Here is a 43,370-nt window from a genome sequence, read left to right as displayed (position 1 = left end):
GCCTCCCCACCCGGCCACCATAACATAGTGGTACTATTGGTGGCCGGGTGGGGAGGCGGGGCGGGAGGCCTGACCCTCAGACAAACGGCTCGAGCACCTCGGGCCGCACCCGCGCCAGCCGTCCGGTCGCGCGGTCGAGCATCGCCCAGCTGGTCGCCGCGCTGACGAGGCGCTTGCCGGACGCGTCGGTGAACTCGACCCGCCGCAGCGACTTGGCGCCTTGCGCGCGGCCTTCGATCCATGTCTCGGCGCGGACTTCAGCGCCCTCGGACACGTTGCCGCGATAATCGATCTCGTGCCGCACCACGACCCAGAAGAACGCCGCGCGGTCCTCGGGCCGCGCGACCGCGTCCCAGTGGGCGGTGGCCATGTCCTGAATCCACTGCACCCACACGGTGTTGTTGACGTGGCCGAGCTCGTCGATGTGCTCGGGCGCGGCGACGAAGGTGCGGGTGAAGCGGTTCGTCACACGCAATCCTTCCCGAACACGCAGGCAGCCCAAAGCAACAGAAAAGGCGAGGCCGCAATCGTCAGCGCGATCACCGAAACGATCATCAGGCCCCGTCCGTAATTCGGCGACTTCACTCGCCCTCGCTCTTGGGCGCCATCCCCATCTGCCACAGGATGAAGGCGAACTCCTCGGCCGTCTCCTTGAGGCTGTTCCAGCGCCCGGACTGCCCGCCGTGGCCTGCGCCCATGTTGGTCTTCAGGAGCAGCAGGTTGTCGTCGGTCTTCACCTCGCGCAGCTTGGCGACCCACTTGGCGGGCTCCCAATAGGTGACGCGCGGATCGTTCAGCCCGGCGGTCACCAGCAACGGCGGATAGGCCTTGGCGGTCACCTGATCATAGGGCGAATAGGACAGCATATAGGCAAACGCCGCCTTGTCTAGAATTGGATTGCCCCATTCCTGCCACTCGCCCGGAGTGAGGGGGAGCTTCTCGTTGAGCATGGTGCCGACCACGTCGACGAAGGGCACATGCGCCACCACCGCGCCATATTGTGCGGGGTCCTGATTGATCACCGCCCCCATCAGCTCGCCGCCTGCCGAGCCGCCGCTCGCGGTCACTTTCCCTTCCGCGGTGTAGCCCTTGGCGATCAGGCCCCGGCCCGCATCGACGAAATCGTTGAAGGTGTTGGTCCGCTCGAACAGCTTGCCTTGCAGATACCAGCGCCGCCCGAGATCGTCGCCGCCGCGGATATGGGCGATGGCATAGGCAAAGCCGCGATCCACAAGGCTGAGGCGCGAGGTTGAGAAGCCCGGCGGGATGGCATAGCCATAGGCGCCGTAGGCATAGAGATGCAGCGGCCCCGGCCCCTCGATCCCGGCCTTTTTCAGGATTTCCGCGCGGTCCTTCCTCATCAGCACGCTGACCGGAACCTGCGTGCCATCGCGCGCGGTGATTGTCAGCCGCTCGGAGACATAGAGCGAGGGGTCATACCCGCTCGGGATCTCCTGCGTCTTGAGCGTCGTCAGCCCGCCCGTCTTGACGTCGTAGTCATAGATCGTGCCCGGCGTCACCATCGACTGGTAGGACAGGCGCAGCACCTGCATGTCATATTCGGGGTTGTTCGAAAGACCTGCGGTGAAGCTCGGCTCGGGGAAGGAGATCGGCGTCACCTTGGCCGGATCGCCGTATTGGCGCAGCTGGATCTGGTCGAGGCCGTTCAGCCGCCCCTCGGTGACGAAGAAGCCCTTGAACAGGTCGAAGCCGGTCAGATAGAAATCATCCGAGCCGGGAATGACCGTCTGCCACTCACCGGGCGCTTCCAGCTTCGCCTTGGCGAGGCGGAAGTTGATGTGATCGTCGTTGGTCCACACCCACAGCTCGCCGTCGCGGACATCGGCGCCGTATTCGACGCCCTTCTTGCGCGGCTTGACGAGGATCGGCGCGGCGGTCGGATCATTGGCGGGGACGAGGCGCACTTCGCTCGTCTCGTTGTCACCGGTGGCGATGATCAGCCAGTCTTCCTGCGCGGAAAGGCCGGTGCCGACGCCGAAGCTCTGGTCCTCCTCCTTGTAGAGGGTCACGTCCTCGCTCACCGGGGTGCCGATCACGTGCATCTTCGCTTCGAGCGTGCGCCACTCCTCGGTCGAGGGGCCGTAGACGATCGCGGTGTCGTTCTTGACCCACACGAGGTCGCCGCGCAGGTTCTCGATCACGTCGGGCAGGTGCTCGCCGGTCGTAAGGTCCTTGATCCGCGCGGTGTAGCGCTCGCCCCCGCTGGTGTCGGTGGCATAGGCGAGGAACCGCCCGTTCTGGCTGATCGAGGCCGCGCCGAGGCGGAAATATTCCTGCCCCTCGGCCAGCGCGTTCTCGTCGATCAGCAGCTCGGCCTCGCCGCCCGCAACGGCTTTCCGGTAATGCTTGCGATACTGCGCGCCTTCCTCGAACTCGCTCCAGTAGAGGTAGTCGCCGTCCTTCTGGGGCACGGTCGAATCGTCCTCCTTGATGCGCGCGCGCATCTCGGCGAACAGCGCCTCGGTCAGGGCCTTCTGCCCCTCCATCTGCGCCTCGAAATAGGCGTTCTCGGCCTTGAGGTGATCGAGCACGTCCTTGTCGTCGACCGTGGGATAGGACTTGTCGTAGAGCCAGTCATATGGGTCTTCGACCGTGATGCCGTGCACGGTGTAGGTGTGCGGGCGCTTTTCCGCGACGGGGGGCTTGATTGCGGAAGCGGAAGCGGTGGTCGGCGTGCTGGTCACAGGAGCGGATTCCTCAGGTGTGGCGGCAATGGCAGCCGGGGCGAATGTGGTGGCGGCAAGTGCGCTGGCAAGAGCCAGCAGGCTGATCGGGCGGACAGGGGGCATGGCGGTGAAACTCGCTTGGGGGGCTTGGCCCATGGTGCTAGGTCGCGTGTCGAAGGCTGGCAAGCCCCGAGCTGGGCGTGCCCTCGGGCGAAAGGGCGGACAGGCAATGGGCTGGATTTTCACAGCTGTGCGGCGTGGCGGAGCGGCGGCAGCAGGTCTTCTGGCGCTGACCGTGCCGTTCGCATCGGCGCAGGCGGAGGAGCCAACCGCGCCGCGCGTTACCCGGCCGGGCGGAGCGCTCCAGGACCGGGCGATCCTCGTCGAGGGCTACGGCTACTGGCCGCGCGACGAGCAGACCCCGCTGCGCACCGCCCAGCCGCTGGCCGAACCGGTTACGTGGTTCGTGGCGGATTCCGTGCTCGCCAAGGCGCACCTCGCCGATCCCGCCGCCCCGCGCGATGCGACGATCCTGCTCGATATCACCGCGCAAGGCACGATTGCCGGGTGCCGCTATTCGCCCAGAAGCCGGGTGATCGTGGAGGAGGGGCTGCTGTGTGCCGAGATCGCAGGCCAGCGCTTCCTGCCCAAGCTCGCCGATGACGGCACACAGGTGGCCGGGACCTTCACGCTCAGCTTTTCCAATCGCACGTTCACCGCCCAGCCCGACGGCCCGCCGCGCCCGCTGTTCACCAACGAGCGCGACACCCGCCCGGTGCCACGCCTCGCGTCGCGGGTTCAGGATCTGGAGCGCTTCCCGCCCGCCGATTTCCAAGTCGCCGATCTCTACCGCGCCCCGCAATGGAAGACCGCGCCGCAAGCGGGCTGGGGCGAGACCCCGCAAGCAGGGCCGATGACCGGGCTGATCCTCCATCGTGGCTTTAGCGGCCTCGAGTGCCGGGTGCTCCAGCCGAGCGGCGACATGCAAGCCGATGCGGCGGCCTGCGCCTATGGCAGGGGAACCCTCGCCCCCAACTGGAGCAGCGTTGACGGGAACCGCGACTGGATGGTGCCGCTCGCCATCCTCCACCGCCCCGAAGGCCCCCTCGCCATCGGCCCCGATCCCGATTTTGTCCGCGAGACGCAGCTGGCCGAGGGCGCGGAAGACGCGCTTGTCGCCGCCCTGACCCGTGCCGGGGTGCTCCCGCAGGATCGCGCGAAAAGCCCGCTGGTGCTCGATCTCGCCGCCAACCCCGATGGCTCGGTCCGCCATTGCCGCGTGGTCAAGACCACCGGCAAGGATGCGACCGACATCGCCGCCTGCAAAACCGCGCGCGAAGCCGCGCGGCTCATGCCATTCGAAGACGTGTTCGGCACCCCCAACCCCCTCGCCAGCCTGTTCTGGCGCGCCGCGCCCGCCGCGCCCTGACGCCGGCCGGTGGCAGGATTGCCGCAAAGCGCCTATATTGACGCCAGCGCCACGTCAGGACTCGGAAAGACCTAAGCCCATGCTGATGCAAACCCATGAAGCCCGCCTTGCCGCCCTGCGCGAGGAGCTGAAGCGGCGGGGGCTAGACGGCTTTATCGTCCCCATCTCCGACGAGCATATGAGCGAATATGTCGGCGACTACGCCCAGCGCCTCGCGTGGCTGACGGGCTTCGGCGGCTCGGCGGGGTTTGCCGCGGTGACGCTCACCCACGCTGCGATCTTCGTCGACGGACGCTACACTGTGCAGGTGCGCGAGCAGGTCGACGGCAATCTATTTGAGTATCGCTCGGTCCCCAAGGACACGCTCGGCGGATGGTTGGGTGAGGTGTGCGAAAGTGGCGCGCGGATCGCCTATGACCCCTGGCTCCACACCTGGGCGTGGGTCGAGGCGCTGAAGAAGCGCGTCGCCGCCAAGGGCATCGCGCTCGTGCCCGCCGAGAGCAATCCGGTGGACGCCGTGTGGGCCGACCGCCCCGCCCCCTCGCCCGCCGTCGCCATCCCGCACGAGGATGCGCTGGCGGGCCGCTCCTCGGCCGACAAGCGCGCCGCAGTCGCCGACTGGCTGGTCAAGGAGGGCCACGACGCGGTCGTCATCCCCGCGCTGGATTCGGTCGCATGGCTGCTCAACATCCGCGGCGCCGACGTGGCGCACACCCCGGTCGCGCTCTCCTATGTGATCGCGCACAAGGACGGCAGCGCCGAGCTGTTCATTGCGCCCGAGAAGGTCACGCCCGAGCTCACCCGCCACTTGGGTAATGCGGTGACGATCCGCGAACGTGCCGCCTTCGAGGGAGCGCTCGGCTCCGCCTTCGCGGGCAAGAGCGTGGCGCTCGATCCCGATTTCGCGGTGGTCGGCATCGCGCAGGCGCTGCGGGCAGGCGGCGCGAGCTTCGCCTTCAAGCAGGACCCGACGATCCTCACCAAGGCGGTCAAGAACGCCGCCGAGCAACAGGGCCACCGCGACGCGCAGGCGCGCGACGGGGCGGCGGTTTCGAAGTTCCTGCGCTGGCTGGAGATCGAAGCCCCGGGGGGCGGGGTGGATGAACTCTCCGCCGCCGCGCGCCTGCAAGCCTTCCGCGAGGAAGACCAAGGGCTGCGTGATCTCTCCTTCGACACTATCTCCGCCGCCGCCGGCCACGCCGCGCTGCCGCATTACAAGGTGGACGAGGACAGCAATATCGCGATTCCGCCATCCTCGATCTACCTCGTCGATTCGGGCGGGCAGTATCCGGGCGGCACGACGGACATCACCCGCACCGTGTGGGTCGGGCCCGGAGAGCCGAGCGCCGAAATGCGCGACCGCAACACGCGCGTCCTCAAGGGCCACATCCAGCTCGCCCGCGCGGTCTTCCCGCAAGGCACAGCGGGCGGCCAGCTCGACGTGCTGGCGCGGCAATATCTGTGGGAGGCAGGCGTCGACTACGCCCACGGCACCGGCCACGGGGTGGGGAGCTTCCTCAGCGTCCACGAGGGCCCGCAGCGCATCGCCAAGCCCTCGGGCGGGCAGGCCGGGACGGGTCAGGAGCTGCACGCGGGCATGATCCTTTCCAACGAGCCGGGCTATTACAAGCCGGGCACCTTCGGCATCCGGATCGAGAACCTGGTGCTGGTCGAGGAGCGGGAGATTGCAGGGGCGGAAGGCAAGTATCTCGGCTTCGAGACGCTGACCTACGTGCCGCTGGATCGCAAGCTGATCGACAAGGCCCTGCTGACGGCGGAGGAAATCGCCTGGGTCGACGCCTACCACGCGAAGGTCCGCGCGCTGCTCAGCCCACGCCTCGCGGGCGAGGATCTGGCCTGGGTGGAGCGCGAGACCCAGCCCCTCTAACGCCCCCGCCCCGGGCTTGACCCGGGGCCCAGCAGCTTTGCTTTTCGCAACCGCCTGAAAAGCAAGCGGGGTCCCGGACCAGGTCCGGGACGGGGAGAAGGTTGCTTGTTACCCCGATAATGTTCCTGTAATGTTCCAACATCGATTCGCATGGCATGGGAGGAACACACATGATCGGCTACGTCACCCTCGGCACCAACGACCTGCCCCGCGCGGCAGCCTTCTATGACGCGCTCGCCGCGCAGTTCGGCGTGGGACGGATGATGGACTTCGACAGCTTCATCGCGTGGGGCGAGTTCGGCGGCCCGCCGGGGATCGCGGCGACCGTGCCGTTCGATGGTCAGCCCGCCACCGTCGGCAACGGGGTAATGGTGGCGCTCGAAGTGAAATCGCCCGAACAGGTCCACACGGTCTACGACACCGCGCTCGCCCACGGCGGCACCTGCGAAGGCGCGCCGGGGCCGCGCGGCAATGACGGCTTCTACGCCGCCTATTTCCGCGATCCCGATGGTAACAAATTGAACGCCTTCTGCATGGTCGCGCCCGAAAAGTCCGAGGAATGAGCGCGCCGCGCCTCGAGGAGCGCTTCATCCATCTCGGCCTCGGCGCGAAGGCGGTCGAGGAGCCGCCTTTCGCCGGGATGGAATGGTACGAAGGCTACGGCGCGCGTCACGCGGCAGACGGGGCGGAAGGCCGCCTCGTCTCGCAATACACCTTCACCGAGGATTGGACCGCTTGGGAGATGCACCCCGCGGGCGACGAGGTGGTGATCTGCACCCACGGCGCCATGGTGCTGGTGCAGGAGCTGGCGGGCGGCAGCCTCGCCGAAACCCCGCTCGCTGCCGGAGAATATGCGATCAACCCGGCAGGCGTATGGCACACCGCCGACGTGTCCGGGAGCGCAACCGCGATCTTCATCACCGCAGGCGAGGGCACGCAGCACCGGCCACGCTAGGGCGCGCGCGTTGCACCCTCGTCGCGCGGTCGTTGCACGATCGTGCGCGGGTCATCGACTGTTCCACGTGAAACAGTCGGCGCCTCGCAGGCGCGCGGTTCTAGCGCATCAGCCCGCCGATGAGGTTCCGCACGAAAGCGGTCGCCCCGGTCTTCAGTGGGTCGGCGCCCGACTTCTTGCCGAGCACCATCGCCACCGCCATCGAGGCGAGCGAACCGCTGGCAGCGGTCATCGCGCTCTTGCCGGCCTTCTCCCAGACAGACGGCGTCTTGCGTTCGCGCTTGGCGACTTCCTCGACGCCCTTCTCGGCCACTTCCTCCGCCGTCGCCGCGGCATCGGCGGCCTTGGCGGCGAGCACTTCGGCGGCGCTCTCGCGGTCCACGGCCGTATCGTACTTGCCCTCGAGCGGGCTGATCGACTGGATGATCGCGCGCTCCTTCTCGCTGACCGGCCCCAACCGCGAGCGCGGCGGCTTGATCAGCGCGCGCTCGACCACCGTCGGCGCGCCGTCGTCATCAAGGGTCGAGACCAGCGCCTCGCCGACCTTGAGCTCGGTGATCGCAGCTTCGACATCGAGCTTGGGGTTGACCCGGAAGGTCTCGGCCGCCGCCTTGATCGCGCGCTGGTCACGCGGGGTGAAGGCGCGCAGGGCATGCTGCACCCGGTTGCCGAGCTGGCCGGCGACCTCCTCGGGAATGTCGATCGGGTTCTGGGTGACGAAGAACACGCCCACGCCCTTCGAGCGGATCAGCCGCACCACCTGCTCGATCGTGTCCTGCAGGGCCTTGGGGGCGTCGTCGAACAGCAGGTGCGCCTCGTCGAAGAAGAACACCAGCTTGGGTTTCTCGGGATCGCCCACCTCGGGCAGGCTCTCGAAAAGTTCGGCCAGCAGCCACAAGAGGAAGGTGGCGTAGAGCTTGGGGCTGCGCATCAGCTTGTCGGCGGCGAGCACGTTCACATAGCCGCGCCCCTGCTCGTCGACCTTGAGGAAGTCGCCAATCTCCAGCGCCGGCTCCCCGAAGAAATGGTTCGCCCCCTGCGCCTCGAAGCTCAGAAGCTGCCGCTGGATCGAGCCGACCGAGGGCTTGGTGACATTGCCGTATTTGCCCGAAAGGTCCGCCGCATTCTCGTTCGCCCAGGCGAGCAGCGCCGACAGATCCTCGAAGTCCAGCAGCAGCAGGCCATTTTCATCGGCATAGCGGAAGATGATCTGCAGCACGCCTTCCTGTGTCTCGTTCAAATCGAGCAGGCGCGACAGCAGCAGCGGGCCCATCTCGGACACGGTGGTGCGGATCGGGTGGCCCTGCTCGCCGTAGAGATCCCAGAAGATCACCGGATTGTCGGCATAGCTGTAATCGGTGATGCCGAGCTCCTTCGCGCGTGCCTCCAGCTTGTCGGCGTGCTTGAAGGTCGGCGAGCCGGGCATGGCGATCCCCGACAGGTCGCCCTTCACGTCGGCAAGGAACACCGGCACGCCCGCGGCCGAGAAGCTCTCGGCGATGCCCTGCAGGGTCACGGTCTTGCCGGTGCCGGTCGCGCCCGCGATCAGTCCGTGACGGTTCGCGCGCCCGAGCAGCAGCGCCTGGCGCGATCCGTCCGCGCCGAGGCCGAGAAAGATGTCGGATGCGCCTTCAGTCATGCCTGCCCCCAGTTGGTAACGTGTCGCGCGGAGGTGTGCAGGGGCAAGGCGCGGCGGTCAAGTTCTCGACAGCGGCGCGCGATTGGGCCAAGGATTCCCCCATGGGTTCCCCCGCACCATTCGTCCTCCTCGATGACGCCCGCGCCGGAGACGGCGCTGCCGACGCGCTGCTCTACGAGAGCCCGCGCGCGCTGTTTGTGGCGCATCGGGCAAGCGAGGTCGAAGCGGTGCTGTCCGCGGCCGAGGCCGCACGGGTGGCCGAAGGCGGCGCGCTGGCGGGCATGATCGCCTATGAAGCGGGGCTGGCGCTCGAGCCCAGGCTCATGGCCCATGCGGCAGCGCGCAGCGGCGCGGCAGGCCCGCTGGTGTGGCTCGGGCTGTTCGATGCCCCGACCCGCATCGCAGCCGCCGATGTGCCCGCCTGGCTGGCGGCGCGCGCAGAGGGGCCGGGCACGCTCGGGCCGATGGAGCCGCAGCTCTCGCCCGGCGGCTACGGCGCGTGTTTCGCGGCGCTCAGCGAGGCGATCCATGCGGGCGATATCTATCAGGCGAACCTCACCTACCCGCTCGCCGGATCATACCGGGGCGATCCGGTGGGGCTTTATGCCGCGCTGCGCGGCGCGGCGGCGGCGGGCTATGGCGGACTGATCTTCGACGGATCGCACTGGCTGCTGAGCTTCTCGCCCGAACTGTTCGTGGCGCTCGCCGGCGAGGAAGCCAAGGTCAAGCCGATGAAGGGCACCCGCCCCCGCGCCGCCGACCCTGCGGCGGACCGCGCGGCGGTGGAGGAGCTGGCGGCTTCGGTGAAGGACCGTGCCGAGAACCTGATGATCGTCGACCTGATGCGCAACGACCTCTCCCGCGTCGCCGAGGCAGGCAGCGTCCATGTCGATGCGCCCTTCGCGGTTGAGACCTATCCGACGGTGCACCAGATGGTCTCCACGGTGCGCGCGCGGCTCAGCCCGGGCAAGGGCGCGATGGATCTCGTGCGCGCGCTGTTCCCCTGCGGCTCGATCACCGGCGCGCCCAAGATCCGGGCGATGGAGCTGCTCACCGCCACCGAGCGCGATGCGCGCGGGGCCTATTGCGGGGCGATCGGGCGGATCGACGCGGATGGCAACGCGGCCATTAACGTCGCGATCCGCACGCTGCGGCTCACCCCCGTCGAGAACGGGCAGGGCAGCGCGGTGCTCGGGATCGGCTCGGCCATCGTCGCCGACAGCGATCCGCTGGCCGAACGCCGCGAATGCGAGGTCAAGGCGGGCTTCCTGCGCCGCTTGGCGCCGGGGCTGACGGCGCCGCAATGCGATCTCATCGAGACGATGCGCTTCGCACCCGACACGGGGATTGCGCTGCTCGAAGACCACCTTGCGCGGATGAAGGCGAGCGCGGCCACGCTGGGCTTCACCTTCGACCGCCATGCCCTGCGCAACCAGATCCAGGCGCTGTGCTTCGAGCTCGACGGGCCTGCCAAGGTGCGTCTGCTGGTGGCGCGCAGCGGTGCGAGCGCGCTCGAGACCGCGCCGCTCCCCGCAGCTCTGGCCGAGCCGGTCAAGGTTGCCGCGCTGCCTCACCCGCTTGACCCCTCCGACTGGCGGCTCGCGCACAAGACCTCCGACCGCGGCTTCTATGAAGACGCGCTGGCGGCGGCACGCGGCCTTGGCGCCGAGGAAGCGCTGCTGGTGCGCGGCGCCGAAGCGGGTGGGGGCCTCGTGACCGAGGGCAGCTGGACCAGCGTCTTCGCGGAAGGGCCGGACGGCGTGCTCGTCACCCCGCCAACAGCGCTCGGCCTGCTGCCCGGCGTGCTGCGAGCCAGCCTCATCGCCCAGGGCCGCGCGCGCGAGGGGGAGTTGACACTGGATGATCTGGCGAACGGCTTCTGGATCGGCAACGCCCTGCGCGGGCTGATGAAGGCGGTGCTCGCATGACCTTGCCGATCCTCTACGAAGACGGCGAGGCGCTGGTGATCGACAAGCCTTCGGGCATGTCGGTCGACCGGCCGAGGAAGGGCGGGATCTGCCTCGAGGACCATCTCGAGGGGCTGAAGCTGGGCTTCCAGCGCCCGCCGGTGGCGGTGCACCGGCTCGATACGGACACTAGCGGCTGCCTGCTGCTGGCGAGGAACCCCAAGGCGCTGGCGCGCTTCAACCGGGCGTTCGAGGAGCGGCTGGTGGGCAAGACCTATCTTGCGATCCTTGCCGGGCGTCCGCCGGGCACGGAAGGCACGATCGAACTCGCGCTCGCCAAGATCAGCTCGGCGGAGAAGGGCTGGCGGATGATCGCGGCGAAGAAGGGCAAGCCCGCGGTCTCGCACTGGGAGCTGGTCGAGGAGCTGGGCGGGCACAGCCTGATCCGCTTCCGCCCCGAGACCGGGCGCACCCACCAGCTGCGCGTCCACGCGCTGAAGGGTCTCGGCGCGGCCCTGCTGGGCGATCCGGTCTACGGCGCGGGCAATGCGCCCGGGGCCAAGCGCACGATGCTCCATGCCGAAAGCCTGACCGTCGCCCGCCCCGGCAAGACGCCGGTCGAGGCGCGCGCGCCGCTGCCTGCCGATTTCCTCGCGCTCGGGGCGAAGGATGGATGAGGCCGACGCGCCCGAACCCCTCGCTGCCCGGGCGATAAGGCTGGCGAGCGAGAGCTTTCTCGCAGGCTCGGGCCCCGGCGGGCAGAACGCCAACAAGGTCGCCACGGAGGTGGAGCTGCGGGTGAATGTCTATGCGCTGCGCCTCTCGCCCCCGGTCTTCGCGCGGCTGCGCAAGCTGGCCGGTGCGAAGCTGGCGGGCAATGGCGACCTCATCGTCACCTCCAAGGCGCACCGCACACAGGACGCCAACCGCCAGGATGCGCGCGCCAAGCTGGCCGCGCTGCTCGAGGAGGCCGAGACCGAGCCCAAGCGCCGCGCCAAGACCCGGGTGAACCGCGTCGGCAAGACCGAGCGCTTGAAGGTCAAGAAGGTGCGCGGCGCGGTGAAGGCCAATCGCGGCAAACCCCGCGCCTCGGACTGGTGACCGTGCCGCAGGCTCCCGCCTTGACTTTTGCCGGTGAATCGGCGAATGGCGCGCCCATGTGGCGGTGTGCCGGGCCTTCCGGGCGCGCCGCTATTTGCTTTTTAGCCCCGCGAGACGCACCCGAGGGGCCGACCCAGTTGACAGGATACCGCCATGGCGAAGCCCACCACCGTCAAGATCCGCCTCGTCTCGAGCGAGGGCACCGGTTTCTTCTACGTGACCAAGAAGAACCCGCGCAACATCACCGAGAAGATGAGCTTCCGGAAGTACGACCCCGTCGCGCGCAAGCATGTCGAATTCAAGGAAGCCAAGATCAAGTAAGGCTTCTGCCGCGCGCACCTGTATGGCGACGCGCGCGGCAATTCATCGACAGTTCAAGCCATGCGACCTAGGCGCAGCGGCATGAAAACAGCTTCCACAACGTTTCGCATCGCAGCGCTCGGCCTTTCGGCCGGGGCGCTTGCGCTTGGCCTCGCCCCCGGCACCCCCACCCCGCTGACCGCGCCCGCCGCGGCGCAGGCTGCCGCCACCGATCTCGACCGCGTCGTCGCCGCGCTGCGCGCGATCTCGACCATGAAGGCCGACTTCGTCCAGACCGATCGCAACGGCCAGGCCCTGCGCGGGGTGATGACCCTCAAGCGTCCGGGCAAGATCCGCTTCGACTACGGCAAGAACGCCGACTTCCTCGTCATCTCCAACGGCAAGTCGCTCTATGTGATCGACTACGAGGTCGCGCAGGTCGAACGCTGGCCGATCGGCAATTCGCCGCTCGGTGCGCTGTTCGATCCGGACAAGGACGTGAAGCGCTTCGGCAAGCTGATGCCGACCTCGAGCAAGGACGTGATCAGCGTGCAGGTGCGCGATCCCAAGAAGCCCGAATTCGGGATGATCACGATGATCTTCACGCGGAACGCCGCCGCGCCCGGAGGCCTGCAGCTCGCCTATTGGGTCGCGCTCGACGCCCAGAACAACCGCACCCGGGTGGAGCTGTCGAACCAGCGCTATGGCGTGGCGGTGGCCGACAGCACCTTCACCTTCAAGGACCCGCGCCGCACGGCTCGTCGCCCGGGATGAACGGCGCTCCGACGAACGGTTGTAGGAAGGCGACAAAAGTCGACCTTCGTTCATGTGGGTGAAAGGCAAAACCGGCTAATCATTCTCAACAAGGCGGGTCGAAGGGAGGTTTCCCCCCTGTTGCCCACCCTTCACAAGGGCCTGTCTTGCACAAGCGTGACGAACGCTCCATGGAACCCCCGACCCATCGCCCCCGGGTCGGGGGTTTTTGGTGTCCAAGCGGTTTATGCAGGCCTGCAAAGCGCTCCGCCCTGCGCTTCCGGTGCTCACGCACATTAAGTGCGCTCCGCTCCGGTTCTCGGTCGAAGCACTATTCGGCGACGCCTAAACCACTTGGACGCGTCGCGCCAAGGAGCGGGAATCGCTAGTCTTGGCCCGCTACATTACTTCTCCCAGCCCAGCGCCTTGCGGATGATGCTGTAGATCACATTCTGCTCGATCACCCCGCGCGCCCGTTCCGCGCCCGGGCCAGTGGCGAACAGGGCAACATCCTCGCCCGCGTGGGTTTCGCCCCCGGTCGGAACCAGCGCCTGCTGGGTCGCGGCGAGGCCGGTCGTCGGCACCGGGCGCTCGCCCTTCACCGCGCCGGGGCCGTTGGCATAGCCCAATGTGGTGTAGGGCTTGCCGTCCGCCGCCAGCACCGGGCTCTTGCCGTCCCCGCCATCCTCGCCGCGGCCCGGAGGCGCGACCACCAGCCCGAGAATGTCGTTCCCGCGCTGCGGATAGCCGGCAATGGTGAAGACATGGCTGTGATCGGCGGTCACCATGATCAGCGTTTCGGCCGGGTCGGTGTTCTCGACCGCCCACTGCACCGCACGCGCGAACTCGACCGCCTCCTCGAGCGCGAAGCCCGCCTGGCCGGCGTGGTGCGCGTGGTCGATCCGCCCGCCTTCGACCATCAGGTAGAACCCGTCGGGATCGGCCTTGAGCCGCGTGATCGCCGCCGCGGTCATCTCGGTGAGGGTCGGCTCGGGCGAATCCGCCTTGCGCTCGGCCATGAAGGTCATGTGGCTGGGGTTGAACAGTCCGAGCACCGGCTTGCCCATCGGCGCGGCGGAGAGGCCGGCTGCATCCTTCACCACCACGCCGCCGTTCTTCGCGGCCCAGCCTGCTGGCAGGTCGGCGGCCGGATCGCTGCGGCGCCCGCCCCCGCTCTTGCCGTAGAACATCGCCGTCCCCCCGCCGAGCGCAACGTCGAACTTCGCTTCGGCGAGCTGCAGCGCGATGTCCTTGCAGCCCTGCCCCTGCTGGTCGGCGGCGATGCTGGTGTCGCTCTCCCAGTCGCGATCGGCCGAGCGCGAATAGACGCTGGCGGGCGTCGCGTGGGTGATCCGGGTGGTGGTGACGATCCCAAGCGCCAGCCCGCGCTGCTTCACTTCCTCGCCCAGCAGCGGCAGCGGGTGAGCGAGCGCGTCCTTGCACACGCCCTTCTCGGCCTCGGGCCCGATCCCGAGCACCCCGATGCGGGTCTTCAGCCCCGAATGCATCGCGGTCGCCGTGCCTGCGGAATCCGGCACCTGCGCATTGGTGTTGTAGGTCTTGACCAGCGCCACGTTGGGGAATTTCTCGAAGCTGAGCTGGTTCTCCTCGCCCGTCTCCCCGCGCTTCTGCCCGTCATAGATGCGCGCGGCGGTGATGGTGGAGATGCCCATGCCATCGCCGATGAACAGGATCACGTTCTTCGCACGCGGCTCCTCCGGCGGCTTGGCGCGGCGCTCCTTGGCGAGCGTCGGCGTGGCGGCGGCGGACGCGAGCAGCAGGGCGGCAAAGAGGGTGCGGGTCATCATGGTAGGTCTCCGGCGGGGGCTCAGGGAGGCCTATCGCGCGATGATGCGACAATAAAGTGAAACGTGGAAGGTCGGGGGTTCCTTGCGCCCGAACCGTCTCGCCCCTTGAGAGCGTTCTTGTTGCCCTACCGCTTCGCTACTTGAGGGCGAGGGCTTCTCCCCCTAAGTCGGCCCCCATGCTCACCGTCGCCACCTGGAACATCAACTCCGCACGCCTGCGCGTCGGCCTCATCGAAAAGCTGCTCACCGAGGCCGCGCCCGACATCCTGTGCCTGCAGGAGATCAAGTGCGAGAGCCACCTCTTCCCCGCCGAGGCTTTGGCGATGCTGGGCTACACACATCAGGCGGTGAGCGGGCAGAAGGGCTACCACGGGGTCGCCACGGTCTCCCGCGCCCCGATCCGCGAAGTCGCCCGCCACGACTGGCAGGACAATGGCGAGGCGCGGCATATCGGGGTCGAGGTGGTGGGCCGCGATCTGCTGGTCGAGAATGTCTACATCCCCGCGGGCGGTGACGTGCCGGATCGCGAGGTGAACCCCAAGTTCGGCCAGAAGCTCGATTTCCTCGGGCGGATGACGCGCTGGGCCGACACGCTCGACCGCCCCACACTGATCGTCGGCGATTTCAACATCGCGCCCCTGGAGAGCGACGTGTGGAGCCACAAGCAGCTCCTCAAGGTCGTCAGCCACACGCCCATCGAGGTCGAGACGCTGGGGCGGTTTCAGGACGCGCACGGCTGGGTCGATCTCGGCCGCCAGCATATCCCTGACCCGCAGCGCTATTACTCGTGGTGGAGCTATCGCAACCCGAGCTGGCAGGAGAACGACAAGGGCCGCCGCCTCGATCACATGTGGGCCTCGCCCGAGGTGGCGCGGCAATCGCGGGGCCACCGCGTGCTCGAGGACGCGCGGGCGTGGACGCAGCCGTCCGATCACGTGCCGCTGATTACGGAGTTCGACCTCTGACGCTTTCGCCTTCCCCCGAACGCCGCGCCGCGCAGGCCGTGGACGCCTTGCGCCACGGCTGGCCGTTGGCGTTCGAGGGCGGGCCGGTGCTTTTGCCCGTCGAGACTGCGACCGCGCCGGATGCGCGCGCGCCGCAGATGCTGATCTCGGCCGCGCGCGCCGCGACGCTCAAGCTCGCCAACCAGCGCGAGGCCGCCGTGCCGCACGCGCCGGTGCTGATCGCGGGCGGCGAGGACTTCACCTTGCGCGATGCCCTTCCCATTGCCGACCCGGCGCTCGACCTCGGCAACCCGCTCAAGGGCCCGTTCAAGGCGGTGACGCTCGACTGGGCCGAGACCGCCGCCGCCGCGCTGGAACTGGCGCGGATCGCGGGGATCCTCCCCGCCTTCATGGTCGACGCCGAGGCCGCAGGCGAGGCGCTCCCGATCTCCGCAAGCGACCTTGCGGACTATGCCGACGCGGGCCGCTTGCGGATCGTCACCCGCGCGCGCCTGCCCGTCAGCGCCTGCGAGGACGCCGAGATCGTCGCCTTCCGCTCCGCCGCCGACCTGCGCGAGCATGTCGCGCTGGTCATCGGCAAGCAGAACGGCGACCGCCAGCCGCTGGTGCGGCTCCATTCGGAGTGCCTGACCGGCGACATCCTCGGCAGCCTCAAATGCGACTGCGGCCCGCAACTCGACGCCGCGCTCCACGCGATGGCGCATGAGGCGGCGGACAGCGGCGGTTGGGGTGCGCTGCTCTACATGCGGCAGGAGGGGCGCGGGATCGGCCTCGTCAACAAGCTGCGCGCCTACCGGTTGCAGGATCAGGGGTTCGACACGGTCGAGGCCAACCAGCGTCTCGGCCTGCCCGACGAAGCGCGCGACTTCCCCGTGGCGGCGCGGATGCTCGAACTGCTGGGGGCGACGACGATCCGGCTCCTCACCAACAACCCGGCGAAGGTGCGCGCGCTGGAGGCGGCGGGGATCACAGTCAGCGAACGGGTGCCGCACCAGCTCCCGGAGAACCCCCACAACGCCCGCTATCTGGCGACCAAGCGGGATCGGTCAGGGCATTTGCTGATCTAGCCGCCTTTGCGACCCGTCGTGGAGCCGGATCTCCAATCTTCGTCACTCCGTGCTCGACACGGGGCTTGGCTAGTTTCCCTCGAGATGCGAAAGAAGAAAAGCCAAACCCCGGATCAAGTCCGGGGCGACGATTGAGAGGATGGCGGCTTTAGTTTCGTTTCAGCCAAAAGCGGAAATTCTGGAATCGACCCCATTGCGGAAGCCTAATGCAACTCCGAGGCGCGCTTCGCTCCTGCGGCTCGAAATTTTTCCCAGTATCGTTGAAGAGTTTTGCCAAAGGCGGAGGTGGTGCCGGACGATGCCTTACGATCTTCAATATAGTCTAAGACAGTTTTACCGTCGGTCGCATCTATCTGGTTGAGATCAATCTTCCAGTTCAAAATAGCATCATTAATGAAGCTATTATTTTGCCGAGCAACTGCAAGCTTCAGTATGTTACCATTACGTGGATTGAAGTTTGAGGTGTTGCAAAGAAGAGTCGGCATGTTGGCGTTTAGCCATGTGGCAATTTTGCTATTGTATTGCTCGGAAGAGTCGGTGAACTGCACTCCAGATGCCTCGGCAATAAACTGCTGATAGAGATAGGTTACTTGATTGTAGCTGGGGGCGTTCTCCAGCACCTTACTCTCTACTGCGGCACAGAGGCCACCGACGAAGTCATCAGAAGGAGGCGGCTGTCTCCCATCGCCCGGCGTGGCGGCAACACTGGTTGCAACAGCGAATAGGGCTAGTTTGAACAGCATCGTCGTTAGCCTCCATGGCACCGGGCGTTTGTTACCAAATCTTGCTGAGCCAATCTACTAAGCGACTGCATGTACGCTTGCCGATCGCGGAACTCGACAGTCCGCAATCCACCCACATTCCGCCGTTCACGCACCGCCCCCGTCTTCCTGAAAGCGTACTTCCGGCGCGCCTTCTCCGAAGCGCAACCCTCAGCGCTGTTCGTACTGCTTGATCCCGCCCGCGATTGTGTTGCCCTGCATCACCACGCGCGAGCCGGTCCAGTCGGCGAGGAACACGGAGTTTCTCGACAGGCCGGGCACGAAGCGCGCCTCGTTGCTCGCGACCTCGAGACCGTCCGAGGGATGAAGCAGGTCCTCCGCCCCAAGCGCGATGAAGGCCGAATAATTCTCCTTGTCGCGGCCCTGGACGAACCAGTTGGCGGCAATGCGCCCGATGCTGCCGGCGGGCAGGTCGATCATGTAGTTGGTCGCCTTGCCGTTGGCGTCGTCGAAGCTGTTGTTCTCGATCACCACTTCGCGGCTGCGGGCCTTGACGTAATGCCCGCCCATGCCGCGCTCGAACCGGCTCTCGCGCACGGTCAGCGAGCCGTAGTTGCCAATGTAGATCGAATGCGCGCAGCCTGCGGAGTTCTCGCAGGTGCCAAGGCCGGTGAAGGTCGAGCGGGTGATGTAGATGCGGCTCGCGGGGTCGTCGGCGGTGAGGATGCCCTGCTGGCTGTTCTCGAACCGCGCATAGGCGACGTTGAGCGCGCCTTTCTCGAGCCGGATGCCTGCGCCGTTGCCGTCAGCGACGCGGATGTTGGAGAAGGTGATCCCGCGGATTTCCGCGCCGATCCCGCGCAGCACGAAGGCCGCCTTGCCCTCGCAGGAGCGGGCGGTGAAGGTGACGCTGCCGGGCTCGGGCGCTTCGTAGACGATCACGCCCGCTTCCTGCACGGCACACTGCCGATAGGTTCCGGGCGCGATGCGGATCGTGCCGCGGCCCTGACCGATGGCATTGACCGCGTCCTGCAGCGTGTCGAAGCGCTGGCCGCTCTCCACCACGGTGAAGGCATCGGGCACGGGCTGCGCGCTCACGATAGCTGCGGGGAAGGCGGCTGCGCCAAACAGCGCGAGGACACCGAGGGGCGAGCGGATGGCTTCCTTGATCATGCGTGGGCAAATATCACGCCTCTTGCGCCTTCCCCACCGCTTGCAAGGAGGGTGTGCCCATTTGGCACTTGGCGGGCGGGGCAAGGCATGGCTAAACCCCTCGTATGATCGCGGGCGGGGGCCCTATGCCCCGCGCCCGCGCGACAGGAGAGAACCCGAGCCATGCGCAAGCTTTTGAGCCTTACCGCCCTGACTGCCGCCGCCCTGACCCTTGCCGCTTGCGGCAGCGCCGACGATGCCTCGTCCGAGGCGAGCGCCGATACGGTCGAGATGCCCGCCGACAGCGCGCTCGAGCCGATCACCGATGCGCCGGTCGCCGATCCGTCCGCCACAGCCACCGACGCGCCCGCTCCGGTCGTTCCCGAACCCGGCGCGACCGCCGCGGGCGATGCCGCGGCTGCGGTCGCCGACAAGGCGCTCGAGGCGGCGGGCGAAGGCGAAGACGCGCCTGAATAGGCTGCCCGCGATGGCCCGCGCCCCGCTGCTCGCCATAGCCCTCGCGCTTGCCCTCGCCGCCTGCGGGAGCGAGCAGGCGAGCACGCCCGCCGCGGTCAGCCCTGGCGAGGCCAAGGCGCTCGACGATGCGGCCAGCATGCTCGACGAACGCCGCCTCCCGCCCGAGGCCCTGCCCACCGATGCGCCGACCGACGCGCCTGCCGAAATGACAGGCGACGCCGCCAAGGCCCGCCGTTAGGCGGGCTACGCGCCCCCTCACAAGGAAGCCAGCCACCATGAACGCCCCCGCCAACCTCGCCGCCCCGGTCAATCCAGGCATGGACGAGGAGACCTTCGAGCAATTCGCCGAGCAGCTCGCGCGCTATGTCCGCGAACGCCTGATCCCTGCCGAAGCGCAGGTGATCGCCGAGGACCGCATCCCCGAGGCGATCGTGAATGAAATGCGCGAGATGGGGCTGTTCGGCCTCTCGGTGCCGGAGGAATATGGCGGCGCGGGGCTCAACATGACGCAATATGCCCGCGTCGTGAACATCATGGCCTATGCCGCGCCGGCCTATCGCTCGATCTTCTCGATCAATGTCGGCATGTTCGCCAGCGCGCTCAAGAACGGCGCGACCGAAGCTCAGAAGGCCGAATGGTATCCGAAGATCGCGGAAGGCCGGATCGCCTGCTTCGGCCTCACGGAACCCGGCTCGGGCAGCGACTCTGCGGGCCTTGCGACCAGCGCCGTCCCCGATCCCGACGGCAACGGCTGGATCCTCAACGGCACCAAGCGCTACATCACCAACGCCCCCCATGCCGATGTCGCCCTCATAATGGCGCGCACCAGCAAGGAGGCACTGCCCAAGAACGCCCATGTCAGCGCCTTCCTCGTGCCGATGAACGCGCCGGGGGTTTCGACCGGCTCGCCCGACAGGAAGATGGGCCAGTCGGGCTCGCACATCTCGGACATCATGCTCGACGATGTCCGCGTGCCGGGCGATGCGCTGCTCGGCGGAGAGACCGGCAAGGGCTTCGTCTTCGCGATGAAGAGCCTCGACAACGGCCGCATCAGCGTCGGTGCGGCGGCGACCGGCTATGCCCGCCGGGCGCTGGATTCGGCGCTGCGCTACGCAAACGAGCGCAAGGCCTTCGGCGAGCCGATCGCCAATTTCCAGCTGATCCAGCAGATGCTCGCCGACAGCGAGATCGAGATCTACGCGGCGGAAGCGATGATGAAGGACGTCACCGCCCGCGCCGACCGGGGCGAGAACATCCTCGTCAAGGCCGCCGCCTTCAAAGTCTTCGCCAGCGAGATGTGCGGCCGCGTGGTCGACCGCGTGGTGCAGGTCTACGGCGGCGCGGGCTACCTCGCCGAATACGACGCCGAACGCTTCTTCCGCGATGCGCGCATCTACCGCATCTACGAGGGCACGACGCAGATTTTGCAGCTCCAGATCGCCAAGCACATGCTGCGCGAGTGGAAGGAGAATGCTTGATTTTCCGCAGCCCATCCGGGCTGCGAAATCCTCGCTCATGGGGCCTGAAGGCCCCGTCGCTGCGGGCGGCCATTCGGCCTTGCGGCTCGCAAGCGAGCCGTTCCCTGCGGCAGCCACGATAGGTTTCGGATTGAATGTATAACCTCCTCAATGACCTGAGCATCGTCGAAGTCTCCAGCTTCGTCGCTTCGCCCACCGCCGGGCTCTACTGTGCGCAGCTGGGCGCGGAGGTGATCCGTGTCGACCACAAGGCGGGCGGGCTCGATTACAACCGCTACATGCTGACGGCTGAAGGGCGCTCGCTGAGCTGGGAGAACTTGAACCGCGCCAAGAAGTCGGTCGCGCTCGATCTGCAATCGGGTGAGGGGCGCGAGCTGCTGGTGGAGCTGGCAGCCAAGGTCGGCCAGTGCATCACCAACCTGCCGGAACAGAGTTTTCTCAGCCACGCGGCCATGGCCGCCAAGCGCGCCGACATGATCAGCTTGCGCGTCATGGGCTGGCATGACGGGCGGCAGGCGATGGATTTCACGGTCAACGCTGCCGCCGGATACCCGCTGATGTGCGGGCCGGAGGACTGGGACCCGGCCACCGCGCCGCCGGTCAACCAGGTGCTCCCGGCGTGGGACTTCATCACCGGGGCCTACGGCGCCTTCGCCATGCTCGCCGCGCTCCGCCAACGCGACCGCACGGGCGAGGGCAGCGAGGTGCGCCTGCCGCTGGGCGATGTCGCGATCGGGACGATGGCCAATGCCGGGCTGATGGCCGAAGTGCTGTATCGCGGCGGGGACCGCGAACGGCTCGGCAATGCGATCTGGGGCGCCTTCGGGCGCGATTTCCGCAGCCGGGACGGCGTGCGCTTCATGGTCGCCGCACTCACCCCCAAGCAATGGAGCGGGCTGGTCAAGGCGTTTGAGGTCGAGGCCAGGATTGCGGCGCTCGAAGCCGAACTTGGCGTCCGTTTTGCCGACGGCGACACCCCGCGCTTCCAGCATCGCGCCGCATTGTTCGCGCTGTTCCAGAGCGCGGCGGAAGGCATGGACTATGCCGAACTCGAAGCCCGCATGGCCGCGCAAACCTGCACCTTCGAGCGCTATCGAACCGCATACGAGGCGGCAACGGACCGACAACTGGTCGCCGACAACCCGCTTTTCGGCCCCGCACCCGCCAACCCGAGCGGCTTCGCCTACCCCGCCACCCGCAGCTTCGCCAACCTCCCCGGCCGCGCGGCAGGCGACCCGGCGCCCGCGCCTTTTCTCGGCGAGCACTCCGAAGAGGTGCTCGGCGACAAACTCGGCCTCTCCTCGGGCGCGATCGGCAAGCTGGTCGATGCGGGGACCGTGGCTCTTTCAGACAAGGACTCCCAATGACCAGACGCGCCGCCATCTGCACCCCGCTTCGCACCCCCGTCGGCAAGTTCCTCGGCGGGCTTTCCGGCCTGAACGCGGGCGAATTGGGCGCGGTGATCCTCAAGGCGCTGATGGAGCGCAGCGGCATCGATCCGGCGCGGGTCGACGATGTGGTCTTCTCGCAAGGCTACGGCAATGGCGAGGCCCCCGCGATCGGCCACTGGTCGTGGCTGGCGGCGGGGCTCCCCATTGAAGTGCCCGGCTTCCAGCTCGACCGCCGCTGCGGTTCCGGCGTGCAGGCAGTGGCTACGGCCGCGATGATGGTCGAGACCGGGATGGCCGACGTGGTCGTCGCGGGCGGCGTCGAGTCGATGTCGAACGTTGAACACTACACCCTCGCCGCGCGCGGGGGCGTGCGGATGGGTGACATGGTGCTCCACGACCGCCTTAGCCGGGGCCGGGTGATGAGCCAGCCGGTCGAGCGCTTCGGCGTCATCACGGGGATGATTGAGACCGCCGAGAACCTCGCCAAGGATTACGGTATCACCCGTGAAGCCGCCGACGCCTTCGCGGTCCGCTCGCACCAGAACGCAGCGCGGGCCTGGGCCGAGGGCAAGTTCGCCGAGCAGCTGGTGCCGGTGGCGATCCCCCAGCGCAAGGGTGATCCGGTGGTGTTCGACCATGACGAGGGGTATCGCACCGACGCCTCGATGGAGACCTTGGGCAAGCTCGCACCCATCGACGGCAAGCGCGATCCTGCCGCGATCGTCACCGCCGGCAATGCCAGCCAGCAGAACGACGCGGCGGCGGCCTGTCTGGTGGTCGCGGAGGACAAGCTCGAGGAACTCGGCCTCACCCCGATGCTGTGGTTCGGCGGCTGGGCGGCGGCGGGCTGCGATCCGTCGCGCATGGGGATCGGCCCGGTGCCTGCGGTGGAGCGCCTGTTCGCGCGCCGGGGATACACGTGGGACGATATCGGCATGGTGGAGCTTAACGAGGCCTTCGCCCCGCAGGTGCTCGCGGTGCTCAAGGGCTGGGGGTGGAGCGACGACGACAGCCGCCGCGACATCCTCAACGTCAACGGATCGGGCATCAGCCTCGGCCACCCCATCGGCGCGACCGGCGGGCGGATTCTCGCCGACATGGCGCACGAGATGCACCGGCGCGGGGTGCGCTACGGGCTCGAAACCATGTGCATCGGCGGCGGGCAGGGCATCGCTGCGGTGTTCGAGCGGGCGGCGTGAATTTCGAGGCGTGGATCGGGCGCGAGACGCGCGCCAAGGACCGGCTCGACGAAGGGCTGGCCGCACGCTGGCATGCAACCTTCGACCGCGCCAACCGTCACCCTCCGCTGATGCCGCAAGGCATCCATTTCGCGCTTTGCCCGCCAGACACCCAAACCCGTGAGTTGGGCGAGGACGGCCACCCGCAGCGCGATGACAGCAAGCGCAGCTTCCTTCCGCCTTTCCCGATGCCGCGCCGCATGTGGGCCTCGTCATCAATAGAGTTTCACGCCCCTCTTCTTTTGGGAGCCTCGATTGAGCGCGTCAGTCGGATCGCTTCAATCAAAGAGAAGGAAGGAAACAGCGGCCCGCTTGCCTTCGTCGAAGTCGAGCACGAAACCTTCGCCGACGGTAAGCTTGCGGTGCGCGAAACACAGACTTTAGTCTATCGCGAGGCCGCTGATCCGCAGGCCCCGCTCAGTCCGGCTGAACTTGGAGACGGCGCATTCGACGCAGAAGACTGGGACTATGATTGGACTCTGGTCCCGGACGAAAGACTGCTGTTCCGCTTTTCTGCCCTCACCTTCAACACGCACCGCATTCACTACGATGCACCCTATGCTCGCGACGTAGAGCGCTACCGCGGGCTTGTCGTTCATGGTCCGCTTCTGGCCAGCCTCCTGCTCCAGTTTGCCTCGCGCGAGCTGTCGGGCATCAGTAACGATGCAAAGCACTTTTCCTTTCGCGGCATGTCGCCCGCAATCGCCGGAGAGCCGTTGCATCTGGCCGGAAGGCTTGATGGTATTGAGTACGAGCTCGGTGCGTTTGCTGACGACGGGCGGCAGGTTATGGCAGCTCGCATCGGCACTTAGCCGCCGACCGGAAAATTCGTGATCGGCTTCAGCACCTTGTACTTCTCCTTCGCCGGCTTCCTGCCCAGCTCGGGAAAGTCGATCGCCTCGGGCTCCGCGTGGGTATCAGGAATGCGCGAGAGCAGGTCGCGCACCAGCGTCAGCCGGCCTCGCCTCTGGTCGTTGAAATCGACCAGCGTCCACGGCGCGTGGTCGGTGTGGGTCGCCTTGAGCATCGCCTCGCGGGCCTTGGTGTACTCGTCGTATTTTTCGCGCGCAGCCAGATCGATGGGGGAGAGCTTCCAGCGCTTCAGCGGATCGTCCAGCCGTTCGCGCAGGCGTTCCTCCTGTTGCTCCTGATCGGCGGCGAGCCAGTATTTGAACAGCAGGATGCTGTCATCCACCAGCAGCTTCTCGAACAGCGGCACGGCCTTGAGGAACGCATCGACCTGCCCCGCATCGGCATAGCCCATTACCTTCTCGACCCCGGCGCGGTTGTACCAGCTCCGGTCGAACAGCACGATCTCGCCCTTGGTGGGCAGGTGCGCGACGTAGCGCTGGAAATACCACTGGCCGAGCTCGGCTTCGGTGGGCTTGCCCAGCGCCACGGTGCGGCACTGGCGCGGGTTGAGGCTATCGCGCACCGCGGTGATCGCGCCGCCCTTGCCCGCGGTGTCGCGGCCCTCGAACAGCACCACCACCCGCGCGCCCGTGGCCTTGACCCAGCGCGCCATGCTCACCAGTTCAAGCGTCAGCGGAGCGAGCGCCGCCTCGTAATCCTTGCGCTTCATGCCCATTGGCACCCCCTCCTGTTTGTCCTCTACCGGTTAAAGTAGTATCACCTGCAACCATGGCGACTCTTGCAGATCCCCGGCCCGATTTTGCCACCCTGCCGCAAATGGCAGCGGAAGTCTTCACCGCGCCCCTCGCCCGGCCCGCGCATGTCGGCGACGACTGGCTCGAGCCCGCGCAGACCGCCTACACGGCCGAGGATCATGCCGTGTGGGACGATCTCTTCGCGCGCCAGATGGAGGTACTGCCCGGCCGCGCGTGCAGCGCCTTCATGGCGGGGCTGGAGAAACTCGACCTGTCGCGCGGGGGCGTGCCCGATTTCGGGGCGCTGTCGGAGGAACTGGGCCAGCTGACCGGGTGGAGCGTCGTGCCTGTCCCGATGCTGATCCCCGATCACGTGTTCTTCTGGCACCTTGCCAACCGGCGCTTTCCGGCGGGGAACTTCATCCGCACCCGCGAGACCTTCGATTACATCGAGGAGCCCGACGTCTTCCATGACGTATTCGGCCACGTGCCGATGCTTACCGACCCCACCTACGCCGACTACATGCAGGAATATGGCCGCGCCGGGTGGAAGGCGATGCGCTATAACCGGCTGAAGGCGCTCGGCGCGCTCTACTGGTATACGGTCGAATTCGGGCTGATCGAGGAGGCGGGCGAGGTGCGCGCTTACGGGGCGGGAATCCTCTCCGGCCCGACCGAGGCGAAGTTCGCGGTGGAGGCGCAAAGCCCCAACCGCATCATGCTCAATGTCGACCGGGTGATGCGCACCGATTACGTCATCAGCGACCTGCAACCGACCTATTTCGTGATCGAGAGCTTTGGCGATCTCTACCGCCAGACGGTGGAGCGCGATTTCGACCGGCTCTACCGCAGCCTGCCCGCGGGGTTCACCTATGCCAACAGCGCGGTGATCGATGTCGACAATGTGCTGCACCGGGGCACGCAGGAATATCACTTGCGCGGCGGGCGCGGCAGCGGAGCGGTGCCGGTCTAGGAAATCGAGGCCGTAGGCCTCGCAAGGCCGCCAAAAAGATTGGGCGCCCGCCCGAGCTTATGCGAGGAAGGCCAAGGTGGACGGATGTCTACCGCCCGGCGCCTGAGGGCGTAACAGATTATGCCTTGGCGCGGCGCCGCGTGAAGATGGCGTGGTAGAGCACCAGCACCGCGGCACAGGCGGCCAGCGCCACGCCGAGGCTGACGAAGGAAAGGCTGCCGATCATGGTGCCGTCATTGGCGATCTCGCCCGCCACGACCGAGGCGATCATGCCCAGCGCCACCTGACGCAGGATGCTGCCTGGCGCTTCCGTGCGCGCGAGGATCGAGGCCAGCCAGCCCAGAGTTGCCCCCAACACGATCAGCACCAGCAACGCCATTTTGTCCGAAATCTCCATCCTGCCCGGCCGCGCCGGTTCCCCTCCCTAACCGGCAGGGGCGCGGACGGTTCCAGAAAAGTGCTCTAACCCAGCGTAAGCCAGGCAAGACCGGCCGCGCCGAGCACGATGCGGTACCAGGCAAAGGGCGCAAACCCGATCTTGGTCACCACCGCGACGAACACCCGCACCACCACCAGCGCGGTCACGAAGCCGACTGCCGAGCCGATGCCGATCAGCTGGAGATCATCGCCCGTCAACCCGCTCCCGTGCTTGTAGAGCTGGTAGACGGTCGCTCCCGACAGCGTCGGCACGGCGAGGAAGAAGCTGAACTCGGCCGCCGTCTTGCGGTCCACCCCGAAGGCCATCGCGCCGAGGATCGTCGCCCCCGAGCGGCTGACGCCGGGAATCATCGCGAGGCACTGGACCAGGCCGATCAGGATCGCGGTGCGCAAGGGGACGCCGGAGACGCCCGGGCCCTCGGCGGGCGGGTTGGCCCAGCGCTCGATGGCGAGGATCGCGAAGCCGCCGATGATCAGCGACCAGCACACCAGCACCGCATTGCCGAGCATCGTCTCGATGATGTCGCCGAAAGCCAGGCCCAGGATCACGGCCGGGAAGAACGCCACCAGCAGGTTGCGCGTGAAGGCGAGCGCGCCCTTCTCGAACCCGAACAGGCCTTTCGCCACATCCCAGAAGGTGCGCCAGTAGAGCACCACGATGGCGAGGATCGCGGCGGGCTGGATGGCGATGTTGAACACCTCCCACTCAGCTTGATCGAAGCCCAGGAGCTCGGTGGCGAGGATCAGGTGCCCGGTCGAGGAGACCGGCAGGAATTCGGTCAGCCCCTCGAGGATGCCGAGCAGGATCGCGGCGAGTGTGTCGGTCATGGGCGCACCGCTTCGACGAGTGCGCGCGGGGTGTCAAACCGAAAAGGCCCGCCCGTTTGCGGGGCGGGCCTTGAGGGGGCTTACCAGATGCGCACGCGCTTTTCGGGCGGCAGGTACATCGCATCGCCCGGCTTGACGCCGAAGGCCTCGTACCATTCGTCGAGCTGGCGCACGACGCCGTTGACGCGGTATTCCTCGGGCGCGTGGGGATCGGTGCGCAGGCGGTTGCGGTAGTTCTCGTCGCGCTGGGTCGAACGCCACACCTGCGCCCAGGCGAGGAAGAAGCGCTGGTCGCCGGTCAGGCCGTCGATCACTGGCACTTCCTTCCCCTTGGTCGCGATCTTGTAGGCGCGGTAGGCCATGGAGAGCCCGCCGACATCGCCGATGTTCTCGCCCAGCGTGAAGCGGCCGTTGACGCAGGTCTTGCCGTCATCGAAGGGGCAGAAGGCGTTGTATTGCGCCACCAGCGCATCGCCGAGCTTGTCGAAGGCCACGCGGTCGGTGTCGGTCCACCAGTTGCGCAGTGCCCCCGTGGCGTCGGACTTCGAGCCCTGATCGTCGAAGCCGTGGCCGATTTCGTGGCCGATGACCGCGCCGATCCCGCCGTAATTGACCGCGATGTCGTTGGTCAGCGCGAAGAACGGCTGCTGGAGGATGCCGGCGGGGAAGACGATCTCGTTCTTCACCGAGTTGTAATAGGCGTTCACGGTCTGCGGCAGCATGCCCCATTCGGTGCGGTCGACCGGCGCGCCGAGCTTGGCGACGTTGTCGGCGCGGGCCCAGGCGGAGGCCGCCATGCGGTTGGCGATCGGATCGCCGGCGGTGATCGCAAGGCCTTCGTAGGTCTCGAGATTGGAGCGGTAGCCGATCTTGGGATCGAAGCTCGCCAGCTTGGCGCGGGCCTCGGCCTTGGTCGGCTCGCTCATCCAGGTGATCTCGTTGATCGATTCCCCGAGCGCCAACCGCAGGTTCGCCACCAGCTCGTCCATCGCCGCCTTGCTCTGGGGCGGGAAGTAGCGCGCGACATATTCCTTGCCGACCAGCTCGCCGATCAGGCCTTCGGTTTCGGCAATCGCGCGCTTCCAGCGGGGGCGCTGGGCGGGGGTGCCTTGCAGCGTCTGGTTGTAGAAGGCGAAGCGCGCGTCATCGAAACGCTTGGGCAGCACGGGCGCGTGGGCCGAGAGGAACTCCTTGGCCATCCACGCCTGCAAGGTCGCAGGCGCGGTCTCGCCGAGCAGCGCCAGCATCCCGGGCAGCCCCGTGCCGATCTTGGCGAGGGTCGCCGCATCGAGCTTGTTCGCGGCGATCTCCTCGGGCGTGGGCGGCATCAGGCTGACGATGAAGCCGGGGCTCTTCTCGACCCCGATCTGGGCGAGCATCGCGGCGACCGGCACCTTGCCGCTGATCGCGGCCAGATCATCGGCCGAGAGCAGGTTATAGGTGAGATCGCGGTTGCGGCGCACGGTGCGGTCCCAGGCGACCTCGCGGGCGATGGTCTCCTCGAAGGCATAGACCGATTCCGCGGCTGCGGCCGGGTCCCGATAGCCCCCCTCGCCGAGCAGGAAGGTGAGATAGGCCTTGTACTTGGCCTGGATCTCGCGGCCCTTCTCGGTGGTGTCGAGATAGTAATCGCGGTCAGGCAGGCCGAGCCCGCCGAAGCTGATGCTGGCGATCTGGCGGTCGGGCTGCTTGGCATCGATGGTCACGAAGCCGCCGACCGGGCTGGCAAAGCCGGGCGTCGCCCAGAGCTCGGCGAGCTTGTCGAGCGAGGTCGCGCCGTAGATGCGGGTGAGGTAGGGGTAGGCCGGGGCAAGGCCCGCCGCCTCGATCGCGTCGGTATCGAGGAAGGTCTTGTAGGTATCGAGGATCCGCTTCTGGTCGGCCGACAATGCGGCGGCATCCTTGGCGGCGAATTCGTCGACCAGCGCCTTGACGTCGGCGGTGCTCTTCTCGCCGAGCAGGACGAAGGCGCCGATGCGGCTGAATTCGGGCGGGAGCGGGTTGGCGTCGATCCACTTCTTGTTGGCATAGGCGTTGAAGTCGTCGCCCGGCTTGATGTCGGTGGCGAGGTAGGCGGGGTCGAAGCCCCACTCGCCAAAGCTGATGGTGGGAAGCGCGGAACCGCCGGCTTCGGCGCTCTGGAGCGTGTCGGTCGTCTCGTCATGCGCGTGGTCATCGGCAAGGGCGGGGGTCGCCAGAGCAAGCAGGCTCGCACCGAGGAAGGCTGCAGTCTTGTGGATCATGTGAAGCTCGAGTCCCTGATAATCTGCGACGGGCTATGTCGGGTGACGTCACAGTAACGTCGCATAGAGGCAAAGGGTTGCGCTTCGTCCGACGCCAGTTACGCTTTGTCGATTAGGTTTGGTTTGGCGATCGCGCCGGCACGCGACGCGGACACCCCGCCAACGCAAGTGGCCGAAAACTAAGCCGCGTCGGCTGCGAATTGCAGCCGGGCGAGGCGCGCATAGAGCCCGCCCGCCTTGCTCAGCGCGTCATGCGTGCCCTGTTCGACGATCCGGCCGTCATCGAGCACCACGATCCGGTCCGCCGCGCGCACCGTGGCGAGGCGATGGGCGATCACCAGCGTGGTGCGGCCCTGCATCAGCCCATCGAGCGCCTGCTGGACGAGCTGTTCGCTTTCGGCATCGAGCGCGCTGGTCGCCTCGTCGAGCAGCAGGATCGGCGCATCGCGCAGCAGCGCGCGGGCGATGGCGACGCGTTGCTGCTGGCCGCCGGACAATTGCGTCCCGCCCTCGCCGAGATGCGTGTCGAGCCCCAGCGGCAGCGCGCGCAGGAAGGTTTCGGCATTGGCGGCGCGGGCGGCTTGCCAGATTTCCTCGTCGGTGGCGTCCCACTTGCCGTAGCGCAGATTGTCGCGCGCATTGGCGCTGAACAGCACGCCAACCTGCGGCACCAGCGCGATGCGCGCGCGGATGTCGGCCGGGTCGGCCCTGGTCAGCGGCACGCCGTCGATACGGATCGTCCCGCCCTGCGGATCGTAGAACCGCTCGACCAGCTGGAAGATCGTCGACTTGCCCGCGCCCGAGGGCCCGACGATGGCGACGGTCTCGCCCGGCTCGATCTCGAGCGTGAAATCCTTGAGCGCCGCGGTCTCGGGGCGCGCGGGGTAGCGGAAGGTGACATTGCGGAACGACAGGCCGCCACGCGCGGGTTCGGGCAGGCGTTCGGGCCGGGCCGGGGGGGCGATCTCGGGCCGGGCCTCGAGCAGTTCGGCCAGCCGGCTCGCCGCGCCCGCGCCGCGCAGCAGGTCGCCATAGACCTCGGTGAGCGCGCCCAAGGCGCCCGCGACCAGCCCGCCGGTCAGCACGAAAGCGGCGATGGTGCCGCCACTGATCTCGCCCGCCGCCACCGCCAGCGCGCCGCGCCACATCACCAGCACCACGCCGCCGAACACCAGCATGATCACCACCGTGGTCATCGCCGCCCGCAGCAGGATGCGGCGGCGCGCGGTATCGAAGGTGCCTTCGACCACGCTGGCAAAGCGTTCGTTCTCGCGGTGCTCCTGTCCGAAGCTCTGGACGATCTTCATCGCCGAGAGCACCTCGGTGACATAGGCGCCCACGTCGGCGATGCGGTCCTGGCTGGTGCGCGAGACGGCGCGGATCTTGCGCCCGAAGAACACGATCGGGGCGATCACCAGCGGGATGCCGATAAGCAGGCCGAGCGTCAGGGAGGGGGCGAGATAGACCAGAAACCCCACCCCGCCGATCGCCGTCAGCGTGTTGCGCAGCGCGACCGAGACGGTGGTGCCGACCACGTTCTCGATCACCGCGGTGTCGGAGGTCATCCGGCTCGAGATTTCCTTGGGGCTGTTGACCTCGTAGAAACCGGGCGAGAGGCGCAGCAGGTTGGCCTGCACCTTCAAGCGGATGTCGGCGACCACGCGCTCGCCGATCCAGCTGACGAAATAGAACCTGAGCGCCGTGCCGAGGCCGAGGATCGCGACGATCATCAAGAGGTACCGGAAGGCGTGGCCGATCTGTTCGGGGTCTGCACCGCCGGAGAAGGACTCGTCGATGATCACCTTGAAGCGATAGGGGATCGCCAGCGTCGCCGCCGAGGTGATGACCAGCGCGACCAGCGCCAGCGCGATCTGGCGCGGGTATTGCAGCGCGGTGCCGAACACCATCCGCAAGGGCGCGAGGCTGCGCGATCTGGGCGCGGGCTCGGGCTCTGGCTCGCTCGGGCCGGACAGCACCGCGGCCGCCGGTTCGGGCAGGTCGCCGGATGTCTCGGACGCGTCGTGCGGTGGGGGTTCGCCGTGCATGGTCTGGGGCCTCTAGCCCCGCTCGGCGCCGATTTCACGTGCAAAAAGCGGTTCACTCGCGCGCATCCCCGGTAAGACCGCCGTTATTGTGCATTGCACAATGCCCGCCGAGAGTTCATCTTGGCCTCCAAGCGGCATCCACCCACGAGACGCCGCACCCGTTCGTCTTCGCGCAAGAGGTTTTTTCATGCTCTATTTCGCATACGAGATGCAGCGCAGCTGGCTGAACAGCGCCAGCGCCCTTGCTTCGATCGGGTCGGAGCTTTTGTCCAACCCGGTCAACCCCTTGGGCTACACCGGCTTCGGCCCGCTGGCGGCCAGCGCGCTCGATGTCTTCGCCCATGCGACCGCGAGCTACGACAAGCCCGAATTCGGCATCCGCGAGATCGCGGTGGGCGGCCAATGCTATCCCGTCAGCGAGTCGACCGTGCTGCGCCGCCCCTTCGGCGACTTGAAGCGCTTCCGGGTCGAAGGCCTCGGCAGGGATCGCCCACGCCTCCTGATCGTCGCCCCGATGAGCGGCCACTACGCCACGCTGCTGCGCGGCACGGTGGAGCGGATGCTCGAAAGCTGCGAGGTGTTCATCACCGACTGGGCCGATGCCAAGACGGTGCCGACCGACCGCGGCAGCTTCGATCTCGATGACTACATCGACTATCTGATCGCTTTCCTCGAACACATCACCGCCAAGAACGAAGGCCGCCGCGCGCACATGATGGCGGTGTGCCAGCCAAGCGTCCCGGCCTTCGCGGCGACCGCGCTGCTCAACCTGCGCCAGTCGCCCGCCGCGCCGCTGACGCTGACCATGATGGGCGGGCCGATCGACACCCGCGAATGCCCCACGGTCGTCAACAACATGGCGATGCAGCGCCCGATCGAATGGTTCCGGCAGAGCGTGATCGCCACCGTGCCGTTCAAGTACCCGGGCGCAGGACGCCGGGTCTATCCAGGCTTCATGCAGCTCAACGCCTTCATGAGCATGAACCTGCGCAGCCACATGATGAGCCACTACGAGATGTTCAAACACCTGACCGCCGGCGACGAGGCGAGCGCGCAGGCGACCAAGGACTTCTACGACGAATACCGCAGCGTCTGCGACATGACCGCCGAATTCTACCTCCAGACGGTCGAGGAGGTGTTCCAGAAGCACTCCATCCCCAAGGGCGAATTCCGCCACAAGGGCGAGTTGGTCGACATCACCCAGATCACCGACACCGCGCTGCTCGCCATCGAGGGCGAGCGTGACGATATCTCCGGCCTCGGCCAGACCCGCGCCGCATTGAAGCTGACCCCGAACCTGCCCGAGGCGAAGAAGCGCTACTACATGGCCGAGGGCGCCGGGCACTACGGCATCTTCAACGGCTCGCGCTGGCGCACCAAGGTCGCGCCGGTGGTCGAGGAATGGATCGCCGCCCACGGCGCGTGAGGTGCGGGAAAGGTGACAAAGGTTACACCGTGTCACTTTCCCAACCTGTCCTATTCTGCAAATACAGCAGCGACTTGTTCCGGATTTTCCGGGCGGACGGACAGGGAGTGCGCGAGATAAAACGCGCCGCGCCCTCGCGCTTGCGGCCCCGATGCCGCGCCGATCACGATTCCAAAAGAGCCGGGCCAAAAGAGCCGGCGGCCGGTTTAGCAGGCCGCGCAGGAGTAGGAAAACGCCGCGGCTGCCCGGCGGCCTTGCTTCTGCCGCCTTCCCGAAGCGGTATCTCGGCTTCAGCAACGATCTTGCAGGATGCCGCCGTTCTGCAACCGCCCCCCCCCAAGCGTTGGTGCAGGCCTAATTGGGAAGAGCGGATAGCCGCATTGCCATGGTGGCAACCAGCCCGGTCGGCTGCCAGTCGTAAGCGATGGATCCGGCAAGCGGGCCTTCGATACTTACAGTCAGCATCTTGGTTCCGAAGCCTTCGAGCGATGGGCTTTCGGATATTGCCGGACCGCCGGTTTCCGACCAGATAAGCGTCAGCGTGTCATCATCGCTGGCCCCCGACAAGTCCAACGCCCCGGCCTCACTTGAAAGTGCCCCATGCTTTGCCGAGTTCGTGGCAAGCTCATGCAAAACCATCGCCAACGCCGTTGCAGTCTGCTCACCAATGCCCATGCGCGGCACCGCCACTCGGATGCGGCCAGCAAAGGCACCCTGATCGTCGTAGGGCGCCAATACCACGCTCAGCAGATCGCCGAGAAGGGCTGCGTTGCCTTGACTGCCGGGAAGCGGTCGCACCAGATCATGAGCCCGGCCAAGAGCCGACAAGCGGCGGGTCAGGTCCTGTGCCATCTGCTCGACAGATTGAGACGATCGTGAAGCGAAGCGCGTGAGGCTGGATGCGATTGAAAGAAGATTCCTGACGCGGTGGCTCATCTCACCAGCCAGCAATTCGCTTCCTTCCTCGGCTTGCTTGCGGCCCGTCACGTCAAGGAAGATTCCGAACATGGTCTGGCCGATTATGCCAAAATCCGCGCCTTGGCCCCTTGCAGAAATCCAGCGGATTTCGACATCGAGAATAATCCGGAAATCGATTTCGTAAGGTCCCTCGGCAGACCGGGTGGCTATGAATGCCGCACGTACCCTGTCTCGATCCGCCGGATGTATGTGCGCGGAGAGATCCTCGAATTCGACACTATCGGCCTGAGGCAAGCCCCACAGCTGGAAGCCCCTCGCGTCCATGTTGAATGTGTTGTCGTGGACATTCCATGACCAAAGCGCAACTTGCGCCGCCTCTATGGCGAGGCGCAGGTGCTTGTTGCTCCAACGGTCAGGCATCTGCATCCCCTATGCGGCTCACCTCGACGGTGTAGGGGAATGCAAGGGCGCTAACAAATTCATTTGGTAAGTGTTCTTGTGTGGCCGCCGAATGTCGGACTTCAACCCGCTTTCAGCCCTTACCTCAAGCCGGCAATGGCCGACGACCGGCCATCATTCCCGGCCTTGCCCCGCTTGTGGCACCTTGACAGGTGTCTTAGATACGCAATACACTCGGCCGGCAACCGAGGGGTGAGAGAAATGCGCAAGATCGTGACGATGACCGGGCATGCATCGGCCACAGTGGCTCTGCTCGCAGCGGCGCTGCCCGCTGCGGCCGAGACCGCCGCGCCTGCAACCACCGCAGCAACCCCCTCGGCGCAAGACCTGCGCGCTCTGGCCGACGCAGTGCTCGCCGAAAGCTATGCGGCGGACGGCCCGGGCGCGGCGGTGGTGGTGATGCGGGGCGGAAAGATCGTCTACACGGGCGGGCGCGGCATGGCCGACATTGCGGCCGGGCGCGCCATCACCCCTGATACGGTGTTCCGCCTAGGTTCGATCACCAAGCAGTTCACCGCTGCGGTGATCGTCCAGCTGGCTCAGGAGGGCAAGCTCTCGCTCGACGATCCGCTTGCGAAGTTCCTGCCCGATTACCCGCAGCCGGGTGCAGCGGCGACCGTGCGCCAGCTGCTCCAGCACACCAGCGGCATCCAGTCCTATACCGACATGCCCGGCCTCATGAACCCGGTGAGCACCGCACGCGCGCTCGGCACCGCCGAGATGATCGCCCTGTTCCGCGATGCCCCCTCACCCAGCAAACCGGGCGAGGTCTGGAACTACAACAACTCGGGCTATATCCTGCTCGGTGCGATCATCGAGACAGTGACCGGCATGCCGTGGCACCAGGCGGTCGAGGAGCGGATCGCCCGTCCGCTGGGCCTGGCCTCGATCCGCTACGGCGTGGGCGGCGAGGACACCCCGGCGATGGCGAAGGGCTATACCGGCGAGGCGACAGCCGCCGCCACGCAATCGCAATACATCCACATGGGCTTCCCCCATGCGGCGGGCGCGCTGATCGGGACGGTCGGCGATCTGGCCAAGTGGGGGCAGGCGCTGCACCACGGCAAGGTGGTCGATACCGCGCACTACCAGCTGATGATCACCCCGACCGTGCTCCCCGATGGCTCGACCCAGCCCTATGGCTTCGGGCTCGGGCTTGATGCTCTGCGCGAGCACCCTGCGATCGGGCATGGCGGTGGCATTTTCGGCTTTTCGACCGACAGCATCTATGTGCCCGACAGCGACCTGTTCGTTGCGGTCTTCACCAACAGCGATGCGCCGCAGACCTCGCCCGCCGTAGTGATGCGCCGCATCGCGGCTGCTGCGGTTGGCGATCCCTATCCGGCCTTCACCCGCACCCCCGCCGATCTCGCGGCGCTCGAGCCGTTCTTCGGCGTCTATCCCATCCCCGGCGGCGGCGAGCGGCGGTTCTTCGCGCGCGAGGGCAAGCTCTTCACCCAGCGGTCGGGCGGGGCGACGCTCGAGGTTTACGCGGGCGGCGACAACCGCTTCTTCTACGGGCCCGCCACGCTCAGCTGGTTCGCCCTCACCCGCGATGCGGACGGGACGCCGGTGATGGACTTTGCCGCCAATGGCGAGTTGCCAGCGCAGACGTCGGCGCGCAGCGGCCCGATCCCGCCCGAGGCGGCCGCGGTCGCGGTGCCGCGCGCGGAGCTGGAGCGCTATGCCGGGCGCTATGCGTTGGGGCCGCTGACGCTGACCATCGCCTTTACCGCCGAGGGCACCGGGCTGACCGGGCAGCTGACCGGCCAGCCGCCGATCCCGCTCGAAGCCATCGGCCCGGCCGAGTTCCGCACCGTGGGGGTCGACGCGCGGCTGACCTTCGAGGCCGCCGAGGGCCCGGCCACCGCATTGACGCTCCACCAGGGCGGGCAGCAGATGCGCGCGGTGCGCAGCGGGGACTAGCCGAACACCCCCCTAACCAAATACTGGCCGCCCGAAGGTCACGCGGTCGGCCATCGCCATGGTGGTGAGCTGCGCGTTGACGCGGATGCAGCTCGGCATCACGCTCGCATCGCACACCAGCACATTGGCGGTGCCGTGGACGCGCTGGTCGAGATCGACCACGCCCTTGGCCGGATCGGCGTTGATCGCGTTGCCGCCATGCGGGTGGCTCGAGGAGAGCACCACATCGTCGGGCTCTCTGATCCTGGCCGCCAGCAGCGCGTCGATCTCGGCATCGCTCATCCCGGCGTGGAGCGTGTCGCCGTGGAGCAGCGCGGGATAGACCTCCAGCGCCCCGCCCGCAAAATGCACCTTGGCGAGCAGCGCCAGCGCGCGGCGCAGCACGGCAAGATCGGCCTCCTGCAGCTTGAAGTCGAGCTTGCCCTTCTTGATCGTCCCGCGCCGGTCGGCCGGGAACAGCACCCCTGCCGAGGCCAGCCGGTTGTAGTGCTGCATCCGACGGAAATGCTCGTCGAACCATCCGGGCACCAGCGAGGACATGCTCATCGGCGGCTGGAAATGGCTCTCGATCAGGAAGTCGCCGCGGTCGATGAAGGTCGCCATCTGGTCCTCGTCCCAGGCGATCACGTCGTCGGGCATCAGCGCCGGGACCGGGCAGGCGATGTTGAGCGAGATGTCCTTGCCCGTGCCCCGGATGCCGCTCGCCGACAGGATGTTGCTCGAAGCGATGGTGCCCGCGGCGACCACCACGCCCTTGGTGACGCGCACCGTCTTGCCGCGGTGGTCGGGCAGCACCAGCTTGACCGCGTTGGCGACGCGGCGGCCTTGCGCATCGCGCGGGCCCCAGCCGATCTCGGCCACCTCGGCCTCGGCGAGGATGCGCGCCGGCCGGTCTGCCTTCACCGCGCGGCCGAGGAAGCTTTCGGGCATGGCGCGCTTGCGGCCATAGGGGCAGCCGGTGTTGCAATAGCCGCAGGAGATGCAGGCATTGGGCTCGGTCTTCGCGCCCCAGTTCTTGCGGAACCACCCGGAGATGGCGCGCTGGTCGAGCGGTTCGCTTGAGCCCGCCTGGTAGGCATCCCACCCCGCCAGCAGCCGCGTCCCGTTGTTGCGGCCCAGCCGCCGGTCGATCTCGTGCACCCCGAGCACCGCCTCGACCCGGCTGTAGGCCTGTTCGAGCGCGTCTTCCGCGATCGGCGCGCCAAGCCCTGCCCATGTGGCGAGCACGTCATTGGCGTCGGGGTGCGTCTCGCCTTCGGCCTCGAGGCGCAGGCAGATGCCGTTGTTGATGACCGTCGAGCCGCCCACCGTGCGGCCCTGGAAGACGATGATGTCACGGTCGCGCGTGGTCTGGATCGCGCCGTCCTTGAACAGGCTCGACGACATCCACTTCTCGTGCGTCGTGATCTGGGTGCTGGAGAGATAGGGCCCGGCCTCGATCACCAGCACTTCATACCCTTGCGCGGCAAGGTTCGCCGCCGCCACCGCCCCGCCCGCGCCCGAGCCGATCACCACCACCTCGACCTCGTCGGGGATGGCATCGGGATGGACGAAGGCGGAGGCGGGCAGGTCGTTGCCGGTGAATTCAGCGATGGCCGGATCATCGGGATTGCCCGCGCGATCCCGGTGGTGGGGCAGTTTGTAGCCAATCGCGCCCAGCACCGGGTTGTCCCGGTTGGCGTTCTCCTCGGCGACCTGATCGGGGTTCGGACCCTCGGCCGCCTGCCAGTGGCCGTAATAGCCCGCGTAGACGATGCCGCGGATGCGGGCCATGTCCTGGAACAGGTCGACGCGGGTCTTCTGGAGCCGCCGCTGCACCCGCCAAACCCGGAAGCTCCGCGGCGCGAAGTGCCAGACCGGCCCGCCCAGCACTACCCATGCAGCGAGCACCGAAATCCCGGTGTTGAACGGGGTTGTCCCTCGAATATTGCCGAACATCGCCTGCAGATTGTCGACCACCTGCTGCGAGGAGATCGCCATGCGCTCAGGCTCGACCAGCATCGTCTCGGCGAGCCGCCGCCAGATCGACGCGATGAACGGATTGAACGGCTTTTCCTGCATGTGCGACCCCCTGTTGCCGACCCCTGCTACCCCGTTGGAACGGCGCAGGATTGTATGCCTGCGCCGGGTTGCAGCGGCAATGGGGGGAACCTGCAAGGATCACCGGCACATGCCGGAGCCGGGCAGGGCAAGCCCAACCGCTCTGCTGGCACAACTGCCGCAATCAGTGACTGCGCGACGTCACCTAGGCAGGGACAAAGCCGTTCGCCGCGAGCGAGTAGCGTCTGGTACCCAGCTTCCCTGCCGCCTTGGACGCAGCAATGGCCGCACGCAGCGTGTTGTTCCGGGAGGCGTATACGCTGTTCTTGAAGGTCAGCAGGGCTTCGTCAGGCATCGACGCCTGCAAGATAGGCCGCAATTCCGAATATTTGGCTCGCCCCTGATGGAGCATATCGCACAGGATTGCGCAGGTCACGTCGCTTCGCCCATCAAGGTTGAGCGAGGGGGCATGATACCTGGCCATCTTCCCCTGCAATATCCGCGATGACACGCGCACCTGTGCAAGCCGTGCTTGCGGATCGTTCACTGTCCAGTGAATGAGCCGCGCGCTGTGCAGAACCTCTTGCTCGTCAATCAGCTTACGGTTCGGATTGAGGTAATTCATGAACAGCTGAAGATTGGATTCTCCATCAGGACCGGTGTTCATTGGTGTCTCAAGATCCGTGACGCTGCCGTCCTTGTCGACACGGCACAGGTTACCGTTGCGAATGGCGAGTTCGGGGAAATACTTCTTGAAGGCTCCGAGCTTCGCCAATTCATGGAACAGTAGGATGAGGTTGTCCTTCGGGGTGTGCGCGGCAAGCTGATAGAAACCGAATGTGAATTTGGCCCGATCATAGGTATTGACCAGAGCCATATGGTTGCGGCTTTCGCATTGCCCGGTCACCTCAAGCAAGTGCACCCAGTGATCGAGCATGCCTTCGTATTCGGATGCAACGAACTTGCGGCCCCAGTACTTTGAGACCGGCACGACGAGCCCATAATATTTTTTGGCAGGCTGATTGAGCTCCTTGCCAACGAGAAATCTCTCGCTGCCCGAGGCTTCTTTTGCATACCAGAAGGAGTCGATCGGCCCTTCAAGATCAAACCGTCGCTCTGCCGAGACATTGGCGGCGACCGTGGAGACGTTGAGCAACAGGCTGGCACCCGGAATCCACCCGAAGAAGTATCCTTGTCCGGGGCCATAGGCAGAATTGAACCGCTGCTGAAATGCGTCCGGGGTTTCCTTGACAACGCGATCCTGAGAATTGCTGTAGTGGTAAACCATCCCCTGATGAAAAATCCCGATATGCTTTTTAGGGATATTTTCCATGAATTTGTCAGGCAGCCGGACATTCGTCGCCTTGGTCACGAAGATCAGCTGCGTGATCGAGCGATCCGCATCGCTCCATTTTCCGACCTTCGAGCATTGGGGAAAAATCTCTTGCACGCGAACATTGACCGCAGGCTTCTTGCCTCCGGTCAACTTGCCACAGGTCATGTCGAAATCGAGACCCAGCGCATGCGAAACAAAATGCGCGCAATGATTGAAATCATCATTGTGGTAGCCGTTACCGCAAATCGCGGAAATGCTCTTACCGACATACTGCTGAAGATTTACAGTAGACATCCGACTCTCCCCCAATCGATGACCAGAGCAAGTCGATAACGCGGTTTCGCACCTTTGCAAGCGTGACGAACACCAAGAAGTCACTTCGACCTCCGACGATCACGGTTCGCAATGAGTTTGAATTGCAGGGACGGTTGCAAGAACTTCCGACAAGCGAACCTTCGCGGCAAGGAAGCCGTCAGATGCTCACCGGGCTCATGACTTGCGCCTGCTCGTGCCGTGCCCGAACCCGGGCCTCACCCCTGCCCGCGTCCCCGCTCCTGCACGGCGGCGCGGCGGGCTTCCACCTCTTCGGGAGCGACAGCGCTGTTGGCCGCTGACGAGCGCTCCGCCTCCAGCGCCAGCCCCTCGCCGAAACTTGCCGCGTAGCCATCGTCGATCAGGCGCTTGTAGAGGCCGAGGAAGGCGGGATCGATCCCGGCCATGTCGCCCGCCAGCTTGCGGGCCAACGGCAGGAGGTCTTCGGGTTCGACCACATGATTGACGAGGCCCCATGCCCGCGCGGTCTCGGCGTCGAGAAAATTGCCGGTGAAGGCGAGTTCCTTCGCGCGGCTTATGCCGATCATCCGCGACAATTTCTGCGACAGCCCCCAGCCGGGCACAATGCCGACCCGCGCATGGGTGTCGGCGAAGCGGGCGTTGGTGCTCGCAACGAGCACGTCGCAGGCGAGTGCGACCTCGAAGCCGCCGGTGATCGCGACGCCATTGATCGCGCCGATCACCGGCTTGCGGCACAGCTCGATGGCTTTCACCGGATTGTCGGCCGGGTCGGTGGCATTGGCGCTCCCCAAGGCGCCCGCATCGCTGCCGAGTTCCTTGAGGTCGAGTCCCGCCGTGAAGGCCCTTGTCCCCGCGCCCGTCAGGATCACTGCGCGCACCGCCTCGTCGGCATCGACCGCGCGCATCACCTCGGCAAGGCGTTTGCGCAAGGCGCGGTTCAATGCGTTCATCGCCTGCGGGCGGTTGAGCGTGACCGTGGTGATGCCCTCGGCCACCTCGCACAGGATTACATCGTCGCTCATCAAATCCTCCAGTCGATCGCGCCGCGCCCGTGCCGTTCCAAAAATTCATTGGTCTGGCTGAACGGGCGCGAGCCGAAGAAGCCGTTATGCGCCGATAGCGGGCTGGGGTGGGCCGAGGCGACTATCAGATGATGGGAATTTCGCGCGAGGGCAGGCACCCGGCTCGCCTTCTTCTTCGCATGTGATCCCCACAGGATGAACACGGTCGGCTCCTCACGCGCCGCCACCGCCGCCACGCAGGCGTCGGTGATCGCGTCCCAGCCGCGCCCGGCATGGCTGCCCGCTTGTCCCGCCTCGACCGTAAGCGTGTTGTTGAGCAGCAGCACACCCTGCCGCGCCCATGGCGTGAGGTCGCCGGACGCGGCCCGGGGCAGGCCGAGGTCGCTCTCGAGCTCCTTGTAGATGTTGACGAGGCTGGGGGGCGGCCTGACCCCGGCCTGTACCGAGAACGCCAAACCATGCGCCTGTCCCGGCCCGTGATAGGGGTCCTGCCCGAGGATCACGCAGCGCACATCCGCGAGCGGGGTCAGCGTCAGCGCCGCAAGCCGTGTCCCGCGCGGCGGATAGACCTGCTTGCCCGCAGCTTCCTCGGCCTTGAGCCACCCGCCAAGCTTCCTTGCCTCGGGGGTGGCGAGGACCGGCTCCAGAACCGCGCGCCAGCTTTCGGGGATGCTTTCCGACATGCGCTTCAGGCTAGGCCAGCCCGCCTGCGCGCGCCACTCGCCCCTTCCCCTCTTTCCCCAATGCGCGTAGGGCACGGCCCATGGCTGTGCACTTTCACGAAGAAGACCTTCCCGCGGGCGTGTTGACCGGTTCTGCCGCACTGGCGGTCGATACCGAGACCATGGGCCTCGTCACCCACCGCGACCGGCTCTGCGTGGTGCAGATCTCCGACGGCTCGGGCGACGAGCATCTGGTGCGCTTCAATCCGGGCAGTACCTATGACGCGCCCAACCTGAAGGCGATCCTCGGCGAGCCGACGCGCGAGAAGATCTACCACTTCGGGCGCTTCGATCTTGCCGCGATCCACTACTACCTCGGGGTGATGGCCGGGCCGGTGTTCTGCACCAAGATCGCCAGCAAGCTGACCCGCACCTATACCGACCGCCACGGCCTCAAGAACCTCGTCGAGGAGCTGCTCGGCGAATCGATCTCCAAGCAGCAGCAGTCCTCCGACTGGGGCGGGCCGGTGATCACCGATCCGCAGCGCGATTACGCCGCATCCGACGTGCGCTACCTCCACCGCCTGCGCGCCGAACTTGCGACCCGCCTGGAGCGCGAGGGGCGCACCGCGATTGCTCAGGCGTGCTTCGATTTCCTCCCCACCCGTGCGCTGCTCGACATCGCCGGCTGGGCCGAGAACGACATCTTCAGCCACATGTAAGCCAAGAGTAAGGACGCCTCAGGCACACCTCCCGATCATGTCCCCCGAGCAAGCCATCGAAACCAGTGAAGCACGGCTCTTGCGCAGCCGGCGGCAGACCTTCGCTGCGCCCGGCGGCTCGCACGACCGGCTGGTGCGGGTGCTGGCCCGGCTGCTGCCGATGGGGGTGGGGGTGCTCGCCGCGCTGATGATCATCACGCCGCTCAGCCCGCGGGGCGAGGTCAGCTTCCTGCTCGATCGCAACAAGGTCGCGCTGATCGACGAGCGCCTGTCGGTCGACAACGCCATGTATCGCGGGCGCGACAATCTGGGGCGGCCCTTCTCGCTGCTGGCGGGCGAGGCGGTGCAGCGCTCGAGCGCCGAGGGGCTGGTGCGGATGCAGGATCTCGTCGCCCAGCTGCTGCTCGCCGACGGGCCTGCGCGCCTCGCCGCCGATGGCGGCACCTATGACATCAATGCCGAGACCGTGCAGGTCGACGGCACGGTGCGCCTCACCGCGTCCGATGGCTACGCGATGACCGCGAGCGGCGTCACGGTCGACCTGAAGGCGCGCACCATGCGCGGGCGCGAAGGGGTCGAGGGCGAGATCCCGGCCGGCACCTTCTCGGCCAACACCCTGAGCGCCGATCTGGGCGCGCGCACGATCACGCTCGAGGGCAATGCCCGCTTCACCATGATTCCCGGCCAGCTGAGGATGCCGTGATGCCTGACACGATGACCACCAACCCCCGCAAAGCGCCCACCCGCACGGGTCTTGGCCGGCTCGCCCTCGTCTGGGGGGTCGGCGGCTTCGCGCTCACCGCGGCGCTGGCGGGGGGGATGAACCTCGCCGCACAGGGCATCGCGCGCCACGATTCGCGCGCGCCGGTGACCTATGATGCGGGCAAGTTCGTGCTCGATGATCGCGGCAACCAGGCGATCGCCAGCGGCGGGGTGATCGTCACCCAGGCGGGCCTCACCGTCCAGTCCGACCGGATGCTGGTGAACTTCACCGACGCCGGCGGCCAGCTCGAGATCCAGCGCATCACCGCCACCGGCGGCGTGGTCATCACCCGCGGCAACGAGCGCGCGAGCGGCGACAATGCGGTCTATGATTTCAACCGCCGGATCATCACCATGGCAGGCAATGTCGCGCTGCGCCGCGGCAGCGACACCTTGAACGGGGGGCGGCTGGTGATCGACCTCGACAGCGGGCTCTCGAGCGTCGACGGCAGTGCTGCGGGCGGCGCCGCTGCTGCGCCGGGCCAGCCCGCGCGCGGCGGCCGGGTCACCGGCACCTTCGCCGTGCCGCAGAGCAGCGAGAAGAAGAACTAGCGGCTAGAACGCGTTCTTGTGGGTCAGCACCATCGCGGTACGCACCACGATCCCCATGTCCCGCATGAGCGACCAGCCGGCGATATATTCGAGATCCGACTGGAGACGGTCGGTCAGATCCTTCTCCACCTCGGTCGCGCCGCGGTGACCGCGCACCTGC

At 66.8% G+C, this 43,370-nt stretch carries 39 protein-coding genes and 1 pseudogene; 23 read left to right on the top strand and 17 right to left on the bottom strand.

Annotation, left to right across the window (positions count from 1 at the left end; all coding sequences use genetic code 11):
- Positions 1-76: 76 nt before the first annotated feature.
- Positions 77-469, bottom strand: coding sequence for an acyl-CoA thioesterase (locus NBV68_RS02305; RefSeq protein ID WP_296306868.1), 393 nt, complete (start codon positions 467-469; stop codon positions 77-79).
- Positions 470-581: 112 nt separating this feature from the next.
- Positions 582-2,843 (bottom strand): S9 family peptidase, encoded by a 2,262-nt coding sequence (locus tag NBV68_RS02300; protein WP_296306867.1) that lies wholly within the window; start codon positions 2,841-2,843, stop codon positions 582-584.
- Between the two features lie 73 nt (positions 2,844-2,916).
- Here NBV68_RS02300 and NBV68_RS02295 point away from each other — a divergent pair, with 73 nt between their 5' ends.
- The 4 genes from NBV68_RS02295 to NBV68_RS02280 all read left to right on the top strand — a co-directional run bounded on the left by NBV68_RS02295 (position 2,917) and on the right by NBV68_RS02280 (position 6,959).
- A complete protein-coding gene (locus tag NBV68_RS02295; RefSeq protein WP_296306866.1) occupies positions 2,917-4,116 on the top strand; it encodes a hypothetical protein in 1,200 nt (399 codons plus the stop codon).
- Positions 4,117-4,195: 79 nt separating this feature from the next.
- Positions 4,196-6,004 (top strand): aminopeptidase P family protein, encoded by a 1,809-nt coding sequence (locus tag NBV68_RS02290; protein WP_296306864.1) that lies wholly within the window; start codon positions 4,196-4,198, stop codon positions 6,002-6,004.
- A 170-nt stretch (positions 6,005-6,174) separates the two neighbouring features.
- A complete protein-coding gene (locus tag NBV68_RS02285; protein ID WP_296306862.1) occupies positions 6,175-6,567 on the top strand; it encodes a VOC family protein in 393 nt (130 codons plus the stop codon).
- Positions 6,564-6,959, top strand: a complete 396-nt coding sequence (locus NBV68_RS02280) for a cupin (RefSeq protein WP_296306860.1) — start codon at positions 6,564-6,566, stop codon at positions 6,957-6,959. Before NBV68_RS02285 ends, NBV68_RS02280 begins: the two co-directional genes overlap by 4 nt.
- Positions 6,960-7,059: 100 nt before the next feature.
- Here the strand turns inward: NBV68_RS02280 and NBV68_RS02275 are convergent, their stop codons facing one another.
- Entirely contained in the window at positions 7,060-8,598 is a 1,539-nt protein-coding gene (locus tag NBV68_RS02275) for a helicase HerA-like domain-containing protein (RefSeq protein WP_296306858.1), read from the bottom strand.
- 101 nt (positions 8,599-8,699) lie between these two features.
- Here NBV68_RS02275 and pabB point away from each other — a divergent pair, with 101 nt between their 5' ends.
- The 5 genes from pabB (at position 8,700) to NBV68_RS02250 (ending at position 12,680) form a co-directional block, all read left to right on the top strand.
- Entirely contained in the window at positions 8,700-10,526 is a 1,827-nt protein-coding gene (gene pabB / locus NBV68_RS02270) for an aminodeoxychorismate synthase component I (RefSeq protein ID WP_296306857.1), read from the top strand.
- Positions 10,523-11,182 carry an RNA pseudouridine synthase gene (locus tag NBV68_RS02265; protein WP_296306855.1) on the top strand — a complete coding sequence of 220 codons (660 nt, stop codon included), beginning with the start codon at positions 10,523-10,525 and terminating at the stop codon, positions 11,180-11,182. Before pabB ends, NBV68_RS02265 begins: the two co-directional genes overlap by 4 nt.
- Positions 11,175-11,606 (top strand): alternative ribosome rescue aminoacyl-tRNA hydrolase ArfB, encoded by a 432-nt coding sequence (gene arfB, locus NBV68_RS02260; protein ID WP_296306853.1) that lies wholly within the window; start codon positions 11,175-11,177, stop codon positions 11,604-11,606. The genes NBV68_RS02265 and arfB overlap by 8 nt, the downstream gene beginning before the upstream one ends.
- A gap of 153 nt (positions 11,607-11,759) precedes the next feature.
- Positions 11,760-11,927 carry a 50S ribosomal protein L33 gene (gene rpmG / locus NBV68_RS02255; protein WP_017664380.1) on the top strand — a complete coding sequence of 56 codons (168 nt, stop codon included), beginning with the start codon at positions 11,760-11,762 and terminating at the stop codon, positions 11,925-11,927.
- A gap of 81 nt (positions 11,928-12,008) precedes the next feature.
- A complete protein-coding gene (locus tag NBV68_RS02250; RefSeq protein ID WP_296306848.1) occupies positions 12,009-12,680 on the top strand; it encodes an outer membrane lipoprotein carrier protein LolA in 672 nt (223 codons plus the stop codon).
- A 383-nt stretch (positions 12,681-13,063) separates the two neighbouring features.
- Here the strand turns inward: NBV68_RS02250 and NBV68_RS02245 are convergent, their stop codons facing one another.
- Positions 13,064-14,467, bottom strand: a complete 1,404-nt coding sequence (locus tag NBV68_RS02245; protein WP_296306846.1) for an alkaline phosphatase — start codon at positions 14,465-14,467, stop codon at positions 13,064-13,066.
- Between the two features lie 176 nt (positions 14,468-14,643).
- On the opposite strand from NBV68_RS02245, the gene NBV68_RS02240 reads away from it, so the two are divergent.
- Positions 14,644-15,432, top strand: a complete 789-nt coding sequence (locus NBV68_RS02240) for an exodeoxyribonuclease III (RefSeq protein WP_296306845.1) — start codon at positions 14,644-14,646, stop codon at positions 15,430-15,432.
- Between the two features lie 38 nt (positions 15,433-15,470).
- Positions 15,471-16,499 carry a GTP cyclohydrolase II gene (gene ribA, locus NBV68_RS02235; RefSeq protein ID WP_296306870.1) on the top strand — a complete coding sequence of 343 codons (1,029 nt, stop codon included), beginning with the start codon at positions 15,471-15,473 and terminating at the stop codon, positions 16,497-16,499.
- A 203-nt stretch (positions 16,500-16,702) separates the two neighbouring features.
- On the opposite strand, the gene NBV68_RS02230 is transcribed toward ribA, so the two are convergent.
- Positions 16,703-17,242, bottom strand: coding sequence for a hypothetical protein (locus tag NBV68_RS02230; protein WP_296306844.1), 540 nt, complete (start codon positions 17,240-17,242; stop codon positions 16,703-16,705).
- A gap of 189 nt (positions 17,243-17,431) precedes the next feature.
- Positions 17,432-18,394: a right-handed parallel beta-helix repeat-containing protein gene (locus NBV68_RS02225; RefSeq protein ID WP_296306843.1), complete on the bottom strand. Its 963-nt coding sequence runs from the start codon at positions 18,392-18,394 to the stop codon at positions 17,432-17,434.
- A gap of 162 nt (positions 18,395-18,556) precedes the next feature.
- Between NBV68_RS02225 and NBV68_RS02220 the strand changes: the two genes are divergently transcribed.
- The 6 genes from NBV68_RS02220 to NBV68_RS02195 all read left to right on the top strand — a co-directional run bounded on the left by NBV68_RS02220 (position 18,557) and on the right by NBV68_RS02195 (position 23,769).
- On the top strand, positions 18,557-18,850 hold the full coding sequence (locus tag NBV68_RS02220) for a hypothetical protein (protein WP_296306842.1): 294 nt from the start codon (positions 18,557-18,559) through the stop codon (positions 18,848-18,850).
- A 10-nt stretch (positions 18,851-18,860) separates the two neighbouring features.
- Positions 18,861-19,088, top strand: coding sequence for a hypothetical protein (locus NBV68_RS02215; protein WP_296306841.1), 228 nt, complete (start codon positions 18,861-18,863; stop codon positions 19,086-19,088).
- Positions 19,089-19,125: 37 nt separating this feature from the next.
- On the top strand, positions 19,126-20,328 hold the full coding sequence (locus NBV68_RS02210) for an acyl-CoA dehydrogenase family protein (protein WP_296306840.1): 1,203 nt from the start codon (positions 19,126-19,128) through the stop codon (positions 20,326-20,328).
- Between the two features lie 134 nt (positions 20,329-20,462).
- Complete coding sequence (locus NBV68_RS02205) at positions 20,463-21,695, top strand: CoA transferase (RefSeq protein WP_296306839.1); 1,233 nt, start codon at positions 20,463-20,465, stop codon at positions 21,693-21,695.
- Entirely contained in the window at positions 21,692-22,918 is a 1,227-nt protein-coding gene (locus NBV68_RS02200) for an acetyl-CoA C-acetyltransferase (protein ID WP_296306838.1), read from the top strand. Before NBV68_RS02205 ends, NBV68_RS02200 begins: the two co-directional genes overlap by 4 nt.
- Positions 22,915-23,769, top strand: a complete 855-nt coding sequence (locus NBV68_RS02195; RefSeq protein WP_296306837.1) for a MaoC family dehydratase N-terminal domain-containing protein — start codon at positions 22,915-22,917, stop codon at positions 23,767-23,769. The genes NBV68_RS02200 and NBV68_RS02195 overlap by 4 nt, the downstream gene beginning before the upstream one ends.
- Here NBV68_RS02195 and ppk2 read toward each other — a convergent pair.
- Positions 23,766-24,545, bottom strand: a complete 780-nt coding sequence (gene ppk2 / locus NBV68_RS02190) for a polyphosphate kinase 2 (protein ID WP_296306836.1) — start codon at positions 24,543-24,545, stop codon at positions 23,766-23,768. The genes NBV68_RS02195 and ppk2 overlap by 4 nt on opposite strands.
- A 53-nt stretch (positions 24,546-24,598) precedes the next feature.
- Between ppk2 and phhA the strand changes: the two genes are divergently transcribed.
- On the top strand, positions 24,599-25,537 hold the full coding sequence (phhA, locus tag NBV68_RS02185; protein WP_296306835.1) for a phenylalanine 4-monooxygenase: 939 nt from the start codon (positions 24,599-24,601) through the stop codon (positions 25,535-25,537).
- Positions 25,538-25,655: 118 nt separating this feature from the next.
- Here the strand turns inward: phhA and NBV68_RS02180 are convergent, their stop codons facing one another.
- The 4 genes from NBV68_RS02180 to NBV68_RS02165 all read right to left on the bottom strand — a co-directional run bounded on the left by NBV68_RS02180 (position 25,656) and on the right by NBV68_RS02165 (position 31,091).
- The gene (locus tag NBV68_RS02180; RefSeq protein ID WP_296306833.1) at positions 25,656-25,934 is read right to left on the bottom strand and encodes a hypothetical protein; all 279 of its coding nucleotides are present in this window, start codon (positions 25,932-25,934) and stop codon (positions 25,656-25,658) included.
- A gap of 65 nt (positions 25,935-25,999) precedes the next feature.
- Positions 26,000-26,803, bottom strand: coding sequence for an undecaprenyl-diphosphate phosphatase (locus NBV68_RS02175; RefSeq protein WP_296306832.1), 804 nt, complete (start codon positions 26,801-26,803; stop codon positions 26,000-26,002).
- A gap of 80 nt (positions 26,804-26,883) precedes the next feature.
- Complete coding sequence (locus tag NBV68_RS02170; protein WP_296306831.1) at positions 26,884-29,046, bottom strand: M13 family metallopeptidase; 2,163 nt, start codon at positions 29,044-29,046, stop codon at positions 26,884-26,886.
- A 179-nt stretch (positions 29,047-29,225) separates the two neighbouring features.
- Entirely contained in the window at positions 29,226-31,091 is a 1,866-nt protein-coding gene (locus tag NBV68_RS02165) for an ABC transporter transmembrane domain-containing protein (RefSeq protein WP_296306830.1), read from the bottom strand.
- A 187-nt stretch (positions 31,092-31,278) separates the two neighbouring features.
- Between NBV68_RS02165 and phaZ the strand changes: the two genes are divergently transcribed.
- Positions 31,279-32,517 carry a polyhydroxyalkanoate depolymerase gene (phaZ, locus tag NBV68_RS02160; protein WP_296306828.1) on the top strand — a complete coding sequence of 413 codons (1,239 nt, stop codon included), beginning with the start codon at positions 31,279-31,281 and terminating at the stop codon, positions 32,515-32,517.
- Between the two features lie 354 nt (positions 32,518-32,871).
- Here phaZ and NBV68_RS02155 read toward each other — a convergent pair whose 3' ends face one another.
- A complete protein-coding gene (locus NBV68_RS02155; RefSeq protein ID WP_296306827.1) occupies positions 32,872-33,855 on the bottom strand; it encodes a sensor histidine kinase in 984 nt (327 codons plus the stop codon).
- Positions 33,856-34,095: 240 nt separating this feature from the next.
- On the opposite strand from NBV68_RS02155, the gene NBV68_RS02150 reads away from it, so the two are divergent.
- Complete coding sequence (locus tag NBV68_RS02150) at positions 34,096-35,820, top strand: serine hydrolase (protein ID WP_296306824.1); 1,725 nt, start codon at positions 34,096-34,098, stop codon at positions 35,818-35,820.
- 12 nt (positions 35,821-35,832) lie between these two features.
- Here the strand turns inward: NBV68_RS02150 and NBV68_RS02145 are convergent, their stop codons facing one another.
- The 4 genes from NBV68_RS02145 to ung all read right to left on the bottom strand — a co-directional run bounded on the left by NBV68_RS02145 (position 35,833) and on the right by ung (position 41,195).
- A complete protein-coding gene (locus NBV68_RS02145; protein ID WP_296306822.1) occupies positions 35,833-37,881 on the bottom strand; it encodes a GMC family oxidoreductase N-terminal domain-containing protein in 2,049 nt (682 codons plus the stop codon).
- 184 nt (positions 37,882-38,065) lie between these two features.
- Positions 38,066-39,490 carry a hypothetical protein gene (locus NBV68_RS02140; RefSeq protein ID WP_296306821.1) on the bottom strand — a complete coding sequence of 475 codons (1,425 nt, stop codon included), beginning with the start codon at positions 39,488-39,490 and terminating at the stop codon, positions 38,066-38,068.
- Between the two features lie 236 nt (positions 39,491-39,726).
- Entirely contained in the window at positions 39,727-40,512 is a 786-nt protein-coding gene (locus NBV68_RS02135; protein ID WP_296306820.1) for an enoyl-CoA hydratase, read from the bottom strand.
- Positions 40,512-41,195, bottom strand: a complete 684-nt coding sequence (gene ung, locus NBV68_RS02130; protein ID WP_296306818.1) for a uracil-DNA glycosylase — start codon at positions 41,193-41,195, stop codon at positions 40,512-40,514. The genes NBV68_RS02135 and ung overlap by 1 nt, the downstream gene beginning before the upstream one ends.
- Positions 41,196-41,275: 80 nt before the next feature.
- On the opposite strand from ung, the gene NBV68_RS02125 reads away from it, so the two are divergent.
- From NBV68_RS02125 to NBV68_RS02115, 3 genes are read left to right on the top strand one after another with little or no spacing between them, the layout of a single operon-like run.
- Entirely contained in the window at positions 41,276-41,896 is a 621-nt protein-coding gene (locus tag NBV68_RS02125; RefSeq protein ID WP_296306817.1) for a ribonuclease D, read from the top strand.
- A gap of 37 nt (positions 41,897-41,933) precedes the next feature.
- Positions 41,934-42,599, top strand: a complete 666-nt coding sequence (gene lptC / locus NBV68_RS02120) for an LPS export ABC transporter periplasmic protein LptC (RefSeq protein WP_296306816.1) — start codon at positions 41,934-41,936, stop codon at positions 42,597-42,599.
- Positions 42,599-43,210: an LptA/OstA family protein gene (locus NBV68_RS02115; RefSeq protein ID WP_296306814.1), complete on the top strand. Its 612-nt coding sequence runs from the start codon at positions 42,599-42,601 to the stop codon at positions 43,208-43,210. The genes lptC and NBV68_RS02115 overlap by 1 nt, the downstream gene beginning before the upstream one ends.
- A 3-nt stretch (positions 43,211-43,213) precedes the next feature.
- Here NBV68_RS02115 and NBV68_RS02110 read toward each other — a convergent pair.
- A pseudogene (locus NBV68_RS02110) lies at positions 43,214-43,370 on the bottom strand (sugar transferase); the annotation flags it as partial.

It is taken from the genome of Erythrobacter sp. (assembly GCF_023653175.1).
In the GTDB taxonomy this organism is placed as follows: Bacteria; Pseudomonadota; Alphaproteobacteria; order Sphingomonadales; family Sphingomonadaceae; genus Erythrobacter.
The sequence above is the reverse complement of the archived record's forward strand: the minus strand, read 5'-3'. Positions and strand labels throughout refer to the sequence as shown.

Excerpts from the sequence above, each read along its gene's own strand:
- NBV68_RS02300 (WP_296306867.1), bottom strand. The coding sequence starts at position 2,843 with ATGGGCCAAGCCCCCCAAGCGAGTTTCACCGCCATGCCCCCTGTCCGC.
- NBV68_RS02295 (WP_296306866.1), top strand. The coding sequence starts at position 2,917 with ATGGGCTGGATTTTCACAGCTGTGCGGCGTGGCGGAGCGGCGGCAGCA.
- NBV68_RS02290 (WP_296306864.1), top strand. The coding sequence starts at position 4,196 with ATGCTGATGCAAACCCATGAAGCCCGCCTTGCCGCCCTGCGCGAGGAG.
- NBV68_RS02285 (WP_296306862.1), top strand. The coding sequence starts at position 6,175 with ATGATCGGCTACGTCACCCTCGGCACCAACGACCTGCCCCGCGCGGCA.
- NBV68_RS02280 (WP_296306860.1), top strand. The coding sequence starts at position 6,564 with ATGAGCGCGCCGCGCCTCGAGGAGCGCTTCATCCATCTCGGCCTCGGC.
- NBV68_RS02275 (WP_296306858.1), bottom strand. The coding sequence starts at position 8,598 with ATGACTGAAGGCGCATCCGACATCTTTCTCGGCCTCGGCGCGGACGGA.
- pabB (WP_296306857.1), top strand. The coding sequence starts at position 8,700 with ATGGGTTCCCCCGCACCATTCGTCCTCCTCGATGACGCCCGCGCCGGA.
- NBV68_RS02265 (WP_296306855.1), top strand. The coding sequence starts at position 10,523 with ATGACCTTGCCGATCCTCTACGAAGACGGCGAGGCGCTGGTGATCGAC.
- arfB (WP_296306853.1), top strand. The coding sequence starts at position 11,175 with ATGGATGAGGCCGACGCGCCCGAACCCCTCGCTGCCCGGGCGATAAGG.
- rpmG (WP_017664380.1), top strand. The coding sequence starts at position 11,760 with ATGGCGAAGCCCACCACCGTCAAGATCCGCCTCGTCTCGAGCGAGGGC.
- NBV68_RS02250 (WP_296306848.1), top strand. The coding sequence starts at position 12,009 with ATGAAAACAGCTTCCACAACGTTTCGCATCGCAGCGCTCGGCCTTTCG.
- NBV68_RS02245 (WP_296306846.1), bottom strand. The coding sequence starts at position 14,467 with ATGATGACCCGCACCCTCTTTGCCGCCCTGCTGCTCGCGTCCGCCGCC.
- NBV68_RS02240 (WP_296306845.1), top strand. The coding sequence starts at position 14,644 with ATGCTCACCGTCGCCACCTGGAACATCAACTCCGCACGCCTGCGCGTC.
- NBV68_RS02230 (WP_296306844.1), bottom strand. The coding sequence starts at position 17,242 with ATGCTGTTCAAACTAGCCCTATTCGCTGTTGCAACCAGTGTTGCCGCC.
- NBV68_RS02225 (WP_296306843.1), bottom strand. The coding sequence starts at position 18,394 with ATGATCAAGGAAGCCATCCGCTCGCCCCTCGGTGTCCTCGCGCTGTTT.
- NBV68_RS02220 (WP_296306842.1), top strand. The coding sequence starts at position 18,557 with ATGCGCAAGCTTTTGAGCCTTACCGCCCTGACTGCCGCCGCCCTGACC.
- NBV68_RS02215 (WP_296306841.1), top strand. The coding sequence starts at position 18,861 with ATGGCCCGCGCCCCGCTGCTCGCCATAGCCCTCGCGCTTGCCCTCGCC.
- NBV68_RS02210 (WP_296306840.1), top strand. The coding sequence starts at position 19,126 with ATGAACGCCCCCGCCAACCTCGCCGCCCCGGTCAATCCAGGCATGGAC.
- NBV68_RS02205 (WP_296306839.1), top strand. The coding sequence starts at position 20,463 with ATGTATAACCTCCTCAATGACCTGAGCATCGTCGAAGTCTCCAGCTTC.
- NBV68_RS02200 (WP_296306838.1), top strand. The coding sequence starts at position 21,692 with ATGACCAGACGCGCCGCCATCTGCACCCCGCTTCGCACCCCCGTCGGC.
- ppk2 (WP_296306836.1), bottom strand. The coding sequence starts at position 24,545 with ATGGGCATGAAGCGCAAGGATTACGAGGCGGCGCTCGCTCCGCTGACG.
- phhA (WP_296306835.1), top strand. The coding sequence starts at position 24,599 with ATGGCGACTCTTGCAGATCCCCGGCCCGATTTTGCCACCCTGCCGCAA.
- NBV68_RS02180 (WP_296306833.1), bottom strand. The coding sequence starts at position 25,934 with ATGGAGATTTCGGACAAAATGGCGTTGCTGGTGCTGATCGTGTTGGGG.
- NBV68_RS02175 (WP_296306832.1), bottom strand. The coding sequence starts at position 26,803 with ATGACCGACACACTCGCCGCGATCCTGCTCGGCATCCTCGAGGGGCTG.
- NBV68_RS02170 (WP_296306831.1), bottom strand. The coding sequence starts at position 29,046 with ATGATCCACAAGACTGCAGCCTTCCTCGGTGCGAGCCTGCTTGCTCTG.
- NBV68_RS02165 (WP_296306830.1), bottom strand. The coding sequence starts at position 31,091 with ATGCACGGCGAACCCCCACCGCACGACGCGTCCGAGACATCCGGCGAC.
- phaZ (WP_296306828.1), top strand. The coding sequence starts at position 31,279 with ATGCTCTATTTCGCATACGAGATGCAGCGCAGCTGGCTGAACAGCGCC.
- NBV68_RS02155 (WP_296306827.1), bottom strand. The coding sequence starts at position 33,855 with ATGCCTGACCGTTGGAGCAACAAGCACCTGCGCCTCGCCATAGAGGCG.
- NBV68_RS02150 (WP_296306824.1), top strand. The coding sequence starts at position 34,096 with ATGCGCAAGATCGTGACGATGACCGGGCATGCATCGGCCACAGTGGCT.
- NBV68_RS02145 (WP_296306822.1), bottom strand. The coding sequence starts at position 37,881 with ATGCAGGAAAAGCCGTTCAATCCGTTCATCGCGTCGATCTGGCGGCGG.
- NBV68_RS02140 (WP_296306821.1), bottom strand. The coding sequence starts at position 39,490 with ATGTCTACTGTAAATCTTCAGCAGTATGTCGGTAAGAGCATTTCCGCG.
- NBV68_RS02135 (WP_296306820.1), bottom strand. The coding sequence starts at position 40,512 with ATGAGCGACGATGTAATCCTGTGCGAGGTGGCCGAGGGCATCACCACG.
- ung (WP_296306818.1), bottom strand. The coding sequence starts at position 41,195 with ATGTCGGAAAGCATCCCCGAAAGCTGGCGCGCGGTTCTGGAGCCGGTC.
- NBV68_RS02125 (WP_296306817.1), top strand. The coding sequence starts at position 41,276 with ATGGCTGTGCACTTTCACGAAGAAGACCTTCCCGCGGGCGTGTTGACC.
- lptC (WP_296306816.1), top strand. The coding sequence starts at position 41,934 with ATGTCCCCCGAGCAAGCCATCGAAACCAGTGAAGCACGGCTCTTGCGC.
- NBV68_RS02115 (WP_296306814.1), top strand. The coding sequence starts at position 42,599 with ATGCCTGACACGATGACCACCAACCCCCGCAAAGCGCCCACCCGCACG.